General features: G+C 63.9%; 46 protein-coding genes, 1 tRNA gene and 1 pseudogene (2 of these 48 cut by a window edge). 31 read left to right on the top strand and 17 right to left on the bottom strand.

Going from position 1 to position 57,671, the window contains the following annotated elements:
• The 7 genes and pseudogenes from JV18_RS0114425 to trxA all read left to right on the top strand — a co-directional run.
• Positions 1-2,001, top strand: the 3' portion of a protein-coding gene (locus tag JV18_RS0114425) for a PAS domain-containing sensor histidine kinase (RefSeq protein ID WP_052072308.1). The gene continues 369 nt to the left of window position 1, outside the view; the window shows 2,001 of its 2,370 coding nt (coding positions 370-2,370); its start codon lies beyond the left edge, outside the window; it ends in the stop codon at positions 1,999-2,001.
• A gap of 13 nt (positions 2,002-2,014) precedes the next feature.
• Positions 2,015-2,464, top strand: coding sequence for a tRNA (adenosine(37)-N6)-threonylcarbamoyltransferase complex ATPase subunit type 1 TsaE (gene tsaE / locus JV18_RS0114420; protein WP_033075619.1), 450 nt, complete (start codon positions 2,015-2,017; stop codon positions 2,462-2,464).
• Positions 2,449-3,441 carry an aminoglycoside phosphotransferase family protein gene (locus JV18_RS0114415; RefSeq protein WP_033075618.1) on the top strand — a complete coding sequence of 331 codons (993 nt, stop codon included), beginning with the start codon at positions 2,449-2,451 and terminating at the stop codon, positions 3,439-3,441. The genes tsaE and JV18_RS0114415 overlap by 16 nt, the downstream gene beginning before the upstream one ends.
• A 4-nt stretch (positions 3,442-3,445) precedes the next feature.
• Positions 3,446-4,165, top strand: coding sequence for a nucleotidyltransferase family protein (locus JV18_RS0114410; RefSeq protein WP_033075617.1), 720 nt, complete (start codon positions 3,446-3,448; stop codon positions 4,163-4,165).
• A 58-nt stretch (positions 4,166-4,223) separates the two neighbouring features.
• The gene (addB, locus tag JV18_RS0114405; protein WP_033075616.1) at positions 4,224-7,214 is read left to right on the top strand and encodes a double-strand break repair protein AddB; all 2,991 of its coding nucleotides are present in this window, start codon (positions 4,224-4,226) and stop codon (positions 7,212-7,214) included.
• Positions 7,211-10,723 carry a double-strand break repair helicase AddA gene (gene addA / locus JV18_RS0114400; protein ID WP_235303609.1) on the top strand — a complete coding sequence of 1,171 codons (3,513 nt, stop codon included), beginning with the start codon at positions 7,211-7,213 and terminating at the stop codon, positions 10,721-10,723. Before addB ends, addA begins: the two co-directional genes overlap by 4 nt.
• 31 nt (positions 10,724-10,754) lie before the next feature.
• Positions 10,755-11,030 (top strand): annotated as a pseudogene (gene trxA / locus JV18_RS15090) (thioredoxin); the annotation flags it as partial.
• Between the two features lie 15 nt (positions 11,031-11,045).
• Here trxA and argJ read toward each other — a convergent pair.
• The 3 genes from argJ to JV18_RS0114380 form a co-directional block, all read right to left on the bottom strand.
• Entirely contained in the window at positions 11,046-12,272 is a 1,227-nt protein-coding gene (gene argJ / locus JV18_RS0114390; RefSeq protein ID WP_033075615.1) for a bifunctional glutamate N-acetyltransferase/amino-acid acetyltransferase ArgJ, read from the bottom strand.
• Between the two features lie 99 nt (positions 12,273-12,371).
• Positions 12,372-13,808 (bottom strand): aldehyde dehydrogenase family protein, encoded by a 1,437-nt coding sequence (locus tag JV18_RS0114385; RefSeq protein ID WP_033075614.1) that lies wholly within the window; start codon positions 13,806-13,808, stop codon positions 12,372-12,374.
• Between the two features lie 97 nt (positions 13,809-13,905).
• On the bottom strand, positions 13,906-14,805 hold the full coding sequence (locus JV18_RS0114380) for a hypothetical protein (RefSeq protein ID WP_235303587.1): 900 nt from the start codon (positions 14,803-14,805) through the stop codon (positions 13,906-13,908).
• Between the two features lie 64 nt (positions 14,806-14,869).
• On the opposite strand from JV18_RS0114380, the gene JV18_RS0114375 reads away from it, so the two are divergent.
• Complete coding sequence (locus JV18_RS0114375) at positions 14,870-16,738, top strand: arylsulfatase (RefSeq protein WP_052072301.1); 1,869 nt, start codon at positions 14,870-14,872, stop codon at positions 16,736-16,738.
• On the opposite strand, the gene JV18_RS0114370 is transcribed toward JV18_RS0114375, so the two are convergent.
• Genes JV18_RS0114370 through JV18_RS0114360 form a run of 3 tightly spaced genes read right to left on the bottom strand, consistent with a single transcriptional unit; the run spans position 16,655 to position 20,164 of the window.
• On the bottom strand, positions 16,655-17,611 hold the full coding sequence (locus tag JV18_RS0114370; protein ID WP_033075613.1) for a formylglycine-generating enzyme family protein: 957 nt from the start codon (positions 17,609-17,611) through the stop codon (positions 16,655-16,657). The genes JV18_RS0114375 and JV18_RS0114370 overlap by 84 nt on opposite strands.
• Positions 17,608-18,237 carry a TetR/AcrR family transcriptional regulator gene (locus tag JV18_RS0114365; protein ID WP_033075612.1) on the bottom strand — a complete coding sequence of 210 codons (630 nt, stop codon included), beginning with the start codon at positions 18,235-18,237 and terminating at the stop codon, positions 17,608-17,610. Before JV18_RS0114365 ends, JV18_RS0114370 begins: the two co-directional genes overlap by 4 nt.
• A gap of 46 nt (positions 18,238-18,283) precedes the next feature.
• Positions 18,284-20,164: a M1 family metallopeptidase gene (locus tag JV18_RS0114360; RefSeq protein ID WP_033075611.1), complete on the bottom strand. Its 1,881-nt coding sequence runs from the start codon at positions 20,162-20,164 to the stop codon at positions 18,284-18,286.
• Positions 20,165-20,383: 219 nt separating this feature from the next.
• Here JV18_RS0114360 and JV18_RS0114355 point away from each other — a divergent pair, with 219 nt between their 5' ends.
• Positions 20,384-21,280 carry a helix-turn-helix domain-containing protein gene (locus tag JV18_RS0114355; RefSeq protein WP_033075610.1) on the top strand — a complete coding sequence of 299 codons (897 nt, stop codon included), beginning with the start codon at positions 20,384-20,386 and terminating at the stop codon, positions 21,278-21,280.
• Between the two features lie 10 nt (positions 21,281-21,290).
• On the opposite strand, the gene JV18_RS0114350 is transcribed toward JV18_RS0114355, so the two are convergent.
• Genes JV18_RS0114350 through JV18_RS0114340 form a run of 3 tightly spaced genes read right to left on the bottom strand, consistent with a single transcriptional unit; the run spans position 21,291 to position 23,625 of the window.
• A complete protein-coding gene (locus JV18_RS0114350) occupies positions 21,291-22,064 on the bottom strand; it encodes a creatininase family protein (protein WP_033075609.1) in 774 nt (257 codons plus the stop codon).
• Positions 22,061-22,456 (bottom strand): RidA family protein, encoded by a 396-nt coding sequence (locus tag JV18_RS0114345; protein ID WP_033075608.1) that lies wholly within the window; start codon positions 22,454-22,456, stop codon positions 22,061-22,063. The genes JV18_RS0114350 and JV18_RS0114345 overlap by 4 nt, the downstream gene beginning before the upstream one ends.
• On the bottom strand, positions 22,453-23,625 hold the full coding sequence (locus JV18_RS0114340; RefSeq protein WP_052072299.1) for a mandelate racemase/muconate lactonizing enzyme family protein: 1,173 nt from the start codon (positions 23,623-23,625) through the stop codon (positions 22,453-22,455). Before JV18_RS0114340 ends, JV18_RS0114345 begins: the two co-directional genes overlap by 4 nt.
• A gap of 277 nt (positions 23,626-23,902) precedes the next feature.
• Here JV18_RS0114340 and JV18_RS0114335 point away from each other — a divergent pair, with 277 nt between their 5' ends.
• The 7 genes from JV18_RS0114335 to JV18_RS0114305 all read left to right on the top strand — a co-directional run bounded on the left by JV18_RS0114335 (position 23,903) and on the right by JV18_RS0114305 (position 35,386).
• Entirely contained in the window at positions 23,903-26,113 is a 2,211-nt protein-coding gene (locus JV18_RS0114335) for a beta-N-acetylhexosaminidase (RefSeq protein ID WP_235303580.1), read from the top strand.
• 28 nt (positions 26,114-26,141) lie between these two features.
• On the top strand, positions 26,142-27,503 hold the full coding sequence (locus tag JV18_RS0114330; protein ID WP_033075607.1) for a GntT/GntP/DsdX family permease: 1,362 nt from the start codon (positions 26,142-26,144) through the stop codon (positions 27,501-27,503).
• On the top strand, positions 27,500-28,420 hold the full coding sequence (locus tag JV18_RS0114325; RefSeq protein WP_235303565.1) for an SMP-30/gluconolactonase/LRE family protein: 921 nt from the start codon (positions 27,500-27,502) through the stop codon (positions 28,418-28,420). Before JV18_RS0114330 ends, JV18_RS0114325 begins: the two co-directional genes overlap by 4 nt.
• A 156-nt stretch (positions 28,421-28,576) precedes the next feature.
• Positions 28,577-31,720: a TonB-dependent receptor gene (locus tag JV18_RS0114320; RefSeq protein ID WP_235303558.1), complete on the top strand. Its 3,144-nt coding sequence runs from the start codon at positions 28,577-28,579 to the stop codon at positions 31,718-31,720.
• Between the two features lie 93 nt (positions 31,721-31,813).
• On the top strand, positions 31,814-33,337 hold the full coding sequence (locus JV18_RS0114315; protein WP_052072295.1) for a tryptophan halogenase family protein: 1,524 nt from the start codon (positions 31,814-31,816) through the stop codon (positions 33,335-33,337).
• Positions 33,338-33,400: 63 nt separating this feature from the next.
• On the top strand, positions 33,401-34,141 hold the full coding sequence (locus JV18_RS0114310) for a GntR family transcriptional regulator (protein WP_235303551.1): 741 nt from the start codon (positions 33,401-33,403) through the stop codon (positions 34,139-34,141).
• Between the two features lie 96 nt (positions 34,142-34,237).
• Positions 34,238-35,386 carry an acyltransferase family protein gene (locus JV18_RS0114305; RefSeq protein WP_200879124.1) on the top strand — a complete coding sequence of 383 codons (1,149 nt, stop codon included), beginning with the start codon at positions 34,238-34,240 and terminating at the stop codon, positions 35,384-35,386.
• Between the two features lie 113 nt (positions 35,387-35,499).
• Here JV18_RS0114305 and JV18_RS0114300 read toward each other — a convergent pair.
• A tRNA-Leu gene (locus JV18_RS0114300) sits at positions 35,500-35,586 on the bottom strand.
• 303 nt (positions 35,587-35,889) lie between these two features.
• Here JV18_RS0114300 and JV18_RS0114295 point away from each other — a divergent pair.
• The 15 genes from JV18_RS0114295 to JV18_RS0114225 all read left to right on the top strand — a co-directional run bounded on the left by JV18_RS0114295 (position 35,890) and on the right by JV18_RS0114225 (position 52,422).
• Entirely contained in the window at positions 35,890-37,458 is a 1,569-nt protein-coding gene (locus JV18_RS0114295) for a hypothetical protein (protein ID WP_033075605.1), read from the top strand.
• An 81-nt stretch (positions 37,459-37,539) separates the two neighbouring features.
• Positions 37,540-40,236: a TonB-dependent receptor domain-containing protein gene (locus tag JV18_RS0114290; RefSeq protein WP_033075604.1), complete on the top strand. Its 2,697-nt coding sequence runs from the start codon at positions 37,540-37,542 to the stop codon at positions 40,234-40,236.
• A 214-nt stretch (positions 40,237-40,450) separates the two neighbouring features.
• Positions 40,451-41,335: a type II secretion system protein N gene (locus tag JV18_RS0114285; protein WP_033075603.1), complete on the top strand. Its 885-nt coding sequence runs from the start codon at positions 40,451-40,453 to the stop codon at positions 41,333-41,335.
• Between the two features lie 8 nt (positions 41,336-41,343).
• Positions 41,344-43,548: a type II secretion system secretin GspD gene (gene gspD / locus JV18_RS0114280; protein WP_033075602.1), complete on the top strand. Its 2,205-nt coding sequence runs from the start codon at positions 41,344-41,346 to the stop codon at positions 43,546-43,548.
• A gap of 8 nt (positions 43,549-43,556) precedes the next feature.
• On the top strand, positions 43,557-45,041 hold the full coding sequence (locus JV18_RS0114275; RefSeq protein ID WP_033075685.1) for a GspE/PulE family protein: 1,485 nt from the start codon (positions 43,557-43,559) through the stop codon (positions 45,039-45,041).
• Positions 45,034-46,251, top strand: a complete 1,218-nt coding sequence (gene gspF / locus JV18_RS0114270) for a type II secretion system inner membrane protein GspF (RefSeq protein WP_033075684.1) — start codon at positions 45,034-45,036, stop codon at positions 46,249-46,251. The genes JV18_RS0114275 and gspF overlap by 8 nt, the downstream gene beginning before the upstream one ends.
• Before the next feature lie 3 nt (positions 46,252-46,254).
• The gene (gene gspG / locus JV18_RS0114265; RefSeq protein WP_081944871.1) at positions 46,255-46,746 is read left to right on the top strand and encodes a type II secretion system major pseudopilin GspG; all 492 of its coding nucleotides are present in this window, start codon (positions 46,255-46,257) and stop codon (positions 46,744-46,746) included.
• Complete coding sequence (locus JV18_RS0114260; protein ID WP_033075601.1) at positions 46,721-47,209, top strand: GspH/FimT family pseudopilin; 489 nt, start codon at positions 46,721-46,723, stop codon at positions 47,207-47,209. Before gspG ends, JV18_RS0114260 begins: the two co-directional genes overlap by 26 nt.
• The gene (gspI, locus tag JV18_RS0114255) at positions 47,199-47,591 is read left to right on the top strand and encodes a type II secretion system minor pseudopilin GspI (protein ID WP_033075600.1); all 393 of its coding nucleotides are present in this window, start codon (positions 47,199-47,201) and stop codon (positions 47,589-47,591) included. The genes JV18_RS0114260 and gspI overlap by 11 nt, the downstream gene beginning before the upstream one ends.
• 59 nt (positions 47,592-47,650) lie before the next feature.
• Entirely contained in the window at positions 47,651-48,271 is a 621-nt protein-coding gene (locus tag JV18_RS0114250) for a GspJ family type II secretion system protein (RefSeq protein WP_235303521.1), read from the top strand.
• Entirely contained in the window at positions 48,268-49,281 is a 1,014-nt protein-coding gene (gene gspK, locus JV18_RS0114245) for a type II secretion system minor pseudopilin GspK (protein WP_033075598.1), read from the top strand. The genes JV18_RS0114250 and gspK overlap by 4 nt, the downstream gene beginning before the upstream one ends.
• 1 nt (position 49,282) lies before the next feature.
• Positions 49,283-50,431 carry a type II secretion system protein GspL gene (gene gspL, locus JV18_RS0114240; RefSeq protein ID WP_033075597.1) on the top strand — a complete coding sequence of 383 codons (1,149 nt, stop codon included), beginning with the start codon at positions 49,283-49,285 and terminating at the stop codon, positions 50,429-50,431.
• Positions 50,428-50,913, top strand: coding sequence for a type II secretion system protein GspM (gspM, locus tag JV18_RS0114235; RefSeq protein WP_033075596.1), 486 nt, complete (start codon positions 50,428-50,430; stop codon positions 50,911-50,913). Before gspL ends, gspM begins: the two co-directional genes overlap by 4 nt.
• A complete protein-coding gene (gene gspN / locus JV18_RS0114230; RefSeq protein WP_033075595.1) occupies positions 50,910-51,629 on the top strand; it encodes a type II secretion system protein N in 720 nt (239 codons plus the stop codon). The genes gspM and gspN overlap by 4 nt, the downstream gene beginning before the upstream one ends.
• 1 nt (position 51,630) lies before the next feature.
• The gene (locus tag JV18_RS0114225) at positions 51,631-52,422 is read left to right on the top strand and encodes a prepilin peptidase (protein WP_235303513.1); all 792 of its coding nucleotides are present in this window, start codon (positions 51,631-51,633) and stop codon (positions 52,420-52,422) included.
• Here the strand turns inward: JV18_RS0114225 and pal are convergent, their stop codons facing one another.
• The 7 genes from pal to ruvB form a co-directional block, all read right to left on the bottom strand.
• A complete protein-coding gene (pal, locus tag JV18_RS0114220) occupies positions 52,423-52,935 on the bottom strand; it encodes a peptidoglycan-associated lipoprotein Pal (protein WP_144243984.1) in 513 nt (170 codons plus the stop codon).
• A gap of 111 nt (positions 52,936-53,046) precedes the next feature.
• Positions 53,047-54,408: a Tol-Pal system beta propeller repeat protein TolB gene (tolB, locus tag JV18_RS0114215; protein WP_033075594.1), complete on the bottom strand. Its 1,362-nt coding sequence runs from the start codon at positions 54,406-54,408 to the stop codon at positions 53,047-53,049.
• Between the two features lie 5 nt (positions 54,409-54,413).
• Positions 54,414-55,241 (bottom strand): hypothetical protein, encoded by an 828-nt coding sequence (locus JV18_RS0114210; RefSeq protein WP_033075593.1) that lies wholly within the window; start codon positions 55,239-55,241, stop codon positions 54,414-54,416.
• 10 nt (positions 55,242-55,251) lie between these two features.
• Entirely contained in the window at positions 55,252-55,722 is a 471-nt protein-coding gene (locus JV18_RS0114205; RefSeq protein WP_033075592.1) for an ExbD/TolR family protein, read from the bottom strand.
• Positions 55,722-56,420, bottom strand: a complete 699-nt coding sequence (gene tolQ / locus JV18_RS0114200) for a protein TolQ (protein WP_033075591.1) — start codon at positions 56,418-56,420, stop codon at positions 55,722-55,724. The genes JV18_RS0114205 and tolQ overlap by 1 nt, the downstream gene beginning before the upstream one ends.
• Positions 56,414-56,893 carry a YbgC/FadM family acyl-CoA thioesterase gene (locus JV18_RS0114195; protein ID WP_033075590.1) on the bottom strand — a complete coding sequence of 160 codons (480 nt, stop codon included), beginning with the start codon at positions 56,891-56,893 and terminating at the stop codon, positions 56,414-56,416. The genes tolQ and JV18_RS0114195 overlap by 7 nt, the downstream gene beginning before the upstream one ends.
• Before the next feature lie 226 nt (positions 56,894-57,119).
• On the bottom strand, positions 57,120-57,671 hold the 3' portion of the coding sequence (gene ruvB / locus JV18_RS0114190; RefSeq protein ID WP_033075589.1) for a Holliday junction branch migration DNA helicase RuvB. The gene runs 480 nt beyond the window's last position; the window shows 552 of its 1,032 coding nt (coding positions 481-1,032); its start codon lies beyond the right edge, outside the window; the stop codon is at positions 57,120-57,122.

Raw genomic sequence — 57,671 nt, 5'->3', positions numbered from 1 at the left:
TGCCCGCAAGGAAGCGACCGCGCGATCATTTTTCAGGGCAATGCCGCGCCGCATGCCGTCGGCGGGCCGGGCAGTGTGCTTCTGTGGGTCAGCGATGCGACCGATGGCCAGCGCGCGCTGGCCGACACACGGCGCGAACGCGATGATGCGATGGCGGCGTTTGAAGCCCTGTCCGGGCTGATCGAGGCGGCACCCTTTCCCATGTGGTTTCGCGACACAGCGTTGCAGCTTGCGCTGGTGAACAGCGCCTACGTCCGCGCGGTCGAAGCGACGAGCGCGGCTGCGGTGATCGACGACGGAATCGAACTGTGCGAACCGGTGGCGGGGGTGAGCGCATCCGAAGCCGCCGAACAGGCGCGAAGCGCGGGCGCGGCGCGCACCCGCACCATACCCGTGACCATCGAGGGCGAACGGCGCATCATGCGGGTCGTCGATGTGCCCCTGACGCCCGAGGGGGGGCAAAGCATCGGCGTCGCGGGCTATGCCATCGACATTCAGGAGCTGGAGAGCGAAAGGGGCGCGCATCGCCGCTTTGTCGAGGCGCAGCGCGACCTGCTCGACCGTCTGTCGGCAGCGGTAGCACAATTTGGCGCCGATCAGGGCCTGGTTTTCGCCAACCAGCCGTTTCGCCGCCTTTTCCACCTCGATAGCGAGGAAATTGCCGAAGCGCCGCCCTTTGCGCGGCTGCTCGACCGCTGGCGCGACGAAGGGCGCACGCCGGAGGTCCGCGACTTTCCCGAATGGCGGCAGGCGCATGTCGGATGGTTTGCGCGCGCCGAGGCGAGCGAGGAAGAGTGGCTCCTGCGCGATGGAACCCATTTGCGCGTCGTCGCCCAGCCAACCCCCGATGGCGGCCTGTTGCTGATCGCCGAGGATCGCACCGAACAGGTGCAGCTTGCCGGCGCACGCGACACTTTGCTGCGGGTCCGGACCGCGACCTTCGACAATTTGTTCGAAGCGATTGCGGTATTCGCCCCCGATGGGCGCCTGCATCTGTGGAACCAGCGTTTTCGCCGACTGTGGAATGTCAGCGAGCCGACATTGGCCGCGCATCCGCGCGTCGATGCGCTGATGAGCGGCCTCGCGGACCGGCTTGCCAAGCCGCAGCAGATCAGCATTGTGCAGGAAGTCGTGCGCGCCGCGACGCTGGAGCGCACCCAGCGGGCAGGCGAGATACGTTTTGCCGATGGCCGTTATTTCGACTTTGCCGCCATTCCGCTGCCCGATGGCAACGCGCTGCTGATCATGCTCGACGTGAGCGCGAGCCGAAAGGTCGAGGGTGCGCTGCGCGAGCGCAACGAGGCGCTGGAAGCGGCGGACAAGGTGAAGACGGCCTTTCTGTCGCGCATGAGTTATGAATTGCGTACGCCGTTGACGTCCATCGGCGGGTTCGCCGAGATGCTGCAGTCGGGCTATGCCGGGAAGCTGGCGGAGCAGCAGCAAAGCTATGTCGATGCGATTATGGAATCGGTCGGGGTGCTGGGGCGGCAGATCGACAATGTGCTAGACTTGGCGCAGGGCGAGGCCGGGACGCTGGCTATTGACCGTGCCCCCGTTGCGCTTGCGCCGCTGTTGGCCAAGGCGCTCGACGATGCCCGCCCGTTTGCGGCGGCGGAAAAGGTCGAACTGGTGGGCGAACTGGCGGCGGATCTTGGCACAGTGATGGGCGATCCCGCACGCCTTGGCCGCCTGTTCGCGGGGCTGATCGACAATGGCATCCGCTATACGGCCCCGGTGCGGCGGGGCAGCGCGCGCGTCCTGCTACACGCCGCCGCGATCGACGAAGGCGTCGAGATTATCGTGTCCGACAATGGCCCCGGCTTACCCGATACGGTGGCGGCCGTGACGCAAGGCCAGCAAGCAGGGACCACGGCGGGCGGAATTGGCCTTGCGCTGTCGCGGCAGCTTGTCACCGCCCATGGCGGCACGATGGAGGTGCTCACCGAAAAGGGACAGGGAACGCTGGTACGCATTCGCCTGCCGCGCGGCGAAGGGGCATGAAGGGCGGATCGCGATGAAGGCTCAGCGCGCCTATGATCTGAACGAGGCCGAGGCGATTGGGGCGGCGCTGGGTGCGGCGCTGCGTGCGGGCGACGTGGTCGCGCTGTCGGGTGATTTGGGTGCGGGCAAGACGACGCTGGCGCGCGCGATGCTCAAGGCGCGGGGGCTGGCGGGTGAGGCGCCCAGCCCGACCTTTGCCATTGTCCAGCCCTATGCGCCGCCCGAAGTCGACCTGCCCATCGCCCATGTTGATCTCTACCGGATCGAGGATGCGGACGAGCTCATTGAATTGGGGCTCGATGAATATCTCTACGATGGCGCGCTGCTGATCGAATGGCCCGAACGCCTGGGTGAAGCGGGTTGGCCCGGGGCTTTGTGGATAGGAATTGAGGGCACAGGCGAGCGCCGTATCTTGACAGCGCAAGTCCCTGCCGCTTGGGAGGCTCGATGGCCCTTACGATGATTCCGCCCAGTGATGCGCCCGATTTTCTTGCCGCGCATGGATGGGGCGATGCCCGGATAGTCCCGCTTGCGGGGGATGCGTCTTTTCGCCGCTATTTTCGCGTGATTGGCGAAGGGCGGCAGGCGGTGCTGATGGATGCGCCCCCGCCGCATGAGGATCCGCGCCCCTTCGTCGCTGTGGCCGAATGGTTGCTGGCGCGCGGGCTGACCGCCCCCACCATATTGGCGCGCGATCTCGATCGGGGGTTGCTGCTGATCGAGGATTTCGGCGATGTCCGCCTGCGCGAAACGCTGGATGCGACCCCGCAGGCCGAGTCCGACTATTATGCCGGGATTACGGACCTGCTGCTGCATCTGCATGGACAGCCCGCGATGGACGGCCTGCGCGTCCACAGCCTGGAGCAATGGCTGGGCGAAGTGTCCTTGTTCACCGATTGGTATTGCCCCGCCTTTGACCTGAAGGTTGATGAGGCGGGTTTTTTTGCGGCCTGGGAAGAGGTGCTGAAGCCCGTCGATGTCGACGGGCTGCCGCGCGTTACGGTGCTGCGCGATTATCATGCTGAAAATATCATGCTGCTGGCGGGTCGCGAAGGCATCGCCCGCTATGGCCTGCTCGATTTTCAGGACGCGCTCGTCGGCCACCCCGCCTATGACCTCGCCTCGGTGCTGGAGGATGCGCGCCGCGATGTGAGCCCCGCGGTGGAGGCCCAAATGCTGGAACGCTATATCGACAAATCGGGAATGGGCGAGGCGTTTCGTACCGCCTATTGGGCGCTCGCCGCGCAGCGCAATACACGCATATTGGGCGTCTTTGTCCGTTTGTGGAAACGCGATGGCAAGGCGGGTTATCGCCAGTATCAGCCGCGCATGTGGGGGCTGCTCGAACGCGATCTGATGCAGCCGGGGCTGGCGCCGGTGCGCGCCTGGTTCGACGCCAATATTCCGGCCGAAAAGCGCGCGGCGGCGTGGAGCGACTGACCCCATGACGGCGAAGATCGAAAGCGCGATGGTGATGGCCGCGGGGCTGGGCAAAAGAATGCGCCCCTTGACCGCGACGCGGCCCAAGCCCCTGGTGCGGGTCGCGGGTAAACCGCTGATCGACCATAGCCTCGACCGGATTGCAGCGGCGGGCATCCCGCATGTCGTCGTCAATGTCCATTATCTCGCCGATGCGCTGGAGGCTCATCTGGCGGCGCAGAAGCGTCCCTTTGATATCGCGATTTCGGACGAACGCGCCCAGCTACTCGAAACCGGAGGCGGAATGGTCAAGGCGCGCCCCTTGCTGACCGGCGACCCCATATTGATCGTCAATAGCGACAATATCTGGACCGATGGGCCGCAGGACAGCTTGCTCCACCTGGCGCGCCACTGGGATGGCGAGAAAATGGACGCGCTGCTGCTTGTTATTCGTCAGGCGAGCGCGACCGGGCATCGCGGCATGGGCGATTTTCACATGGATGCGGCGGGGCGCCTGTCGCGGCGCAAGCCGGGCCGCGTTGCCCCCTTTGTCTATACCGGCGTCCAACTGATTTCGCCGCGCCTGCTCGACGATGCGCCCGAGGGGCCTTTTTCGACCAACATCCTGTGGGACCGCGCGATTGCGGCGGGGCGGCTGTACGGACTGTCGCACCTTGGCCAATGGTTCGACGTCGGCACGCCCGCGAGCATCCCGCCGACCGAGGCTGCGCTATCGAGCGTTTGACGGGACGCGCAATCCAGCACTTGCTTAACTGGTGGCAGATTGCTTCGCTGCATTCGCCATGACGCAGCCCGAATCCATAAAGCCCACCCTGTTTTCCATTCCCATTCACCGCGCCTTTGCCGATGCGCTGGTCGCGGGGGTGATGGCGCGCTGGGGAGGCACGCCGCTGGACCTCGCGCACGGCCTGATATTGCTGCCCAGCAATCGCGCGCGCAGCGCCGTGCAGGCGGCTTTTGTGCGCGCGGGCGGCAAGGGGCTGCTCATGCCCCGGCTTGCGGTGATCGGCGATGCCGATCTGGATGAGAATATCGGTCTCGCGCTCGATGCGATTGACGCCGATCCCCTGCCACCGGCCATCGAGCCGCTGCGCCGCCGCTTGCTGCTCGCGCGCCTGATAGAGGCGCATACGCCCGAAGGTGAGGCACCGATCAAGGGAGCAGCGGCTTTTCAGCTTGCGGACGGCCTCGCGCGTGTCATCGACCAGCTCCATTATGAGGAGGTAACGGTGCGCGCGCTCACCGACCTCGATCTCGGCGCCTTTGCCGATCATTGGCAGGCCTCGCTCGCGCGGCTGCGCTTGCTGGTCGATCATTGGCCCGAAGCGCTGGCCAGCACGGGAAGTATCGACCGCGCGGCACGGCGCAACCAGATGCTCGGCCGGGTGGCGGCGGCGTGGCGGGCGGCGCCGCCCGCGCGCTTCACCATCGCCGCCGGGGTGACGACCGCAGCGCCTGCCATTGCGCGCCTGCTGCGCGTTGTCGCGGATCGGCCCGACGGGGCGGTCGTTCTGCCCGGGCTCGACCAGAGCATGAGCGAGGGCGAGTGGGAGGCGCTTGGCCCCACCGCTCCGCCGGAGGAAGGCGAGGCCGGATGGCGCACGCGGCCGCTCGAAACCCATCCGCAATATCATCTGAAATTGCTGCTCGACCGCATGGGGGTACGCCGCGAGGAAGTGGCCCCATGGGACGCGGCTTCGCCCTTTGACGGGCCGGAAGACCGCAGCCCCTTTGTCTCGCTGCTCTTCGCGCCCGCCGATTATAGCGCCCAGTGGCAGACGGCGGGAGACTTGTCGGCGGCGACGGCGGGGATAAGTGGCGCGGTTTTTCCCGATGACGGGCAGGAAGCGCAGGGCATCGCCCTTTTGATGCGCGAGGCGATTGAGATGCCGGGGCGCACCGCCGCCCTTGTCACGCCCGATCGCGGATTGGCCGAACGGGTTGCAGCGGCGCTTACCCGCTGGGGCATTGGCGTCGATGACAGCGCGGGCCAACCCCTCTCGCGCACGCCGCCCGGCGCCTTGCTGTTGCTGCTTGCCAAGCTGGCGGCGGATTTTGACCCGGTGGCGCTCGTCGCCCTGCTCGCCCATCCGCTGGTGCGCAAGGGCGAGGGGCGGACGGCGTGGCTCGATCAACTGCGGCGGCTGGACCTGATGCTGCGCGAGCCGGGGCTGGAGCCGGGCTGGGCCGGAGTGAGCGCGCGTATCGCGGAGCGGGCAGCGGACAAGGAGGCGCGCCGCCACGGGCTGGCGGTGCAATTACAGTCGTGGTGGAGCGAGGTGAGCGCGGCGCTCGAAAGCGCGCTGGCGGCCTTCGCAAGCGGGCCGGTTCCGCCTGCCGATCTGCTCGCCGCGGTGCAGGCGGCGCTGGATTGGCTTGCGGGCGATGCTGTCTGGGCCGGACCGGCGGGCCGGATGCTCGCCGACCTTTTCGATCAATGGAGCCTTGCCAAGACTGATGGCCCGGCGCTGGTCGATCCCGCCGATTTCCCCGCGATGCTGGACCAGCTTTTGGGGCAGGCGAGCGTGCGTCCCCCCTTTGGCGGGCATCCGCGCCTGTTCATCTGGGGTTTGCTGGAGGCGCGGTTGCAGCGCGCCGATCTGATGATTTTGGGCGGACTCGACGAAGGGCGCTGGCCCGCCGCGACGCAGCCCGACCCCTGGCTGGCGCCCGGTATTCGCCGCCTGCTCGGCCTGCCTGCGCCCGAACGGCAGCAGGGGATGGCGGCGCATGATTTTGCCGGTGCGCTGGGGGCTGGCGAAATTGTCGTGACCCGCGCCGAACGCAGCGGCGGCGACCCCGCGGTCGCCTCGCGCTTCTGGCTGCGCCTCGCCGCGCTGGCGGGCGAATTGCCCGAGCCTGCGCCGGGAGGCGTGCCGCTGACCCGGCTTGCCGCCGCGCTCGATCTTCCCCCCGGCGATGCCGCGCCCGTGGGACGCCCGGCGCCGCGTCCGCCCGCCGAGGTGCGCCCGCGCCGTATCAGCGTGACCGCCGTGGACCGGCTGGCACGCGATCCCTTTGCCTTTTACGCGAACCAGATATTGGGCCTTTCGCCCCTCGACCGGCTGAGCGCTGCGCCCGACCCGCGCTGGCGGGGGACGCGCGTGCATCTGTTGTTCGAACAATGGGTGCGTGCGGGCGCCACGCGCGAGGGGTTCGAGGCCGCGCTCGATGCGCTGCGCCGCGATCCTGCGCTCGATGCCATTGCCCGCGCCTTCTGGCTGCCGCGCATGGAGCCGGCGCTGCGCTGGGCCGCCCAGCAGCTTTGGGCGGCAGAGGGGCGGACGCCCGTTGATCCCGAAGTGAAGGGGGAAGCGGTGATCGACGGCGTGACCTTGCACGGCAAGGCCGACCGGGTCGACCGGCTCGACAATGGCAGTCTTGCCATTGTCGATTATAAAACGGGCGGTGCGCCCAGCGCCAAGGCGGCGTTTGACAAGATCGACAATCAATTGGGGCTGCTCGGCCTGATCGCCGAGCGCGGCGGAATGAAGGATGTTGCGGCGGCCCCGGTCAGCGCGCTGGAATATTGGAGCCTGCGTCCCGACCGGCGCGCCGGAGGGGCTGGCAAGATTTCGAACACATATGGTTCGCGAAGCGGACTAAAAAGTGCCGAAGAGGCGATCAACCATGCTGCCGATGCGCTGTCGGAACTGGCGGCCCATTATCTGTTCGGCGATGCGCCCTTCGCGCCGGGAGAGCTGAAAGGCTATGGCGATTATGACCAGTTGATGCGCCGCGACGAATGGTTCGGGCGCGGGGAGAGCGAATGATGGGCACGGCCAACACCCTCGCCGCGCTCGATCCGCATCAGGGCGCTGCCGCCGATCCCGTGCGCCACGTGTGGCTGGGCGCTTCGGCAGGAACGGGCAAGACGCAAGTGCTGTCGGCGCGGGTGCTGCGCCTGATGCTGAGCGGCGTGTCGCCCGAGGCGATTTTGTGCATCACCTTTACCAAGGCGGGGGCCGCCGAAATGGCGCACCGCATCCACGAACGGCTCGCCGCCTGGGTGCGGATGGAAGATAGCCATTTGCGGCTCGACCTTCATGCGCTGGGCCTCGACTGGCAAATGCCGGGGCTGATGGCGCGGGCGCGCGCGCTGTTTGCCACGGTGATCGACAGCCCCGGCGGCGCCATCCGGGTTCAGACCATCCATGCCTTTTGCCAGACCTTGCTCGCGAGTTTTCCGCTGGAGGCAAAGCTGCTTCCCGGCTTTCGCGCGATTGAGGAGGATGAGGCGGCGGCGCTGCAGCGCGCCGTCCTCGCCCAATTGGTTGACGCCGACAGGGACGCGGCGCAATGGCGAGCGGCGGCGGCGATGCTGTCGCGGCGGCTGGGGCCCGATGCGGCGATTTCCTTCCTGTCGAGCTGTGCATCGGTTTTCGGCGGCCCGGCAGCGGGCTTGCCGCCGCGTCGCCATGATTTGCGCGCGGCCCTTAATCTTCCCACCGCAGACGATGTCGACCTTTGGGTCGAGGAGCAATTGGCGGCGGGCGCCATCGCCGAGGCTGATATTGCCGCGGTGGCGACGAGCGGCGCCAATTGGGGGACAAAAACGGGGCTGGCCTGCGCTGACATGATGGCGGCGTGGCTGGGGGGCGATGCCCGCGCCCGCGCCCCGATGCTGGACGATCTGCTCGGCTGCTTCCTGACCGGCAAGGGCGAAATGCGTGCTGATTTCGCGGGCGAGAAGGGCAAGATGCAAGATTGCCTAGACCATGCGGTGCGGATCGTCGCAGCAGCGCAGACGCTGAAAGGCACGGCGACGGCGATGCGCGTCGCCGACGATCTGGCGCAGGCGTGGACATTGGGAAGCCGCTTTGCAGAAGCCTATGCGCTGGCGAAGCGCGAACAGGGGCTGGCCGATTTCGACGATCTGATCACGCTTGCGGGCGCGCTGCTGCGTGTCAGCAGCTTTGGCGAATGGGTGCGTTTCAAGCTCGATCAGCGCACCGACCATATATTGGTCGATGAGGCGCAGGACACCAATATGCGCCAATGGGGCATCATCCTGTCGCTGGCCGAAGAATTTTTCGCCGCCAGCCCGGAGGATAGCGAACGGGTGCGCACCCTGTTCACCGTGGGTGACCGCAAACAGGCGATTTTCGGCTTTCAGGGGACCGAGCCGCGCGCCTTTGCCGCGGCGCGCGCGCTGTTCGAGGGCTTGGGGGAACGGGCAGGGCAGGCGTTTCGCGCGGTCAATCTGCTCTCCAACTATCGCTCGACCCCGGCGGTGCTCGACCTTGCCGATGCCTGGCTGGCGGCGGGCGGCGCGGAACGGATGGGGTTGGAAGGGCGCGAGCCGCCCCATCATCCCTTCCGCAAGGGGCAGGCGGGACAGGTCGAGCTGTGGCGTCCGCTGCCGGTCGGAAAAGCGCTCGATGCCCTTGCCGAAGAAGCCGGCGACGGCAGCGGCGAGGGGGGTGAAGAGGGCGGCGAAGGAGGAAGTGCGCCGGCATCCGACCCCGCGAGCATGCGGCTCGCCCGCGCCATCGCCGATGAGGTGCAGGACTGGATCGCGCATGGCCGCGACGGGCGGCCCGTGGCGCCCGGCGACGTGATGATCCTGGTGCGGCGGCGCCGCGATCTGGCGGCGCGGATCGTCGCGCGGTTACAGGCGCTGCATGTGCCCGTCGCGGGGGTCGATCGTTTCGCGCTGACGCAGCCGCTGGGGGTGCAGGATCTGATCGCGGCGATGCGCTTTGCCGTGCAGCCGCTCGACGATCTCAATCTCGCCGCCCTGCTGGTGTCGCCCCTGATCGGCTGGACGCAGGACGAGCTTTTTGCGCGCGTCCACAAGCGGGGACGCGCCGCGATATGGGAGCATCTGCGCGCCAGCGAAGCCGATATTCCTGCGGAGAGCATGGCGGCGCTGCGGCAGATGCTCGCCATGGCGGATTTCACCACGCCGTTTCGCTTTCTGGAAACGATCCTGTCAGGGCCAATCGACGGGCGGCGCAAGCTTTACGCCCGGCTGGGCCGCGAAGCGCGCGATCCGATTGACGAATTGCTCAATCAGGCGCTGGCCTTTGAACAGCGCGAGACGGTCTCGCTGCTCGGCTTTTTGACCCAGGTAGAGGCGAGCGCCGCCGACATCAAGCGCCAGACCGAAGCGCGCAGCGATGTGGTGCGGGTGATGACGGTGCATGGCTCGAAAGGCCTGCAGGCGCCGATCGTCATATTGGCGGACGCAACCGACGATCCGGGGATCGGCCACCGGCCCTTCAGCGTCGATGTCGCGGGATGGGAGAAATTGCCCGTCTTTGCCTTGCCTGCCGAAGAGCGGCAGGGCGCGCTCGCCAAGGCCTATCAGGCGGCGGCGGAGGCAGCGGAAGAGGAGCATTGGCGACTTTTCTATGTCGCGCTGACGCGCGCCGAGGAAATATTGGTGGTCGCAGGCGTGACCAAAAAGGCCGATTTGAGCGTGCCCGAGCAAAGCTGGCATAGCGCGGCGGAACATTTGCTCGCGGATATGGGCGCCGAATGGGAAGAGGCTGGTCCGCACTGGGGACAGCGCCGGGTGCACCGGGTCAATCCCGGCAAATGGGCCGCGGCAAGGAAAAAGGGGCACAAGACGCCGCCGTTGCCCGCTTTGCCCGATTGGGCGCATCGTGCCGCGCCCGAAGAAGCGCGCCCGCCGCGTCCGCTCGCGCCATCGGCGCTGGGCGAGGATGATGTGGCGACGCCGCCGCAGGGCAGTGCGCGCGGCGAAGCCGTGCGGCGCGGGCTGCTGCTTCATTCGCTGTTCGAACGTCTGCCGCCCGTGGCCGCTGAAGGGCGCCGCGAGGCCGCGCTGCGCTGGCTGGCGGCACAGGCGGGCGATATTGATGCGGCAGCTCGCGCGGCGATGGCGGACGAGGTGCTGGCGGTGCTGGACGACCCCGCCCATGCGGCGCTTTTCGGGCCGGACAGTCTGGCCGAAGTCCCGCTGTCGGCGGTGGTGGAGGGCGGCGCGGTCGTGTCGGGCATCGCCGACCGGCTGCACGTTACCGCCGATGCCGTGACCGTTATCGATTACAAGACGGGGCGCCATGTGCCCCGCGATGCCGGGGACGTCGCCCCCGCCTATTTGCGGCAGATGGCGGCCTATCGCGATGCGCTGGCGGTGATTTTTCCGGGGCATAGGGTGCGTGCGGGCCTGCTCTATACGGCGGGGCCGCGGCTGATCATGCTGAGCAACGAGGGGCTGGCGCCGCACCGTCCCGCCCTCCAAGCGCGGCTTGCGGTGAGCCAAGGGGAAATTGGGCGCCAGGGCCTTGAGCCGGGCGGGGCAACCCCCTAGCTAGGGTTCAAGATAGTTTCAGGAGTATATTATGGCTACCAAGGCAATCAGCGACGCCAGCTTTCAGGCCGACGTCCTCGACAGCGACACCCCGGTACTGGTCGATTTCTGGGCCGAATGGTGCGGTCCGTGCAAGATGATCGGCCCCGCGCTCGAAGAAATTTCGGATGAGCTTGACGGCAAGGTGGTGATTGCCAAGCTCAACATCGACGATCATCCCGATGCGCCCGGCAAATATGGCGTGCGCGGCATTCCCACGATGATTTTGTTCAAAAATGGTGAGGCTGTTGAGACCAAGGTCGGGGCGGGGGCGACGGGTTGTTCAGCTTCGATAATCGGCGTTGATGCTGATATAGCCGTGGGTGAGGTCGCAGGTCCAAACGGTTGCGCGGCCTTCGCCCAAGCCCAGATCGACGCCGATGCGGATATTCTGGCCTTTCAGATGATCGGCGACCGGCGCTTCGTCATAGCCCTCGATCGGCAAGCCATCCTTCGCGACCATATGGTCGCCGAAACGGATGGCGAGCCGGTCGCGGTCGGCAGGCTCTCCGGCCTTGCCCACTGCCATCACCACCCGGCCCCAATTGGCGTCTTCGCCCGCGACGGCGGTTTTGACCAGCGGTGAATTGGCGATGGCGAGCGCGACGCGCTTTGCGCTTTCGTCGCTGACCGCCCCGTCAACCTGCACTTCGATGAATTTTGTCGCGCCTTCGCCGTCGCGCACGACGAGCTGGGCAAGCTCCAGCGCGACCTGCCGGATGGCGGCATAAAGGGCATCGGCCCCCGCATCGTCCCAATCGGTAAGGCGCGGGTGATCGGCAGCCCCGGTGGCAAAGAGCAGCACCGTGTCGCTGGTCGATGTGTCGCTGTCCACCGTGATGGCGTTGAAGCTTTCGCCGGTGGCGCGCGTCAGCATGTCCTGCAGCAGCGCTGGCGCAACATCGGCGTCGGTGAAGATATAGCCGAGCATGGTTGCCATGTCGGGCGCGATCATCCCCGACCCCTTGATCACCCCGGCGATCTGGACGGTCGTCCCGCCGACGATGGCGCTGGCGTGCGCGCCCTTGGCAAAAGTGTCGGTGGTGCCGATGGCGTTCGCGAAATCCTCCCATGAACAGGGCTCAGCCGTCAGGGCTGCCGCGACGCCCGCGCGCGCCTTGTCCTTGGGAAGCGGAACGCCGATTACGCCGGTTGAGCTGACGAACACCTCATCCGCCGCGCAGCCCAGATGCTCCGCGACTTGCGCCATGATCTGTTCGACCGCCTCGCGCCCGCGATATCCGGTGAAGGCGTTGCTGTTGCCGGCATTGACGATCAGCGCGCGGCCTGCGCCTCCCTTGACCTGCTCCCGGCCCAGTTCAACTTCGGATGAGCAACAGATATTGCGCGTGAATACGCCCGCGACGCTGGTGCCGGGGGCAAGCTCGACATAGCTGAGGTCGCAGCGGTCCCATTCTTTATAATGCGCGCGCGCGACGCGGCAGGTCACACCGGCAATTGCAGGCAGGGCGGGAAAGGCGGCGGGGGCCAGAGGCGAGCGCGTCATCATGGCGCCCCGCATAATCGCTCTGCGTGCAAAGCAAAACCCCTCCCGAAAGCGGGAGGGGCCGTGCGTCATTCGGTGCCCATATTTGGGCGGCGGGACCGATCAGGCCGGAAGGCCGCTGATCGCCTTGACCTCCATAAAGTCCTTGAGGCCGAACAATCCGCCCTCGCGGCCATTGCCCGATTGCTTGTAACCGCCAAAGGGGGCGCCGGGGGCGGGCCCCCAATTGTTGACGCCAACCATGCCCGCGCGCAGCTTGGGCGCGACATCGGCGGCCTTGGCCGGATCGCCCGAAATGACCGCCGACAGGCCATATTCGGTGTCATTGGCAATTTCGATCGCTTCGTCGAGGTCGCCATATTCTATCAAGGTCGCGACGGGGCCGAACACCTCCTCCTTCGCAATCCGCATGTCGCGGGTAACGCCGGAAAAGACGGTGGGCTTGATATAATAGCCGCGATTGACATTGGCGGGCAGGCCGGTGCCGCCGGTTTCCAGCGTTGCGCCTTCGTCGATGGCCGACTGGATCAGCCCCTGAATCTTGTCGAACTGCGCCTTGTTGACGACGGGGCCAAGATGCGCGCCTTCCTGCATCGGGTCGCCGACCTCCACGCCGTCGAATATCGCCTTGATGATGCCCACAGCTTCCCCCTTGCGGTCGCGGGGGACGAGGATGCGGGTCGGCGCGATGCAGCTTTGCCCCGTATTGGCGAGCACGCCCTGCACCGTGGGCGGCAGCACCTGTTCGAAATCGGCATCGGGCAGGACGAGATTGGGCGATTTGCCGCCCAGTTCCTGATGGACGCGCTTGACCGTATCGGCCGCCGCCTTGGCGACGAGAATGCCCGCGCGGGTCGATCCGGTGAAGCTGACCATGTCGATGCCGGGATGCGCGCTGATCGCATTGCCGACCGTCGGGCCATCGCCCTGCACCAGATTGAACACGCCCGCCGGGACGCCTGCAGCTTCAAGGATCTCGGCAAAGATTACCGCATTGCCGGGGCATTCCTCCGACGGTTTAAGGACCATCGTGTTCCCGGCGGCGAGTGCAGGAGCGACTTTCAGCGCAATCTGGTTAAGCGGCCAGTTCCACGGAGTGATCATGCCGACCACGCCAATGGGTTCGTAAACGACCTTGTTCTTCCCCATCTGCTCGGTGAAGGTAAAATCCTTGAGCGCCGCCATGGTGCCAAGGAAGCCGCCAATGCCCGCGCCGACCTGCGCCGTCCCGGCAAAGCTGACCGGCGCGCCCATTTCGCTCGCCATCGATTTGGCAAGATCGGGCCCGCGCTTCTTATATTCCTCGACAATGCGGTTCATCAGCGCGAGCCGTTCCTCGCGGCTGGTCTGCGAATAGCTTTTATAGGCTTCCTGCGCTGCCGCGACGGCGGCATCGACATCGGCCGCAGTGCCAAGGACGACGGTCGAGGCTGCTTCCTCGGTCGCGGGGTTGATGACGTCGTGGAGCTTGCCGCCCTGGCTGTCGACCCATTTGCCGCCGATATAATGTTGTTTGAGGTGGGTTTCGGTGTCGCTCATAATCTGTCTCCCGTCGGCGGTGAATTTTCCGTATCACATTGCTACCTAATGGCGGCGGCGAATGAATCAAGCGTGACGCTGTCTTTGCTGCGTCCGGTTACGCGGCGGTTGCGCTCATAAGCGTCCGGCCATCCTCTCCCAGCGCCGCCAATTCCCATCCCTCTGTTGCGGCGCGCCCGACGAGATAGAGCGCGTCTCCGGCAAAGGCAGGCGCCTTGGCGCGCATCGCAAAATGGCGAAGCGCATTCAGCCCAAGCTCGCGCTGCGCGAGATCGAGGAGCAGCGTCGCGATGAGCGGGCCATGGACAACCAGCCCGCGATAGCCCTCCACTCCGGTGGCATAGGGATGGTCATAGTGGATGCGGTGGCTGTTGAAAGTCAGCGCCGAATAGCGAAACAGCATCGCTTCGGACGGGACGAGGCGGCGCTGCCAGTCCCAGCCCGACAGGTCGGGTGTTACTTCGTCCGCAACAGTGTCAGGCGGAGCAGCGGTGCGCTCCGGCGCCGCTGCGGCTTCGCGAAAAACAATCGTCTGTTGTTCGCTCACCGCCAATTTATCATCGGCGAAAGTCTCATGCGCAATCTCGGCAAAGAGAAGCGGGCCGCTGCTTCCCGCCTTTTCGCTGAGCTTCGCAAGCGTCGAGCGGCGGCGAATCGCGGCGCCAATGGCCAAGGGCGCGTGAAAGCGCACGTCGCTTGCCGCCCACATGCGCCGGGGCAGGGGGACGGGAGGGAGCAGGCCATCCTTGCTGTCGCGGCGCTGCGGATGGCCATCCTCTCCCAAGGTCGCGGTCGGCGCATCGGGCAGGCAGAGACACCAATGGATAGCCTGCGGCGCCAGATCGCCGGAGACTTTATTGTCGAGCGTTGCGGCGAAACGGGCGAGCAGGGCGGGGGTCAATTGATCCTCTGCCTCGCTCGATCGTCCGATCCAATGGGGCCATGGCGTGCTGGTCATGGCGCTGACAAAGCAGGTCGCACCCGCTTTGCCAAGCATCGCCTTGCTCCTTTGGAATATTATGGCATAGCTAGTGTCAAAATATTGAAGTGGAGCGAGAGCCATGGACCAGGGCGATGAAAAGCGGTTTCGAAAGCAAGGGAAGGCGCGCTCCTTTTGGCTCGCGTCGGCATCGGCGCTGCTGCTTTTTCAGCCCTTCGCCGCGCTTGCCGCACCGCAGAAGCCACCATCCGCGCCGCCCAATATCGTGCTGCTGGTCGCCGATGACTGGGGCTTTACCGATGTCGGGGCCTTTGGCGCCGAATTTGCGACGCCGCATATCGATGCGCTCGCCCGCGCCGGGATGCGCTTTTCCAATTTCCATGTCGCAGGGTCCTGCTCGCCGACGCGCGCCATGTTGCAGACGGGGGTGATGAATCACCGCGCCGGGCTGGGCAATATGCCCGAAACCATCCCCGACGCGCATCGCGGCAAGCCCGGATATGACACGGTGATGAATCACCGGGTGGTGACCATCGCCCAGATTGTGAAGGCGGCGGGCTATCGCACCTATCTTACCGGAAAATGGCATTTGGGCAGCGATGCGACGCGCCTTCCCGAGGCGCGCGGCTATGACCGCGCCTTCAGCCTTGCCGATTCGGGCGCCGATAATTTCGAAGAGCGCCCTATCGACCTGATGTATGACAAGGCGCATTGGACCGAGGATGGGCGGCCCGCGACTTTGCCGCCCGACTATTATTCCTCCCGCTTCGTGGTCGAAAAGGCGATCGAGTATATCGACGCCGGGCGGGCGAGCGGAAAACCCTTTCTGGCGTCGATCAATTTCCTCGCCAATCATATTCCGGTGCAGGCGCCCGACAGCGACATTGCGCGCTACGCCGCCATGTATCGTGAAGGCTGGACGGCCTTGCGCGCCGCGCGGGCCGAGCGGGCGGCGCAGCTCGGTATCATCCCGGCGGGCGTGCCGATGGTCCGGATGAACACAACGCGCGACTGGAAAGTGCTGGAGGCAAAGGAGCGCGCCGCCGCCATCCGGGTGATGCAGGCCTATGCCGGCATGGCGACCGCGATGGACCGCGAGGTCGGACGGCTGGTCGCGCATCTGAAACGCAGCGGGGATTATGACAATACGATCTTCGTTTTCCTGTCGGACAATGGCCCCGAACCGACCAATCCCTATGCCACCTTGCGCGGCCGTTTATTTCTGAACCTGCGCTATGACACGTCCATCGCCAACATCGGGCGGCGCAACAGTTTCAGCAATATCGGCGCAAGCTGGGCCAGCGCGGCGGCGTCGCCCCTGTCGGGATATAAGTTCAGCGCCACCGAAGGCGGATTGCGCGTGCCGCTGATCATCGCCTGGCCCGGCAGCCCGCATATCCGCGCCGGGGGGGTCAGCGACGGCTTTGCCTATGTCACCGACATATTGCCCACCCTCGCCGAACTGGCGGCGGTGCCCCTGCATGACGGACGCTGGCAGGGCAAGGCGGTCGAGCCGGTGACGGGACGCAGCCTCGTTCCCCTGCTGGGTGGACAGGCGCAGGATGTTTATGGCGATACACCGCTGGGGTATGAATTGTCGGGCAATGCGGCGCTGTTTCGCGGCGGCTACAAGCTGGTGCGGAATTTGCCGCCGACGGGCGATGGCCAGTGGCGGCTTTATGATCTGCGCGCCGATCCCGGCGAGACGCGCGATCTCGCCAAGGCGATGCCGGAGCGTTTTGCTGCGATGATGGCCGATTACCGCGCCTATGCCGCAGAAAATGGCGTGCTGGAGATGCCGCCCGGCTATACCGCCGACAAGCAGATCCAGCTTTATGCCTATGAACAGCGGGGGCGGAAAATGATGATCCGGCTCGCGCTGTTCGGCGGCGGAACATTGGCCATATTATCCGCCGGAATCTGGTTTCTGGTCCGGCGGCGGCGGGCGCGCCGTGTCGATCAGGCGAAAGCCGATGTGATCGGTGCCTAGGCTGCGCTCCTGAAACTGGCGCGCGGCGGGGCGGTAGCGGGCGCAATAATTGGCCGCGCATAGAAAGCTGCCGCCCTTGATGACATTGCTGTCCTTTCCGGCTTCGCTTTCGGTCCATTCCCACACATTGCCGATCAGATCGTGCACGCCCTTGCGGTCGGCGGGAAAGCAGGCAACGGGCGCGCGGCCGACAAAGCCGTCGGTGCCCAGGTCGCGGACAGGGAAAACGCCCTGATAATAGTTGGCGCGCGGCTTTCCATCGGCGCCGACGGGTTGATCGGGGTCGGCGCCGCCGGCGCGTGCGGCCCATTCCCACTGCGCCTCGCTGGGCAATTGCTTGCCCGCCCAGCGCGCATAGGCGCGCGCATCCTCCAGCGCGATCTGGACGACAGGGTCGCGCTCGCGGCCCTTGATATGCGTGTCGGGTCCGGCCGGATGGCGCCACTGCGCGCCGACGACCCAGCGCCACCAATTGGGATTGCCATCGGTCGGCGCGGCAAAGACGGCGCCGCCGGGAACAAGCATGTCGGGCGGCGCACCGGGCAGCGGCGGCGGCTTGCGCTCGGCGACGGTGCGATAACCGGTCGCGCGCACAAAGGCGGCAAATTCGCCGTTCGTTACTTCATGCGTCGCCATCCAGAAGCCCGCCACCTCGACCGCGCGCGGCGGTCCTTCTTCGGGAAGTTGCGGATCGGCGCCCAGGTCAAAGCGTCCGCCTTCTATCCAGACATAATCGCGTTCGGGCATGGCGGGGCAGGCGGCGCGCGCCGCTTCTTCCTTCACAGCGGGCGCGTCGGACATTTCCGGCTTTTCGCCGCTACAGCCCGCAAGGACCGCGCAGAGCAGCAGGAGGACGGCGCGCTGTCCCGTCATTCGATATGCGGCGGCAGCGTGCCCATCAGCGTTTCGACCATATGCGCGACCACTTGGCTTGCCATATCCGCCTCCAGCCCCTGATCATGGCGCAGCGCCCGCCAATTCTGAAAGGACAGGGTGGCGCACAGCGCCTCGGCAGTCATGCGCTCCGCCAAAATGGCGGGGGGCAGCAAATGCAGCACCCGGTCGCGTTCGGCCGCGATCACCTGTTCATATTGGCCCATCAGAAAGGGCGACTGATAGCGCTTGATATTGGCCGCGAGGCGAAAGGGCAGCATGGTTTCGAAAATGCGCGCGCGCCGTTCGGTCAGGTCGCGCATATTGGCGCGCCAGTCGGCCCCGGCAAAAGGGGCGGCGGCAATCGGCAGGACGCGGTCGGCAACGGTGTCGCTGATCTCCGCATAGAGCGCGTCCATATCGTCGAAATGGCGAAACACGGTGCGAAGCCCCAGGCCAGCCTCTTCGGCAACGCGCGCCGCGCTGGGCATCAGGTCGCCTGCGGTCATCAATTCCATCATCGCCTTGACGATGCGCCGATGGCTCGACCGGCTGCGCTCGCGGCGGCCGTCGATGCGTTGCGGCGCCCGGCTTGCGAGCGCGACTTTTCCCTCCCCATTGTTCATGACCTATGGCTGGACCAACGGCGCCGCGCGGTCAATGCCCCCGTCGCTAATTGCCCTGCAAGATCTTCTTGATCCCGCTTGCGACCGACGGGTGATAGGTGGCCTCGGCTTGGGCAAACAGGTCGGCTGCGACGCTTTCGCCCCATTCGCCCTGCTGCTTGAGCCCGCGATAAAGCGGATAGATCAGCAGACCCCGCCCCACGGACGACGCAAAATCCCGCAGCGCGGGCAGCGCGGGCTCATAGCGATTGGCAATGGCCAGTTCGAGCCAGGCCGAACGCACATAGGCATTGTTCGATTTTGAGAGGCCCAGCGTTTCATCCAGCTCTTTCAGCCGCGCGGGGCTTTGCTCGCGGCTGATCCCGTTCAGGAAACGCAGCCATTGCTGGGTGCTCCACCCCTTGGTGTCGACCGCGCTCGCCGGGCCGCCCGAATTGAACGCGGCCAGCTTCTCGTCGATGGCGGCGAGCGTGGTGCTTTCAACGCGCACCGCATTGTCGGGCAATCCCGCGGCATAGGACCAGCGGTCGAGTTGCAGGCTGAGTTCGAGCGGCGCGTCGCCCTTCAGCAGATTTTCGCGCAAATCGGCCAGGAATCCCGCCGTCGTCTGCGGCTGGAACGCATGACGGTCGAAATAGGATTTGAGATAGGCGTCCCAGCGGTCGCGCCCGACCAGATTTTCGATGGTACGAAGGAAATAGGATCCCTTGGTATAATCGAGAACGCCTTCGCCGGGGTTGCCGTGCAATCGGGTGGACGCGGCGGTTAGCCCGCCCGCCTGTTCGATCGCGCGGATCATATTGTCCCAGTCGAGGTCACTGTACATGGCCGCGCGTTCCTTGCCGTAGAGCGCCTCCATGATCCGGTTTTCAAAATAGGTGGTGAAACCCTCGTTCAGCCAGCCGTCCGACCAGGTGGCGTTGGTGACGAGATTGCCCGACCAGCTATGCGCCAGTTCATGCGCGACGACATCGGTGTTCGACCGGTCGCCGGTGATCAGCGTCGGCGTCAAAAAGGTCAGCATCGGATTTTCCATCCCGCCATAAGGAAAGGCGGGCGGCAGGACGAGCATGTCATAACGGCCCCAGCGATAGGGACCATAAAGCGCGGTCGCAGCGTCGATCATCTTTTCGACATCGGCAAATTCATAAGCCGCCTTGTCGAGCATCGCCGCCTCACTCCACACGCCCGAGCGCGGCCCGAGCGAGCGGAATTTCAGGTCGCCGACGGCAAAGGCGATCAGATAGGGCGGAACCGGCTTGTCCATGCGAAAGCGGAAGCGGCGGCGTCCGTCGGACAATTTTTCGCCCTTGTCGCCGCTCAGCTTTTCGCCGCTCATTACCGCGACCATATCGCCGGGAACGGTCAGCGCGGCCTCCCATGTCTGGCGAATGCCGGGGCTGTCCTGCGTCGGGATCCAGCTCCGGTTGAGGATCGCCTGACCCTGGCTGAAAAGATAGGGCTTGGTCTTGCCCGCGGTCATTTCAGGCGGCAGCCATTGCAGCGCATCGGCGCCTGGCGCGCTTGTATAGGTGATGCGGATATGGCGCGCGCCATTCAGCGTGACCGTCATCGCCGACCCCAGCTCGGCATCGCGCGGGCCGATGGTGAAGGGAAGGGCGCGGCCCCGATCATCGGTGACCGATGCGACCTCGATCCCGTCGACATCGAGAATGACCTGCTTTGCATCCGGCGCGGTCAGCAGGTCGAGCGCCGCCGTGCCGCTCAGCCGCTGCGCGGCAAAATCGACGTCAAGGTCGAGCGCGACATGGGTGACGCGCGCCTTTTCCGGTTCGGCATGGGTCCAGGCATCCTTGGCATCGGCGCTGGTCAATATCGGCGCGGGCGCCGCCGTTTCAGCGGCGGCAGGAGCGAAAGGGGCGGTAAGGGCGCTGCTCATCATCAGCGCGGCAAGGAAGATACGCATGGACCAAGGCCTAAGCCTCGCGCGCGCAAACTGCAACATGGCAGAGGGAGGCGAGGGGAGAACGAGGAGATAAGGCTTTTCTTGCAAGAATTGCGCTGGATGACATGAGTTGTTATTGAATTTCAATAAGGTTGAAATAGGTAATGATATATTTGAAGTAATTAATTTCATTACCGTGAAGCCAAATCATCATGTCTTTTCGGGCGATGTAGGTGAGTGATGACGCGCGATCATGTCGGTCAATTGTTGAAGTCGCTGCGGGAATCTTCGCGCATATCGCAGCTCGAGCTGGCGTTGCGGCTGAACGTGTCGCAGCGCCATGTCAGCTTTGTTGAAAGCGGGCGCGCCCGGCCAAGCCGCGGCCTGATCGAAAACTGGGCGTCCGAGACGGAGGCGCCGCCCTCGCTGTGCAATGCGGCGCTGCACCGGGCAGGTTATACGCCGCTCGTCGGCGGTGTAACTGTCGACAATGGCGGCCTTGCCGAGACGATGGCGGCGCTCCAGACGATGCTCGACATGCATGAACCTTTTGCGGGGCTGGTTTTCGATGCCGACTGGATTGCGCACCTGGGCAACAGGGCGAGCCACTGGCTGATCATGCAATTGCTGCCCGACTATAGGATCCACCATTATGATGGGCTGCAAGGTTTCGACATGATCGCAGCGGTAACCCATAAGGGGGGATTGCTTTCGCGGATGCGCGATCCCTGGGGCGCCGGGGGCGCACTGCTCGATCAGCTACGTGACGAGCAATGGGTGCGCCCTGCGCTCAAGCCGCGGGTCGATGCCTATGAAGCCTCGCTCCATCAGCGTTTCGGGCGGCGCCCCGAAGGAGGTGCGCGCCGCCAGTCGGGACCCTATCTCAACCTGATTTTCGACACCTGCTGGGGCGAGATGCGCTTCCTGACCGTGCAGAGCGTTTTCGCCCTGCCTCAGGATGTAACGCTGACCTCGCTGCGAACCGAATTATGGTTTCCTGCGGACGAGGCCACTCGCCACCTTATGCAGACGCAGCCCACTGCCGCAGGCGACGCCCCCCAGCGAGGAAGCGAACGAGAGGAAGGGAGCGACGCCCGCGAACGGGCGGCGCCGATGGGACGCATTATGTTGCGGTAACGATTACGCCTTAGGGGGCGACAGATCCTCCAGCCCGAATGTCGCGCAGCATCGAAACCGCAACGCGCGTGACCGCGTCCGAAATGGCGCGTCCTTTCTCCGGCGAAGCGAGCGAGGGGCAGCCCGACACGCCGGTTCCGGCGCTAAGCTGATGCATATTGCGATGATGCGCGGCGCGCCCGCCGTGGAGCAGGTCGGCGGCGGCCCAATGGAAATCATGAACGGGAAGCTGGTCGACCGCCTTGTCGATCCGTACAAGCTCGGGCGCGATCATCTGGACCAGCGAGGTTTCAAATTCGCAGGCATGGCCGACGCCGCCAAAGCTGCTTTCCTGAATCTTCGCCAGCTCCTCGGCGGCGATGCGCCACCAGGTGAGGAGGAAGATGTCGATCTCGGGAAAATCATTGCCAAAGGATTCAAGCGCCACCTGTCCGATCGCCAGATTGCCGCCATGGCTGTTGAACAGGATGATCTTGCGAAACCCATGGGCGACCACCGCAGCGAGCAGATCGGTCAGATAGGCAAGGAAGGTTTCGTGCCTGACGGTCAGCGTGCCGGCAAAAGCCATATGATGGCGCGAGCAACAAACCGCAATCTGCGGCAGGATCAGCACCTCCTCGCCCATTTCGGCATCGATCCGGTCGGTGAAATGGCGTCCGATCAGCGCATCGGTGGCGAGCGGCAGATGCGGCCCATGCTGTTCAATCGCCCCGATGTTGAGGATGACCGGCGTGTCGCGGTCGAGCGCGCCCAGCATCGGGCTGGTCAGCGCCTCCCACTTCATGCGAGCACCGCCCACATTTCAATTTCGACCTGAAAACCGTCGAGCAGCGCGCAGCCGATGGCGGTGCGCGTGGGGAAGGGCTGGGGCATGATCTCGCGATAGACGTTGTTGAAGCGCGGCCAGTCGGCCAGGTCGGTCATATAGACATTGACCTTGAACACGTCCGAAAAACTGGCGCCCGCGGCGGCAAGCTGCTTGCGACAATTTTCCAGCGTGACGCGCGCCTGCTCCTCAATCGTATCGCCGATCACCTGCCCCTGCAGATCGAGCGGGGCCTGGCCCGAAATGACGATGATATCGGCATCGCGGCTGATCCGCAGCACGGGCGAATAGGGTCCGGCCGTGACATGTTGTTCGGAGGCGACGGGCTGGATGGGGCGGGATGCGGTCATGCGAAAACCTCGTGGCGGATGGAATAGCGTTCAAGCGCTGCGGGATCGAGCTCGACCCCCAACCCCGGCCCTTCAGGAACAAAGGCATAGGGCGGCTCGAAGCGCAGCGGGGTCTTGAGCAGGTCATGCTCGCGGATCAGGCGGCCGAAAATGTCGCTCGACCAGACACAGCTTTTCGCCGCGATCGACTGGTGCACATACATGGCCTCCAAAATGCCAAGGTCGATTTCGGAGCCGTGGAAGCAGTAAAGATTGGCCGCCTCGGCAATGGCATTGAGCTGCGCGAATTTGGCAAGCCCCGCGTTGAAGTTGAAACCATCGGCGGCGCGCTGCTGGATCAGTGCAATGATATCATGCACCCGCTGCCCCTGATAAATATAGGGCAAGGCAATATGCTGGGTGATGGGAATGGACGAAAAGCGGCAGAGATCGGCATAGTCGGGGATCATCCATTTGGGGATGGGATCTTCGAGCAACTGCACATTGCCCACCTGTTCCAGCCCGCGCACGCGGATCTTGGCCGACGCCATATTTTCCCAGCGCTGATTGGGGTCGAACACCACCTTCATTCCCGGCGCATGGGCGGCAATCTGTTCGCACAGGCCGACGACATCATCTTCCAGATCGGCCTTCAGCTTGATCGCCCGATAGCCCTGGTCCTGATAGGCGCGCACCCACGGGCCGATTTCGTCGAGCGTGCGATGGCTCGACCAGGCATGGCATAAGACCGCGTCGCGCACCCGCCCGCCGAGCAGCTTGTAAAGCGGCACGCCCAGCGTCTTGGCCCACCCGTCCCACAGCGCGAGTTCGAACCCGTCAAATTCGCGCACCAGCGGCAGCGGTAATTGCTGCAGCGACAGGGCGGAAATATCGGTGCCGAGCAATTCGCCCGAAATGGCCTCGATCCGCGCCCATTCATGGTCGCGGTAAAATTCGCCGAGCGCGACCACGCCATTGGCCAGTGTCATTTTCACGACCAGCTTGGGCAAGGCGTCGAACTGGACGCTCCACGCCGCCTTGCCGCCGACAGGAAGCATGTGCAGCGGCTTGGCCAGCGATTCGGAATTGACGATGCCGGGCTTCGCCGGAACCACAACTTCGTGAAATTCAAATTTGGTGATGATCGGTGCGTCGCCGATGCCCGCGCTTCCGCGCGATATGGTCGCCATGGCCTCTCTGCCTCTCCCTTTCTCGCCCGGCTGAGCCGGAGCCTTGGTGTATCATAACCAATTTAGACCAATGCGCCAGTGCAAAGAGACCAATAATTGCGCATTTTATAAACATGTTGACGCAAAACCACCTTTTATGCGAGCTTGGTGAAAATATCGAAATTAGAACCATTGGAAAATTGGTCTTATCGGGAGATGGGGAGTAATGAAAAAGACGGGCAATTGCAGGTTCAGGCCTGCAAGGCGGGGACGAATCGCCGCGGGCCTTCTCGCCGGCATGCTGGCGATGGCGTCGGCTATTCCGGTGGGGGCGGAGCAGCGGGCCAGCGCTCTGCCTCTCCTGCCTAAGCCTGTCTCCGCGACACCGTCAGAGGGCGGGTTCCGCCTTTCTGACGGTGTCGCCATCGTGGCGGCGTCCGACGATGTGGGCCTGCAAAAAGCGGTGAATTGGCTGCGGGACAAGCTGGGCCAGCGGGCGGCGGGCAAAGACCCGGCGGTGACGGTGCGGTTCGAACGGGTCGCTGGGCTGCCTGCCGAAGGCTATCGCCTGGTCACAACGCCGCGCGGTGCCACGATCAGGGCGAGCGACGATGCCGGCCTGTTTCATGGCGCTGTAACGCTGTGGCAATTGGCGTCGGCGAGCGCGGCGGTCGTTCCCGCCGTGTCGATCGAGGATGCGCCGCGCTTTGCTTGGCGCGGCTTCATGCTCGACAGCGCGCGGCATATGCAGTCGGTGGATTTCATCAAGCGGCTGATCGACGCGATGGCCGCGCACAAGCTCAATATCTTCCACTGGCATCTGGTCGATGATCAGGGCTGGCGCCTGCCGATCGACAAATATCCAAAGCTGACCGAAGTGGGGGGATGGCGCCTTCCCGCCACCGCGCCCGGTGCGCCGCCTCTGCCGCCCTATGGCGGCCACTACAGCAAGGAAGAGATTCGCGACATTGTCGCCTATGCGGCTGCACGCAACATCACCGTCGTTCCCGAACTGGAATTGCCGGGTCACGCGCTGGCGGCGCTTCGCGCCTATCCCGAGCTCGGCACCGGGGTTCCCATTCCCGATGATGTTCATGCTGATTGGGGGGTCTATCCCTGGGTCTTCAATATCGAGGCAAGCAGCTTTTCCTTTATCGACGATGTAATCGCCGAAACGGTCGCACTCTTTCCGTCACCCTATATCCATGTGGGCGGTGACGAGGTGATTACCGAGCAATGGGCCAATTCGCCGCGCGTGCAGGAGCGAATGCGCGAATTGGGACTGGCCAAAATGGAGGAAGTCCAACCCTGGTTCATGCGGCGCGTCGAGGCGATGCTGGCCAAGCGCGGGCGCAAGCTTGTGGGGTGGGACGAAATTGCCGAAGGCAAGCTCGCCCCCAATGCGACGGTCATGTCGTGGCGCGGGGTGGAGGGCGCGATCATCGCCGCCCATGCCGGGCATGATGCGATTTTGGCGCCCTCGCCCGACCTTTACCTTGATCATCGGCAGGGCGTCGAGGCGGGCGAAGGGCCGGGGCGCGGGCGGCTGATCACCTTGGAAGATATCTATAATTTCGATCCGCTTCCCGATTCGCTGACCCCGGAGCAGCAGCGGCATATCATCGGGCTGGAAGCGACCCTGTTCAGCGAACATGCCCGCGACGATGCGCGGGCATCCTATATGATTTTCCCGCGCCTCTCGGCGCTCGCCGAGGTGGCGTGGCGCGGCGCGGGTGACGATTTCGCTGGCTTTGTCGACCGGCTGGTGCCGCAAGTGGATCGCATGAAAGCCATGGGCTTTGACCCTGCCAAAAGTGCTTTCACCCCGGTTGCGCGTATCGCGTCGCAAGCGGAGAGGCAGGTAACGCTCGACCTGTCGGTGCAGGTGCCTGCGGAGATACGCTATACGACCGATGGCAGCGCACCGGGGCCGAAGGCGCAGCTTTATTCGCAGCCGCTGACGCTCAAGCTGCCGGCGCGGTTGCGCGCGGCGGCCTTTCGCGGCGGCACCGCTCTGCCGGGCGCGCTCGATAGAAGCTATGACCGGGTCAATGTGCTGCGCCGCGATGATCGCGAGCTCAAGCAATGCAGCCAGGGCCTGCCGCTGGCGCTGATCGACGATGCACCCGCCGAGGGGCCGCGCGCCGACTTCCTCGTCAACATCCTCAGCCCCTGCTGGCTGTTCGAGGCCGCGCCGATGGACAAGGTCGCGGCGATCGACGTCGAAGTGGGGCAGGTTCCCTTCAATTTCCAGCTGAGCAACGGGCGCAATGTCACGCCGCGTAGCGCGCCTGCTACGCCCGAAGGCGAACTGGAAATCCGTGCTGGCGGCTGCGAGGGCGAACGCATCGGCTGGGTGCCGCTCGCGCAGGTGACCAGCCCGGCGGTGACGCGCCTGACCGTTCCGGTCGCCCCGCGGAAGGGCAAGGCCGACCTTTGCTTCACCTTCACCGGCGATGGTCCCGACCCTCTGTGGGCGATCAAATCGGTCCAGTTGAAGGCCGAGTGAGCTTGGGGTCAAGGGGGGAGGCGAGGCGATGAGCGGAGAGGCTATTCTTGTTCTGATGGGGCTGGCTGCCGTCATCGGGCTGGTATTTCTGATTGCGCGGTGGAAGCTCAATCCCTTTCTGGCGCTGCTGATCACCTCGCTGCTGCTCGGCGCGGCGGCCGGTTTGCCGCTCGACCGGCTCCTCGCCATTTATGAAGAGGGGGTCGGCGGGTCGCTGGGCCATATCGCGCTGGTCGTCGGGCTGGGCACGATGCTCGGCAAGCTGATGGCCGAATCGGGCGGCGCGGAGCGGATCGCGCAGACGCTGATCGGCTGGTTCGGGCCGCAGCGCGTGCACTGGGCGATGATGGTCGCGGCGCTGGTCGTGGGCTTGCCCGTCTTTTTCGAAGTGGGCTTTGTCCTGCTGATCCCGCTCGTCTTCACCGTCGCCATGCGGACGGGCACGTCGATCATCAAGGTCGGCCTGCCCATGGTCGCGGGCCTTTCGGTGGTGCATGGCCTGGTCCCGCCGCATCCCGCTGCCTTGCTCGCGGTGGGGGCATATCAGGCGGATATTGGACGTACCGTTCTCTATGCGCTGATCGTCGGCATCCCGACCGCGGCAATTGCCGGGCCGCTTTTTGCGAGCCTGATTGATCGCTATGTGACGATCGAAGGTCCAAATGCGATGGCCGAGGCGCTGACCGATGGCGGCAATGGCCCGGGCGCGGCGACTGATACGCGGGAGCTTCCCGGTTTCGGCATCACATTGTTCACCATCCTGCTACCGGTCTTGCTGATGCTCCTTGGCAGCTGGGCCGATCTTTTCGCACCCGCAGACAGCGCGACAAATGATTTTATTCGCATGATGGGCCATCCGGTCACGGCGCTGCTCGCGGGGTTGTTGCTGGCCTTTCTCACCTTTGGCAGCGCGCGAGGCTATGATCGGGAAACCATCGGGCGCTTTCTGGAACAATGTCTCGCACCCACCGCGCTGATTACCTTGATCGTCGGCGCGGGCGCGGGTTTCGGGCGCATCCTGATGGAAGCCGGAATTTCTGATGCGGTGGTTGGCATGGCACAGCGCGTTGACGTGCCGCTGCTGCTTCTCGCCTGGCTGGTGGCGGCGATGATGCGGATCGCGACCGGATCGGCGACGGTCGCCATGGCCACCGCTGCAGGGATCGTCGCCCCGGTCGCAGCGGGAAGCGATATTTCGCCCGAACTTCTGGTGCTCGCGACCGGGGCGGGCTCGCTCATCCTGTCGCATGTCAATGACGGAGGCTTTTGGCTGGTGAAGACCTATTTCGGCATGACGGTGCCGCAAACTTTCAAGACCTGGACGGTGTGCGAGACGATCATCTCCATCGTGGCGCTGCTGTTCACCCTCCTGCTGGCGCTATGGCTGTGAAACAGAAACTCCTTTCTTTCGCAGCGGGGGCAACTGCGATCATGTTGTTCCCCGCTTGCGCTTCGCTGCCCGCGGGCGCGCCCTTGTTCCAGGCGCGCGATTATGTCGGCGACGGCGTGTTCACGGCGGGGATCGAGGGGCCGGCCACCGGGCCCGACGGCGCGCTCTATGTCGTCAATTTTGGGCGTGAGGGAACGATCGGCCGCGTTGTTCCCGCCGGGGACGGAACGGGGCGCGCCAGCCTTTTTACCGATCTTCCGCCCGGCAGCATCGGCAATGGCATTCGCTTTGACGGCGACGGGGCGATGATCGTCGCCGATTACAAGGGGCACCAATTGCTGCGGATCGACAGCGAGGGGCAGGCAACTGTCTTTGCCTCCCTGCCACATGCCCATCAGCCCAATGATATCGCCCGCGCGCCCAGCGGCATATTCTACGCAAGCGACCCCGATTGGGCGAGCGAAAGCGGCCAATTGTGGCGCATTGATCGCGATGGCCAGGTTAAACTGATCGAAAATAACATGGGCACAACCAACGGCATAGAGCTCAGCCCTGACGGGCGCCGCCTCTATGTCGGCGAAAGCGTTCAGCGGCGTATCTGGCTCTATGATCTCGATGCCGAAGGGCGCGCGAGCAACAAGCGCCTCTTTGCCAGCTTTGCCGATCATGGACTGGACGGTATGCGCTGCGACCGCGCGGGGAATTTATATGTCGCCCGCTATGGTGCGGGCCATGTCGCCGTACTGGCGCCGGATGGCCGCGAAATTCGCCGAATCCCGACATGGGGCAAGGACCCGACCAATATTGCCTTTGGCGGACCGGATGGGCGCAGTGTTTATGTAACTTTACAGGACCGCGGTGCGATCGAGCACTTTCGGACCGCTGTTCCGGGCCGTGAATATGGCGGTTCCAGATGATTCAGAGCGCACCAAGCAATTCAAAAATAGGAGGAAAGAAACATGAATGCCAACGCCGGTCGCATGGCGATCGAGCGCCGATGCAATAATACCACAGGTATTATTATAATTTGATTATTGGTCATATTTATGTATTAAATCGAATCCGAAGTCGGCATGATGGCGCGCGCGCCGCCGACGGGGGCAATCAAGCGCTTTGAAGCGCAGGCATACAGGGAGAAGGATATGTCAATTCACAGGGACCGTGCACGCATGACGCTTTTGACCGCCGCGTCGGTCATAGCGCTTTCCATTCCGGGCGCGGCTTTCGCGCAAGAAGGGGCGGAGGTGACGGCTGCCACTACTGCACCCATGGACGAAATCATTGTAACGGGAATCCGGGCATCACAAACGCGCGCCATTGATGTAAAGCGTCAGGCCGACAGCGTCGTCGATGCCATCAGCGCCGAAGATATCGGCAAGCTGCCCGACCGCACCATTTCGGATTCGCTTCAGCGTATCCCCGGCATCCAGATTCGCCGTGAAGCGGGTGAAGGTGGGCGGATCAATATTCGCGGCCTTCCTCAGGTGACAACCCTGCTGAATGGGGAAGAGTTTTTGGGGGCGAACTCGGTCACAACCGTTCAGCCCAATTTTACAGACATTCCTTCGCAGTTGTTCGCCGGGGCGACAGTCTATAAATCGCCGACCGCTTCGCTGCAGCAAAGTGGCCTTTCGGGAACAGTGGATCTGCTGACCCGGCGTCCGTTTGATCTGCCGTCGGGCCTTACCGTTTCGGCAGCGGCTGAGGCGCAATATGGCGACAAGACCAAGGAGTGGAATCCCGCTTTCAACGGGCTTGTAGCCTATAATTCTGGCCGCTTCGGCATTTTGGCGTCTGTCGCCTATAGCACGGTAGATCTTTCGAACAGCTATCGCGGTATTCAAAGCTATGGTGTCTCGTTGCGTCGGGAAGCTTTGAGCCCCAAGGAGCAGGCTGAGGGCTCGCAAGGCGACTTTGCGGTGGGCAATGGCGGCGTTAGCCGAGGCACGGCGATTCGCGATGGCGGCGGCAATATTATCGGTTTTGACGTAAATGGCGATGGCGATGCGAATGATGCATTTATTGCGCCGCAATCGAACGCAGTGTGGGATCGCATTACCTCGCGTGATCGTTTGGGCGGCAATGTCTCGCTGCAATTCGAATTAAGCGATTCGCTTAAGCTGACCGCCGATGCATTTTATACTCGTCAGACGCAATATGACCGCACGGCAGGTTTTTTGTTCCAGAATGTTGGCTGGATGCAGACGCCGTTTTTGCCGACCAAGTTCCGCGATACTGGCGCGAAAAGCCCAGTCATCGGCGGGCGTCAACATGACGTTCATACGGTCCAAACTTATGAATATGATATGCCGAATGCTGACAGCTATTCGGAAACGTTCCGGACTAAATCGGAATCGCAAAATTACAATCTTCAGCTCGATTATGACAATGGCGAAGGGTTGAGAGCCACGCTGCGCGGTATTTATGGTAAAGCCAGCCGGAAAATGGACCAGTCCTATCTGCAGTTCAACCTGACTGACGGCAGCCAATGGGCGTATAATGGAGTCGGAAACTACCCTGACAGCTTGGGAGGTGATCGCGCCTTCAATCCGGACGGCTATCGCATTTACAGCCAAAAAGCGACAGTTGATTACTCCAGCGGCAAACTTGCTTTTAAATTCCCTACCGCTTTTCTTGATCAGGTGAAGGATCTGAGCACCTATGCGTTGAAGGCTGTTTCTTCCGAAGGGAATGATCACCGCGATGGTGATATTTGGGCCCTTCGCGGTGACGTTGAGTGGGAATCGGATAGCGGTATCGGGATCAGCGCAGGCGCCCGCTATAGTGAACGTGCGGTCGAACAGTTTACGTTCGAGCGTGTATCGCCCCTTTATGCGGGGAATACCGATCATCCCTCGAATCCCGCTGGCGGATGTTTGGTCAAATGGAAATCATTTGACGTCAATATGGGTAGCGCGGCCTGTTCGGTCCGTGACGCAAACGGGGATCCGTATACCGCCGGTTTGGTACGCGACGGCACCGATGCGATTTTTGGCGGGAAAATGAAGCCATATAAGCTCAACGCTGCGGGCTTACCGGACATTTGGGCTATCGATCCACGCGAACTGGATGATGCCGAAGCGATCCAGAATAAATTCTATCCGGGCAACATCAACAACATAAATCCGGCGGATTCTTTTGAAATGAACCTGCGCCAGATTTCGGGCTATGTGCAGGCAAATGGGGAGGGTGAGGTTTTTGGTCTCCCGTTCCGTGCCAATGGCGGCGTGCGTGTCGTGAATACCAAATTCCGTGTTCTTCAGAACATTCTGGGCGACGGACAGCCCTATGGCGTTTCCGGCGTGGATGCGGGCGATGTATACTTTAACCGGGAGTTCACGGATTTCTTGCCAGCGCTCAATGTCGCCTTCGATTTGAATGACAAGCTGAAGCTTCGAGCTTCCTATGCGAAGACGATGACGCTGCTGGATTTCATCCAGTGGGGTGGCGGACTCCGGATCGGCTATGCGATCGACAACTCGGTCAGCCCACCGATCTTTCGCGCCGAATCGGCCAATCAGGGCGGTAACCCGGACCTAAAGCCTTGGCGGTCGAGCAACGTGGAGGCCAGTCTCGAGCTCTATACTGGGCCTTCGAGCATGCTAGCGGTGGGTGCGTTCTATCTTGAGGTGGAAAACTTCATTCTTAACTCGACCATCCTGCGAAATGACATCCCTGACAATGACGGGGTCGTTCGAAATCCGGCGCTACCCGTAACTACAATTGTCCAAGGATCAGGAGGCTCGCTCAAGGGTTTTGAGGCTTCGGCTCGTCAGGCGCTGACCGATTATGGCGTGGATGGTTTCCTCGGCGGCTTTGGCGTCGATGCGAACTATACGCTTTCGCTGGGCGATACGGGAGCTGTGGATCTTGCTGGCAAGAAGCAGCCATTCCAAGACAACTCCAAGCATCAGGTAAACGCTGCCCTCTGGTATGAAAATGGGCCATTTTCGGCGCGTATCGCTTATAATTATCGTTCGAAGCGTCTTAATAGCCAGAATTGGGCCGGAATCCGCGGTCTGTCGGTCTATCAGCGTCCGACCAATTATTTTGATGCCTCTGTTTCGTTTGCTGTGACCGACAATATTACCCTTTATGGTCAGGCCTCCAACATCACTGGCGAGTCCGAACGCTATTATTTGACTTGGAAAGATCAGGTCGGTTGGGATCAGATTTACGAGCGTCAGTTTGTAGCGGGTGTTCGCGCTCGGTTCTGATCATTTTCATCGAACCTCTCCTACTCGCCGCTCGCCTTGTGCGAGCGGCGAGCTTTCTTGCATGAGAAGGCAGGGGTAAGGGGTGGTCAAGTGATGAAGAACGACCAGGATCAGCAAATCCGGCGGGTGGTGATCGTCGGGGGCGGAACGGCCGGATGGATGGCCGCCGCCTATATGGCGCAGCATCTGCGCCACCTTTCCCTTGAAATAACGGTCGTCGACAGTTCCGAAATCGGAACGGTCGGGGTTGGCGAGGCAACCGTGCCCGCGATCCGCGATTTTCTGGCGGCGGTGGGCCTCAGGGATGCCGACGTGCTCGCCGCGACCGAAGGCACGGTCAAGCTGGGCATCGCTTTTCAGGACTGGGCCGAGAAGGGGCATTATTTCTTTCACCCCTTTGGCCTTTATGGGGTGCCCGCGCGCGGTGTGCCCTTTCATCAATATTGGCTGAAGCTGCAGTCTGCAGGCGATGACGTGCCGCTATCCGATTATTGTCTCTGCACCCAGCTGGCCCAGCAGGGGCGTTTCCTCGTTCCCAATCCGCGACCGGCCAATGACCTTGGCTTGTTTGACTTCGCGTTGCATTTTGACGCGTCCAAATTTGCGGCAATGCTGCGCGATCTGTCTCTCGCCAAGGGGGTGACGCATATCGACGGCCGGATCGAGGGCGTCGAGCGGTCCAAGGGTAATGGTCATGTGGAGGCGATCCGACTAGCCAATGGGCAGCGTGTCGTGGGCGATTTATGGATCGATTGTTCAGGGTTTCGGGGGCTGTTGATTGGCGATGCTATGGGCGTCGGCTATGTCGACTGGCGCCGCTGGCTGCCCTGTGATCGCGCGATTGCGATCGGTAGCGAGAATGGGGGAGTGGCGCCGCCGCTGACGACGGCCACGGCAAGGGAGGCCGGGTGGCAATGGCATATCCCACTGCGTCACCGGGATGGGAATGGTTATGTCTATTGTTCCGAATATATAGAGGATGATGCGGCCGAGCAGCGGCTACGGGCCCAATTGAAGGGAGTGCCGATCGGCGAGGCTCGGCGATTGCGCTTTACGCCGGGCCACCGCGAGCGTTTCTGGCAGGGCAATGTTGTCGCCATTGGTCTCGCGGCAGGGTTTCTGGAGCCGCTGGAATCCACAAGCATCACGCTCATTCAATCGGGAATTGAACGGTTGGTGCGTTTGTTTCCCGATCGCCGCTGCGATCCTGCGCTTGCCGCCGTTTATGATCGTCAATCGCGACTGGAATTTGAACGGATACGCGATTTCCTGCTGATTCATTATTGCCTCAACCGGCGGATGGGCGAACCATTTTGGGATTATATGCGAGGTTTGACCTTGCCCGACACGTTGCAAATGAAGCTCGACGCCTGGCGCGCTCAGGGTGAATTGGTGCGATATGAGTGGGAAAGTTTTCAGGAGCCAAGCTGGTTGAGCTTGCTTGCCGGTTTTGATGAGCGGCCGCGGCGTTACAGTCCGCTTGCGGATCGTGTCAGCGAAGGGGAGCTACGTGAAACATTCGCGCGCATGCGCTCAGCCATCGCCGACACGGTAAAAATGGGTGCGAGCAGCGCGGAAGCCGAACGACAATTACGCGCTGCAGGGCGGACGCGATGAAGGGCGCCATTGCATCCCTGGTCACCCAATATCTCTACTGCTCCGCGGAGGAAGGAAGAAAAATTGCTGCTGCATGGTGTTGAGCATTCGCTTCAAAAAAAAGGCTCCACTCCCCTCTATGTACAGTTGCAACAGCTTTTGCGCGACGCCATCGCCGAGGGGCGGGTCGCGGCCGAGGATGCGATCCCTACCGAGCGCGACCTGGCGCACAAGCTCGACGTGTCGCGCATCACTGTACGCAAGGCCATCGACGGCCTGGTCGATGAAGGTCTGCTGACCCGGCGTCGCGGTACGGGAACCTTCGTTCGCGGTGCGCGAGTGGAGAAGAGTTTTTCAAAACTCTCTTCTTTTTCCGAAGATATGATGTCTCGCGGACGTCACCCCTCCACGCAATGGGTCAGCCGCGCGCATGGCGCGGTTAACCCCGAAGAGGCGCTATCGCTCGGATTGTCACCCGGCTCGCCTGTATACCGCTTCCATCGCATTCGTTATGCCGATGGGGCGCCGATGGCGCTGGAATATTCCACGATTGCTTCCTTCTGCCTTGCGTCCATCGATGCCGTCGAACATTCGCTTTATGCTGCGCTGGATGCGGCAGGACACCGGCCCGTTCGTGCCCTCCAGCGTTCGCGCGCGGTGGCGCTTGATGCTGAGCAGGCCGAAGCGCTCGCGACCAGCGTTGGGGCGCCGGGGCTTTATATTGAACGCCGGGGGTTTCTAGCCGATGGCAGGCCGGTGGAATTTACCCGTACCTTTTATCCCGGCGACGCATATGATCTGGTCGCTGAACTGAATATGGGATGATGCAAATCATCAAAAAAGATACCAATTGAGATTATTGGTATCTTTTTGGTAGATAGTTCTCCTTCTCTCCTGTTTATTGCGGGGAGGGAGGCGAGCATGAACAGAAAAACGCAGGGCATGATGCAGGAACCGGCGAGAGCGCGGCTTGCGTCGCTGGATTTGCTGCGGGGCCTCGCGGTGATGGGGATGATCCTTGTCAATGCGGCTGCGGCGCTCTTCTATTCGGTTCAAGCGGATGTCTGGCCTCCGCTGCTTCACGCCCGCTGGGATGGACTGACCATAGCCGATCTGGTCTTTCCCGCATTTCTATTGATGGTGGGGGTTTCCATTCCCTTTGCGCTTGCGCGCCCAGCCGCCGAAGATGGCTTGACCGCTCCGGTGGCGTGGCAGATTGGCACGCGTAGTTTACGTCTGATCCTGATTGGCTTTCTTCTCTCCAACCTTGCCTGGTTTGCGGATTTTACGTCCGGCGACTGGCGGCTCTTTGGCGTGTTGCAGCGCATTGGATTGGTGTATGGGGCTTGTGCTTTGCTGTTCCTGCTTTTGCGACCGCGTGCGCTGCTAATTCTGACGCTCACCATTCTTATATTATATTGGCCGTTGGCGCTGGCACCGTCGCTCGACGGAGGGGGCACCGATATTTGGGCGCGGGGACAGAATTTTATCGCGTCGGTCGATCGTGTCTTTTTGGGGGCTGGCAATCATATCTATGTGAAGGGCCCGCAAGGCTATGATCCCGAGGGGGTGCTGGGCACCTTGCCCGCTATCGCGCATGGGTTGATCGGGGTTTTGATCGGCATTGCCCTTAAGGCGCGGCCGGCGGGCGGCAGTGCGGGGATGCTGGCGCTGGCCGGGGCTGCGATGCTGGGCGTGGGCCTCGGATGGAGCCTGTGGTTTCCGGTGATCAAGGACATATGGTCGTCGAGCTTTGTCCTCGTCACCTGCGGAATTACGACCCTGGCGCTCGCGGCGCTTCATCATTTTGTGGACGGCCGTGCAGGCGCAGAGCACCACTGGCTGGCACGGATCGCTATGGCCTTTGGCCTTAACGCCATTGCCGCCTATGTGCTGCACATGGTCACGGCAGGGGTTGTCGGTTGGGACCTGGTTCTACTGCCCTATCATTGGGCGGCTGCTTGGCTGCCCGGTGAAATCGCCAGCCTGCTGCCCATACTGATATATATGGCGCTGATCTGGGCGGCGATGGAATGGCTGCGCCGGAAAAACTGGATCATCAAGGTCTGAGCCGCGCGCCGCAGCGTTTGAAGGGCTCTTCTCATCTCGGCTGAATAGTAGACATGATGCAGCTCGCCTGCCTGCGCAGCAGGCGGGCCAGCCATCCGTCATTTTCAGGATAATGGTGCGGTCGAGAAGACTCGAACTTCCACGGCCTTTCGGCCACAACGACCTCAACGTTGCGCGTCTACCAGTTCCGCCACGACCGCACATCATGATGGGGCCGAACGGGTCCGGCACCGGGTAGGTGCGGGCGCCTAGCAAAGCTTTTCACCCGATGCAAGCAAGCTTGTGCCGAATATTTTTTCGGACGCGCTTTCGGGTCCGCCCAGCCTGCCGCCTTTGTCACAAAAACGACTCTTAAGAGTCACGCAAATGTCATTGCTCTGGCGTCAGACGGTCATCGAATCAGCCTAGTGGCGGCGTCACCGGGGGCGTGGGGTTCTGTCTTTCGCTGGCCGGTGATTTTTCACCAGCGCCCAGCGGGGCGCACACCGGGAACGGAGATTTTCATGGCGGCTTTTGCGCGCGTTCGATTGGTCATGCTGAGTGGCGTGGCCTGTTCCATTCTTGCAGCCTGCGGTGCCGATGGCGTGGCTTCGCCGGGCGAAGGCACGATCGTCATTCCGGCGCCGACGCCGACCCCGACGCCCACCCCGACTCCCACGCCGACCCCGACCGGCGTGACGCCTGCGGCGAACTGCCCGACGATTGCTGGTCCCGCGACCGCCCAGTTGCAGAATCTCGGTACGATCACCGGTCCGGAAGGCACGTGGCGCAACTGTGCTTTCCCCTCGCGCTTCACGGCCTCGACCGCCATTCCCAAGGTGGACGGCGTTATCTATTCGCTTCCCGGTCGTGTCGATGTCGGCACCGACCAGGGCGCGGCGAGCACCAACACCGATGTCACGCTGACCATCGACCCGGGCGTCATCATTTTCGGTTCGACCGGCGTTTCGTACCTTGTCGTCAATCGCGGCAACAAGATCGACGCTGTCGGCACCCCGACCCAGCCGATCATCTTCACGGGCCGCGGCAACGTCGTCGGTTCGGCCGATGACAATACGTCGCAGCTGTGGGGCGGTGTCGTCCTGCTGGGCCGCGCGCCCATCACCGACTGCCTTGCCCCCGGTGCGGCCGAAGGCACGGTTGCCTGCGAACGCGATACCGAAGGCACGTCGAACGCTCTTTATGGCGGCGCGCAGGCCGGCGACAATTCGGGGCGCATGGCCTATGTCCAGATCCGCTATTCGGGCTTTGTCCTGAGCGCCGACAAGGAATTGCAGGGCCTGACTCCCTCGGGCGTGGGCTCGGGCACCGAAATTCATCATATCCAGATCCACAACAGCTCGGACGATGGCATGGAAGTTTTCGGCGGACGTCCGAACTTCAAGCATATGATCGTCACCGGCGCTGAAGATGACAGCTTTGACACCGACGTCGGCTACAAGGGCAACATCCAATATGCCATCGCCGTGCAGCGTGCGGGCGGAGCGATCGGCGATTCGATGATGGAAATCGACTCGGACGGCAATGAAAATGCCGTTCCGCGTCAGAATGTGACCATTTCGAACTTTACCTTCATCCAGCGCAACGCGGCTGCCGGCAACGGCGCGGCCATCCGTATCCGCGGCGGTGCCGATTATACCTTCGCCAATGGCCTGATCGTGTCGCCGGGAACGCGCTGCCTGCGCGTCGACAGCGCCACGACGGCGCAGACCACCGGTCCCGATGAAGCCGGTCCGCCGAAGTTCCACTCGGTGTCGATGCAGTGCAACGCGACCCCGTTCCGCGGTTCCAATGGCGTCAGCGATGCCGAGGTTCAGGCGATCTTCGAAGGCGGCACGAACAATCGTTCAACCTACACGCCCAGCCTGACCAATTTGTTCGTCAACGGCGCGACCGAGACGGGCTTCGCCGCCTTCAATGCGAAGACGCTGAACGCCTTCTTCGACACCACCAACTATGTCGGCGCCGTCCGCGACGCCAATGACACCTGGTACGCCGGTTGGACCTGTAATTCGGCCACCGCCAGCTTTGGCAGCACCAGCGGTTCCTGCACCGCGCTGCCGGTCAGCTGATCGAAGGCGATCCTATCGGGGGGCGGGCGGACCTGTGGGGCTGCCCGCTCCCTCATTTGCATATTTTCAGGGGTTTTCACCATGACCAAGCGGCCGATCCTTGCCAGCCTGCTCCTCCTCAGTTCTGCGCTCGTGGCGCCTGCGACGCTCGCGCAAAGCGCCGATCCCGCGCCGGCCGGCCCGGATCCGGTCGCCGATGCTGCCTCGCCCGACGAGGCGGCGCCCGATGAGGAGGCCGATGTCTCCATTCCCGGCGGTGCCAACCAGGAAATCGTGGTCACGGGCCGTTATACCCCCAATATCGTACGCGCGACCCCCGAAGTGGTGTCAGTGCTGTCCTCCGCCGATATCGCCCGGACCGGGGAAGGGGATATTTCCGGATCGTTGCAGCGCGTCACCGGCCTGTCGGTGGTCGGCGGCGGCTTTGTCTATGTTCGCGGGCTTGGCGACCGCTATTCGCTGGCTTTGCTCAATGGCTCTCCCCTGCCGAGCCCCGAACCGCTGAAGCGGGTGGTGCCGCTCGATATTTTTCCGACCAATGTCATCGACTCGACGTTGGTTCAGAAAAGCTATTCGGCGAATTTCCCCGGCGAATTTGGCGGCGGGGTGATCAACCTCACGACCAAGGCGACGCCGCGCGAAACCTTCCTCACCCTGTCGGGCGGCATCGGCTGGGACAGCGAGACGACCAACCAGCTTGGCTATACCTATTATGGCAGCGATACCGACTGGACCGGTTTCGACGATGGCACGCGCGATATTCCGCCGCTGCTTCAGGCCGCGCTCGACAGCGGCAAGCCGATCCTCGAAGGTGCTGACTTCAGCCAGGATGATCTGGAAGCGATCCAGATGCAGCTCGTGAATGCCGAAACCACCTTGCTGCAGCAGAATAACCATATTCCGATCAACTGGTCGGCAGGGCTGACCGGCGGCACGACGATTCAGCTTCCGGGCGGCGAACTCGGGATCATCGCGACGGCGGGGATCAGCAACAAGTGGCGCACGCGCGATACACTGCAGCAAACATCGCTGAACCAGGACCTCTCGGGCGATCCGCAGACCAGCTATAATCGCGTCGTCACCGATAATCGTATCGTCGTGAACGGCCTGTTGGGCTTTGGCCTGGAAATGGGCGAGCACAAGCTGCGCTGGACCAATCTTTATATCCGCGACACGCTGAAACAGGCGCGCCTCGCGCTTGGCACCGACCGCAACCAGTCCGACCGCGACATTATGAAACAGGACACTGCCTGGTATGAGCGGCAGTTGATCAACACGCAGTTTGTCGGCGAATTCCAGTTTGACGCGCTCAAGCTCGACCTGCGCGGCGCCTATGCCAATTCGCAGCGTGAAGCGCCCTATGAGCGCAGCTTCACCTATGTCCGCACCAATTTGCCGCCCGAGCAGGACCCGGTCGGCGATCGTTTCGTCAATGACCTTGGCGGCAATCGTGGTGATGCGTCGATCGCCTTTTCAGACCTGAACGAAAATCTCTGGTCGGGGGGCGCCGATCTTTCCTATGAGGTCGCGCCGCGGGTTTCGGCCACAGTGGGCTATGCCTATAGCGATACGCACCGCGTATCCGAGCGCCGCTCCTTCCTGTTCCGCGCGACCGACCTGCCGCTGGCGGTGCAGCAGCTTCGCCCCGACTATCTCCTCTCCGACGCAACGATCCAGCTTTATGATATCACGCTGATCGAAACCTCGGCGCAGGATGGTTCGGCCGCCTTTGATGCCAAGCTTCGCACCCATGCCGGCTATGGGCAGATTCAGGCCGAGCTGATGCCCTCGGTCAATATCAACGCCGGCGTCCGCTATGAAACCGCCAAGCAGACGGTGGCGCCGGTTGACCTGTTCGGCACGGGCATTGGGGACAGCCTCGCGACCAATTTGAACAATGATTATTGGCTGCCTGCGGTGACGCTGACCTGGGAAGCGGCGCCCGACATGCAGGTGCGCCTCAACGGCTCCAAGACGATTGCGCGGCCCCAGTTCCGTGAGTTGATCGAGCAAATCTATCAGGACCCCGAATCGAACCGGCTGTTCCGCGGCAACCGTTCGCTGACCGACAGCGAACTGTGGAATGCCGAGGCGCGCTATGAATGGTATTTCGCCCGCGACCAGCGGCTGACGGCGGCGGCTTTTTACAAGTCGATCGACAAGCCGATCGAAGCCTATACGTCGGTGTCGGATTCGTCGATCAACACCAGCTTTGCCAATGCGCCCAAGGCGACGCTTTATGGCGGCGAGATAGAGCTGCAGAAATATTTTCCGATGAACAGCCTGTCGGATGCGCCCTTCTGGCAGAGCCGCCGCATGGTCCTGATCGGCAATTACACCTATACCCAGTCGGAAATTCAGGTGCGCGAAGGCGACAAGACCGTGATCAACGGGGTCGAGCATGACGCGTCCAACTTCTTTTTCGACGGGGCGCCGCTGACGGGTCAGTCGGACCATCTGGTCAACGTCCAGATCGGGCTGGAAGATCAGGACCGGCTGTCGCAGCAGACGCTGCTTTTGACCTATGCCAGCCCGCGCGTGACCAGCCGCGGTCCCTCGGGTCAGCCCGACCTCAAGGAAAAGCCCGGCATCCAGCTCGATTTCGTGGCGCGTCAGGGGCTTATGCTTGGCGGCAAGGAAGTCGAACTGAAGTTCGAAGCGCGCAACCTGACGGGGCGCACTTACAAGGAAGTGCAGGAAGCGGGCGACAATCGCATCTATTTCAACCGCTACAAGCTGGGCCGGACCTTCTCGCTCAGCGCCTCGCTTAAATTTTAAGCGCAGCTATCGGGAACGACGGCTCCGGCTTGATTTCAAGGCAGAGCCGTCGTTTCCATCGCTCAACTGGCCTGCGCGCCCGCGATCCGTTGCACAGTCGCCCCCCGGACTCGCTCGCCTGACAAAAAACTGTAATCTTTACGTCAACTGATTGTCATCGACCGGCTCTACTCGATTCGCGAGAGCTGTTTCAGTTGGGGGACAGGGGCGTTTCATGGGTATGTCGATGCCGAAAATGGCCGTAACGCTGCCGCGCGTGCTTCCTGCGTGGTTGCGCGGTGCGCGCCCACGTCCATTGGGCGATATCTGGCCGATGCTGATCGTGGCTGTGCTGGCGCTGCTCCTGGCTTGGCAGGCCGTCCGGCTGCTGTGGACGCTGATCGTGCCGCTTTCGCCGCTGGGCGCATGGGAACCGGCGACCGCCCAGATCGCATCGCCCTCCGAACGGCGGGCGCTTTTTACAGCGCTCGACCCCTTTTTTCGCTCCGGTCCTTCGGGACCGGCGAGCGCCAATGTCACCGCCCTTGGCCTTACCCTGTTCGGGGTGAACATGAATGAAGCGACCGGGGGCGGGTCGGCCATCATCGCGGGCGAGGATGAGGTGCAGAACAGCTATGCGGTCGGCGATGAAGTGGCACCGGGGGTGCGGCTTGTCGGGGTCGCGTTCGACCATGTGCTACTCGACCGGGGCGGGGTGCGCGAGACGCTGTTTCTCGATCAAAGTGGCGAGGCGCCGGTTGCAACCCCGGCAACATCCCTGCCAGCGCCAACGCCGGAACCGGGCACGGGGAACGATAGCGCGGCAGCGGCTGGCGGCGAATTGACGCCTGCTGCGCTGCGTTCCGGGGTGGGTTTTGCACCGCGTAGCGAGGAGGGCCGCGTGACCGGGCTGGTGGTGCAGCCGCAAGGGGACGGCGCAACCTTCCGCGCGGCAGGTTTGCGTCCCGGCGACGTTATTCGCGGTGTCAATGGCCGTCCGGTTGCCTCTGCCGGAGATGCGGCGGCGCTGGCCAATCAATTTGTTCCGGGAGCCCGCCTCTCGCTCGAGGTTGAGCGCGGCGCGAGCGTCGTTCCGGTCGCTATCATTCTTTCGAAATAATGAGATTTATGCGCTTCAAACTTTCCCTGATGCTAGCCGCGGCGCTGGTTTCGGCCACCCCCGGACCGGCTTTGGCCCAATATACGCTGAATGTCCGCGATGCCGATATTCGCGCCTTCATCCAGGATGCGGCGCGGATTACCGGGCGGACTTTTGTCATCGACGGGCGCGTCAACGGCAAGGTGTCGGTAGTCACCGACCGTCCGCTGTCGCGCAGCGAATATTTCGAGATTTTCCTCGCCACCCTCCGATCGAACGGGCTCGTCGCGGTCCCAGGTCCCAGTGGCAGCTATCGCGTCCAGCCGATCGACGGGGCGGCATCGCAGCCGGGCCGGATCGGCAGCGCGCGGGCAGCGCAAAATCAGTTTGTGACCGAGATTATCCGCCTGAAGCATATCGACGCGGTGGCCGCGGTCGAAACGCTGCGTCCGCTGGTCAGCCCGCAGGGATCGCTGACCGCGAACCGCAATGCCAACAGCCTGGTCGTCGCGGACTTTGCCGATAATATCCGCCGTATTCGCGCGCTCGCGTCGAGCATCGACCGCGACACATCGACGAGCCGAATCGTTAGCCTGAAAAATGCCGGCGCGCGGGAAATTGCCGCAGCGCTTCAGGCGCTGGTGCCTGCGGCGGGCGAGGGGGCACAGGCGCCCGTCGCAATCGTTCCCATCGACAGCAGCAACGCCATTGCCCTTCGCGGCGACCAAGCGCTGGTCGCGCGCTTTGTCCAGATGGCGGCGGATCTGGACCAGAAGGCCGCGGGGGGAACCGAACTTCGCGTCTATTGGCTGCAACATGCCAATGCCGAAACTTTGCTGCCGACGCTGCAACAGCTTGTCGGCGGCGGCAGCGACCCGGCGCAAAAGGCGGGGCTCCCCCCCGCATCCTCGACCGAAAAGGGCACAGCCACCGGAGCATTGCCCGCCGCGACCAGCACCACGCCGACGAGCGTCAGCGGATCGGGCGGCAGTATCGCGACGCGGGGACCCGCGATTGTCACCCGCTATGAAGGCGCCAATGCGATCATCGTTGCGGCGAACAGCGATGTACAGCGCATGCTCGGCGAATTGATCCGCCAGCTCGATGCGCGCCGCGAACAGGTGCTCGTCGAGGCGATTGTCGTCGAAATCGGCGATGATGCGGCGAAAAAACTGGGGGTGCAATTTCTGCTGGGCGGCAAGAATATTCCCTTCATGGCCACCAGCTATAGCAACGCCCAGCCCAATATATTGACCTTGGGCGGCGCCTATGCCGCAAGCCGCCTCACGCAGGAGGAAACGACCGAGGATGGTGACAAGATCATCACCCGGACGACCAGCGCGCTGGGTGACAGCTTGCAGCAGGCGGCGGCGGCCTCGCTTCTGTCAGCCAGCGGCGGCTTCGCCGGTTTTGCAGGCGACCTTGGCAAGAATACGATCTTTGGCGCGATCATCAATGCGGTGAAGTCCGACACCACATCCAATCTGCTCGCCACCCCGCATATCGTCACGCTCGACAATCAGGCGGCGAAATTTCTGGTCGGGCAGGATGTGCCGATCACCACCGGCGAGGCTTTGTCGGACAATTTCGATCAGGCGTTTCGCACTGTGCAGCGCGAAGAAGTCGGCATCAAGCTGGAGGTGACGCCGCAGGTCAATGGCGCGGGCGAGGTCAAGCTGTTCCTGCGGCAGGAAGTGTCGAGCGTTGCGGGGCCGGTCTCTTCGCGTAACAGCGACCTGATCCTCAATAAACGCGCCTTTGAAACCGTGCTAACGGTCGATGACGGCGAGATACTGGCGATTGGCGGGCTGCTCAACGATGATGAGCGCCGGACGATCGAGCGTATCCCGCTGCTCAGCGATATTCCCGTACTGGGCGAATTGTTCAAATCGCGCACGCGCACGCGGGCCAAGACCAATTTGATGGTCTTCATCCGCCCGACGATCCTGCGCAACCGCGCCGACAATGCCGCGCTGACCGCGCGTCGCTATGGCTATGTCCGCAATTTCCAGCTGGAGCGCAATCCGCTGGAGGAACCCGCCATCGATACGCTGGTGCGCGATTATCTGGGAACGACGCCGCCGGTGCCGAGCACGCCGACGGCCGCCGATGTGACGGTGGAGCCCGGCGACCTGCCGCGCTTGCGCCGACCGGATGGCACCATTGCGCCTGCCAATGTGCCGCCGCCTATCTCCAGCGCGCCGCCGCCGATGACGGAGGGAGAGGGGCTGTGAGCGACACGATGCCGACCGGCGCACCCACCGCGGCCCCGGTCGATATACCCTATGGCTTTGCCCGCCAGCATGGCGTGGTCATCGCCCCCGATGGCGAAGGAGGCTGGCTGGCGACGCTGCGCGAAGGCAGCGACCCCGCGGTGCTGATCGAGGTCAAACGCTATCTGGCGCAGCCGCTGCGCGTTGCAACGGCCAATACCGCCGATTTCGACCGGTTGCTTTCGGATCATTATGCCGTTGATTCTTCGGCGGCGGGCCTCGCCGGATCGCTCGACGGCGGCGACATCGACCTCAGCCTGCCCAGCGCCGAAGATTTGCTCGACAGCGCCGATGATGCCCCCGCCATCCGCCTGATCAACGCAATCATCGCCGAAGCGGTGCGGCAGAGCGTCAGCGATATTCACATCGAGCCTTATGAAAGCGGGCTGGTTGTGCGGATGCGCGCCGATGGCGTGCTGCGCGAACATTTGCGGATGCCGCCCCATGTCGCCCCGGTGGTGGTCAGCCGCATCAAGGTGATGGCGCGGCTCGATATTGCAGAGCGCCGCGTGCCGCAGGATGGACGCATCGCGTTGACCCTGGCGGGCAAGGCGGTGGACGTGCGCGTTTCCACCCTTCCCAGCCGGGCGGGCGAGCGCGTGGTGATGCGTATTCTCGACAAGGATGCGGCGGGCATTGATTTCGACGTGCTCGGCCTGTCGGGCGCTGCCGATGCGATTTTGCGCGAGGCGCTGGCCGAACCCAATGGCATCATCCTCGTCACCGGCCCGACCGGATCGGGCAAGACGACGACGCTTTATGGTGCGCTCAAGCAGCTCAACGACGGTCAGCGCAATATTTTGACGGTCGAAGACCCGGTCGAATATGCCGTCGATGGCGTGGGCCAGACGCAGGTGAACAGCAAGGTCGGTCTCGACTTCGCCGCCGGGCTGCGCGCCATTTTGCGCCAGGACCCCGATGTGGTGATGGTCGGTGAAATTCGCGATCGCGAAACCGCCGATATTGCGGTGCAGGCCTCGCTCACCGGCCACCTCGTCCTTTCGACGGTGCACACTAATGATGCGGTCGGCGCGATCACCCGCCTCAAAGATCTGAAGGTTGAACCCTTCCTGCTCGCCTCCACCTTGCGCGCGGTGATCGCGCAGCGTCTGGTGCGAAAGCTGTGCGAGCATTGCCGCGAGCCCGTGCAGGCCGATAACAGCATCGCTGCAGTGCTGGGACTCGACATCGGTACGGTCGTCTGGCGGCCCAAGGGGTGCGAGGCGTGCGGCGGCACCGGCTTCAAGGGCCGCATTGGCGTTTTCGAGGCGATCAGGGTCGATGAGACCGTGCGCCGCTATATCTACGCCGGCGGTGACGAGGCGATGATCGCCCGCCATGCCTTTTTGAAAGCGCCCACCCTGTCATCGGCCGCGCGTACAATGGTTGCCAAGGGGCTGACGACCCCTGAAGAGGCCATCCGCATCGCGCGCCGTGAGGATGTCGATGCCTGACTATCGCTATGTTGCGATCGACCCCCAGGGGCGCGAACGCAAGGGGCGTGTGTCCGCGTCTGGTGATGAGGCTGCGCGCGCCAATCTGTTGCGGCGCAAATTTCATATCCTTGTGCTTGAACCGGCGGGGGCAAAGGAGAAATCGGGGCCTTCGCTGCTCAGCTTTCGCAAGGAGCGGTTGAACAGCAAGCAACTGGCGCTTTTCACTCGCCAGCTTGCGACGCTGGCTGAGGTTGCGCCCCTGGAAGAAGCACTGCGGACGCTCACCCGGCAAAGCGAAGCCGATGCCGCGCGCGCGGTGATCGGCGATGTTCATGCCGGCCTGCTCGAAGGGCGGCGCCTTGCCGATGCCATGGGCCGCCAGTCGGCGAGTTTCCCCCCGCTCTATCGCGCCATGGTCTCGGCGGGCGAAACCACGGGCAGCCTGACCGTCATTCTCGCGCGCCTCGCCGACCTGCTCGAACGACAGGCCGAGGTGCGCGGCAAGCTGATCGCCGCGCTTGCTTATCCGATCGTCCTTGCGATTGTTGCCATCGGGGTGGTCGCCGCGCTGATGATCTTTGTCGTGCCGCGGGTCGTCGAGCAATTTTCGGACGTGGGCCAACAGCTTCCCTGGCTGACGCGCGCGGTGATCGCCCTGTCGGATTTTGCCGCAAGCTGGTGGTGGCTGGTCGCGGCGCTGATTGCGCTCGCTGTGCTGTTGTGGACGCAGGCGATGCGGCGTCCCGCCTTCAAGGCGCGCGTCGATGCCCGGCTGCTGCGCCTGCCGCTCCTTGGCCGCTTGCTCCGCGATCTTTATGCCGCGCGTTTTGCGCGTACGCTCGCCACCATGGTGTCGAGCCGGTTGCCGCTGGTCGAAGGGCTGCGGCTGACGGTGCCGACGATCCGGAATGCCGCGCTGGCCGGGGCGACGTCGCATATCGTCGATCAGGTGCGCGCGGGTGGCAGCCTGTCGGCGGCGCTGCGCGATGCCGGGGTGTTTCCGCCGCTGCTCGTCTATATGACCGCGAGCGGCGAAAGTGCGGGCCGACTGGAAGTGATGCTGGAACGCGCCGCTGATTATCTGGAGCGCGAGTTCGACCGCTTTACGGCGGCGTCCATGGCTTTACTCGAGCCTGTCATAATTGTCGTTATGGGGTCGTGCGTCGCCCTCATCATCCTCGCCATTCTTCTGCCCATCCTTCAGTTGCAGAATCTAGCAGGACTTTGAATAATGTCGCTCATGCAGCTTTTCTTCCGCCTGATGCTCGATCCCGCCCGGCCCCCTGTTCGGCGGCGCCGCAAAAAGGATGAACGCGGCTTTACCCTGACCGAATTGATGGTGGTGATCTTCATCATCGGCCTTCTCGCGACCGTGGTGATGATCAATGTCCTGCCAAGCCAGGACCGCGCAATGGTTACCAAAGCGAAGACCGATATTGCGACGCTGGAAACCGCGCTGGAACAATATCGGCTCGACAATCTGACCTATCCCGCGACGACCGATGGGCTGAACGCGCTCGTCACGCCGCCGCCCGCCCTGCCGCAGCCCGAACGCTATCGCCGCGGCGGTTATATCAAGAAGCTGCCCGCCGATCCGTGGGGGCGCCCCTATCATTATCAAGCCCCGGGTGCGAACGGCAAGGCGTTCGACCTGTGGTCGATGGGGGCGGACGGCGCACCCGGAGGGACCGACGAAAATGCGGATATCCGCGCCGACAATTAAAATCGGCCGGTTGCCCTCACGCCGCGCCAACGGCTTTACGCTTGTCGAATTGATGGTCGTACTAATGATACTGGCGCTTGCGGCGACAGCGGTGGTGCTGACCATTCCGGGCGAGGAGCGCACGCTGCGCAGCGAGGCCGACCGGCTGGCGGCGCGGCTGGCGGCGGCGCGCGACATGGCGGTGATCGAAGGGCGCAGCGTCGCGGTCAATTTTGCGCCTTCGGGCTATGGCTTTGAACGGCGGGTGGAGGGCGCGTGGCAGCCCTTGCCCGGCCGCGCTTTCGAACAGCATGGCTGGCCCGGCGGGGTGCAATTTGCCGCGGGCGAGGGCGGCGCAGCGGCGCGGATTATCTTCGACCGTGTCGGCACCAGTCCGACGCCCCAGACATTGTGGCTGCGCGGGAGCGGTGCGCGGGCAATGGTGCGGGTATCGGCAACGGGCGAGGTCAGCCGTGGCGAATGAAGCGAAGCCGGCGGGCGCGGGGAGGCGCGGGGAGGGCGGCTTTACCCTGCTTGAAATGCTGGTGGCGCTCAGCATCATCAGCATCGCTGCGCTGACGCTGGTGCGGCTCGATGCCTATGCCGTGCGCACCGCTGGCGATCTTGACGAAAGCAGCATGGCGGGGATTGTGGCGCAGAATCGCGCGGTTGAACTATGGACCGATCCGACCCCGCCGACGATCGGTGCGAGCAGCCATGCGGCCCGCAACGGGGGCCGCGACTGGCGTATCGAACAACAGGTCGCGCGCACCGCCGATGCCGATTTGCTGCGCGTCGATTTGCTCGTCCGGCCGGTGAGCGGGCGCGGGCAGGCGGCGCTGACGATCATCCGGCCCGCGCGATGAGGACGGGGCCATGCCGTTCCTTTTCCGCTTCGGCGGGACGCCGGCCAGCATCGGGGGGCGTGTGCGGGGGCGAGAGCGGCTTCACTCTGGTCGAAATGCTGGTGGCGCTGTCAATCTTTGCCGCCATCGCCGCCATGGGCGTCGGCCTGCTGCGTAGCAGCGTCGATACGCAGGGCGCGGTGCAGGAATGGCTGAAGGCGATGGGCGGGATCAACCGGCTCCGCGCGGTCATGGCCAATGATCTGGCGCAGGCGGTGGCGCGCCCGACGCGGGGAGCGGCGGGCGAGCTGTTGCCCGCCTTTGCCGGGTCTGCCAGCGGTTTTTCGCTCGTGCACGCCGGGGCAGGCGCGATGACGGGTGGGGCGCGCCCCGATATCGAGCGTGTCGGCTATCGCCTTGTAGGGGACGAATGGCGACGCGCGGTGCAGCCGATGCTCGACGGCGCGGCGCTGGGCGAGGGCGATGCGATTGCGCGCGAGGTGAGCGGGGCGCAGGTCCGCTATCGCGACGATCTTGGCAATTGGGGCGAAAGCTGGACGTCGGAGCCGGGCGGGCGTTTGCCGCGCGCGGTTGAAGTACGGCTTACCCGCGAAGGACGCGCGCCGCTGGTGATGAGGTTCCTTGTCGCGCCGACCCCGCCGCCTGCGCCGGGCGCCGATGGAGAGGAGGAGGCACCATGAACGGCCCGCTCCCCCTGCCGCAGGAACGCGGCGCGGCGCTCCTCAGCGTTCTGTTACTCGTCGCGGTGATGGCGGTGATTTCGGCGGCGGCGCTCGACCGGCTGATGCTGGCGACGCGGATTGCGGCCAGCGCGGCGACAGTCGATCAGGGCCGCGCCTATGCCTTTGCCGCCGAGGAAATTGCGATGCGCCGGGTGGGCGATCTGGTGAAGCGCGATCCGGCCAAGCTGACGCTTGCGGGCGATTGGCTGGGCCGCGAATTCACCCTGCCGCTTCCGGTCGGGACGGCGCGGGCGCGGCTGGTCGATGCCAATAATTGCTTCAACCTCAACAGCCTGGTGGCCGAAACCGCGCCCGATATATTTCAGCAGCGCGCCAGCGCCATCGGACAATTTACCGAATTGATGGTCCTGCTCGGAATTGACCGGGGCGAGGCGATGGCGATTGCCGGGGCCGCCGCCGACTGGATCGACAGCGATGGAAAGGAAGGGCCGCTGGGCGCCGAAGATGGCGTCTATCGCGCCATGGACCCCGCCTATCTGCCCGCCAATCGCCCGATGGCCGACATCAGCGAGCTGCGCGCGGTAAGGGGCGTGAGCGGGAAAATCTATGCCCAGTTGAAACCTTGGATATGCGCGCTGCCGGTGACAGAGCCCACGCGCCTGAACGTTAACACGCTGGCACCCGAACAGGCCGCGCTGATTGCCATGCTGCTTCCCGGCAAGCTCAGCCTTGCCGATGCACGGGCAGCGCTGGCGGCGCGTCCCGCAGGCGGCTATGGCAGCAGCGTCCGATTCTGGGAGGCGCGGGTGTTTGAAGGGCGCAAACCATCGGGCGAAGCCGCCGAGCAGGCAGGGGTGAATAGCCGCTGGCTTGAACTGACGACGAAAGTGAGCATGGGGGATGGTTTTTTGACGGCGCAATCGCTCATCGACGCCTATGGCGGCGCGCCCGTGGCAGGGCAGGCGCATCCGGCGATTGTGCGACGCGACTGGGGCGAGGACGAATAGGGTGAGCCGCACGTTGATCCTGTGGCTGCCGTCGCTTCATGCGCTGGAGAGCGAGGAGAAGGCGCGTCCCGCGTGGATGCGCGTCGAGGATGGGATCGTCATTGATTCGGGGCAGGATGATGGCTGGGTCGATGCCTGGGAACGCCCGGCAGAGGACCGCCCGACCGATGACCGGCTGATCGCGCTCGCACCCGCGGTCGATGTCCCCATTCGCTATTATCATTATCCCGATGCTGCACCGGCACAGGCCGCGGCAGCGGCGCGTATCGACGCGCTGAAGGGCAGCCTTGGCGATCCGGCGGCGCTGCATGTTGCGGCCGGGCTTCCGGCGGCGGATGGGCAGGCGGTTCCCGTTGCGGTCACGACCCATGCGGCGATGACCCGCTGGACCGAATGGCTGGCGGGCGAGGGGCTGACGGCAGCGGCGATCATCCCCGCGGCCGCGACGCTTCCTCCGCCCGAGCCTGGCCAGCTATGGACCGCCGAAAGCGGCGGTGAGGCAATTATTCGCAGCATCGACCGCGCCTATGCGTCGGACCCGGAGCTTGATGCGTTGATGGCGCAGGGAGCGGTGATAGCGCCGCTCGATGCCGAACAAGTGCGCGAGACGCTGCTGTTGTCGCTGGCGACGCCGCCAGTCGATCTTTTATCCGGCGCGTGGAAGCCCAAACGCCGCTGGGGCGTCGACCCGGCGCTGCTCCGGCTCGGCAAGCGGCTGCTGCTGGCGCTGCTGATCGTCAGCCTGCTCATCCCCATCGTCTACGCCCTGCGCCTGTCGTCCGACACAAGCCGCGCCGATGCCGCAACGCTGGCGGCGGCTGAGAAAGCGGGCATATCGGCGCCCGATGCCGCCACCGCCGAAGCCGAAATCGACCGGCGGTTGGCGGCGGCGGGCGGCGGGCCGCTTGCCTTTTCGGTTCCGGCTTCGGCGCTTTATGATGCAATGACTGATACGCCGGGTGTGGCGCTGAAAAACCTGTCGCACCGCACCGACGGGACGCTGACGACCACGCTCGCCGCGCCGCGCGTCGAGGATATTAACGCGGTGCTGATCGCCCTGCAGGCGCGCGGCTATCGCATCACCGCGCAGCCGATGGCGGGAAGCGACGGGCAGCAAATGGCCAATGTAACGATCCGGGCGGTGCCATGATGGAAGCCATGAAAAATTGGTGGGCCGGCCTCTCAAACCGCGAACGCTGGCTGATGGGGGTTGCGGGCGTTCTGGCGCTGGGCGTGCTCCTATGGGCGGTGGCGCGCCCGACCTACGCCGCCTTTGTCGACTTGCAGGCCGGGCACCGCGCCGCCGTCGAGCGCGAGGGGCGGGTGGCGGCCAAGCTGCGCCTGCTCGCGCAACCCACCGCGCCATTGTCCGCATCGCCGGGCGGCGCTGCGCTGGCGATTGATCAGTATCTGGCGCAATCGGCGGGAGAAATCGGCCTGACGCTGGACCGCAATGAAGGGCGTGGCGAGAGGGGCGTCGCGATTGCCATTGCGCGCGCCAAGGCGCCGGTTCTGATCGACTGGCTGGCGGGATTGGAAAGCCAGGGCTTTATCATCGATCAGCTTAACATCACCCCGGGCGCCGACGGCACCGTCGGCCTTACCGCCGAGTTGCGGAAGGCAGGACAATGAGGCGCGTACGACCGCCGTTGATCGCTTTGGCGGCGCTGGTCCTGCTTGCGCTGGTCGCGGCCACTTTTCCGATGCGGCTGGCGCTTGAGTGGGCGGGTGCCGACCGGGCGGGGGTAACGGCGCGCGCCGTGCGCGGGTCGGTCTGGTCGGGCGAATTGGTTGAGGCGCGGCTGGGCGCGCTGCCCTTGGGCACGGTGCGCGCCAGCCTTTCGCCCCTGCCCCTGTTCCTTGGCCGTACCGAGCTATATTTTGCGCGCGCTGACGAGCGGCTCGGCGCGCTTGCCGGGCGGCTTCATGCGAGCAACCCGCGCGGCGTGTCCGATGTCGAGGGGAGCGCGACGCTGATGGGCGGATTGGGAGCGATCCCCGCCGACCGGATCGGTTTTGAAGGCGCGACCATCCGCTTTGATCCTCAAGGGCGATGCGCCGAAGCCGCCGGACGGATCAGCCTGTCGGTGGCGGCGCCAATTGCCGGGCTCGACCTGTCGCAAGGCTTGTCGGGTCCGCTCGCCTGTGTGGCGGGCCGCGCGCAGGCGACACTGGCGAGCGGTTCGGGAATGGAAAAGCTGACGCTCGCCTTCGATGGCAAGGGTGCCTATCGCGCGCGGCTGACCATTGACGCCAATCGCGATTCGGCGATGGCGGCGGCGCTGGCGGCGCTGGGGTTCAAGGCAGGACCGGGCGGCTTTGCGCTGACAAGCACCGGTCGTTTCTAACATGCACATGCTGGCAAGCGTGCTTGGCGCGCTGGACGCCCTGCCCTGGACTTGGGGCGTGATTTTCGGGGCGCTGCTGGGGCTGATATGGGGCAGCTTTGCCGCCACGCTTGTGCTGCGCTGGCCTGCCGGGCGGTCGCTGGGCGGGCGTTCGGCGTGCGACGGGTGCGGGCGAAGTCTAGGCGTGCGTGATCTTGTGCCGCTGCTGTCGGCACGGTGGCGGCGCGGGCGCTGCCCCGATTGCGGGGCGGCGATCGACCCCTTTCACGACAGGGTTGAACTGGGCGCGGCGATGATCGGAGCCGCCGCGCTCGCGATCATGCCAGGACTTGCCGGGTGGAGCTGGGCCTTGTTCGGCTGGCTGCTCCTGCCGCTCGCGCTGCTCGATGCGCGGCATTACTGGCTGCCGGACCGGCTGACCTTGCCGCTTGCGGTGATCGGCCTCGTCGCGGGCGGCGCGCTGCTCGACCTGGGCATATGGGACCGCTGGATGGGCGCGGTGGCGGGCGGCCTGTCCCTGCTGCTGGTCGCGTGGGGCTACCGCCGCCTGCGCGGAAGCGAGGGGATGGGCGGCGGCGATCCCAAGCTGTTTGCGGCGATTGGCGCCTGGACCGGATGGCAGGCATTGCCCTTCATCCTGCTCATCGCCAGCCTGTGCGGGCTGGGCTGGGCGCTGGCGAGCCAGCAAAAAGGGGACACGCCGCTGGTTATGCGGCGCATCCCCTTTGGAAGCTTTTTATGCGTCGCGGCTTGGGCGGGCTTGCCGCTCTGGCCGCTGGTCGCCGGGCTTTGATCAGCGGCCGATGATGACCGTCACCGCGCGGCGGTTCTGGGCATAGGCTTCCTCGGTCGAACCGAGCGCCGCCGGGCGTTCCTTGCCATAGCTGATGACCTGAATGCGCGACGGGTCGACACCCAGCGAGGCGAGATAATTTTTCGCGGCATTGGCGCGGCGTTCGCCCAGCGCGATATTGTAATCGCGGGTGCCGCGCTCGTCAGCATGGCCTTCCAGCGTGACGCGGACGGCGGGATTGCGCTGCAGCCACTGTGCCTGACTGCGCAGTGTCGCCTGATCTTCGGCATCGACATTATATTGGTCAAAGCCGAAGAAGATGCGGTCCGCGGCGACGCTGGCCACGAAATCTTCCTGCGATCCCGGAATGACGCCCGCGCCGGTTCCCGCGCCGCTGCCATCATCGGTGCCGGCGGGCGGCGGGGGCAGTACTTCGGGCGCCTTTTTGGAGCAGGCCCCCACGGCGAACATGGCGATGGCCGCGAGCGTGGCGGTGCTTTTCTTTATCCTCATCTCTTCCGTCCTTTGGTTAATATCAGGGTCATTCGTGATGCGGCGGGATGAACCCATGTTGAACAAAATAATCCAGCCCGCCCGATTTCGTTCCGCCTGCTCGCCTGTGTTTTACGGCAGGATCGGTCCCCAGCTTGGGTCCGAGCCGTCCTGGGGGGTGGGCAGACGCCGCAGGTTAACGCCGGTCAGGTCAACTTGCCACAGGCTTGATTTGCCCTCGCGGCCCGGCGTGGTGCGGAAAAACTGGATCACGCGGCCATTGGGCGACCAGGTCGGCGCTTCGTCCTGCCAGCTGTTGGTGAGCATGCGGATATTGCCGCCCGATGGAGTCATCACACCGATGCGGAACTCGCCGCCGCCAAGGCGGGTAAAGGCGATCAAGTCGCCGCGCGGCGACCATTCGGGCGTGGCATAGCGTCCACCGCCAAAGCTGATGCGGCGCTGGTCGGATCCGTCGACATTCATCACATAAAGCTGCTGACTGCCCGAACGATCGCTTTCAAAGACGATCTTTTTGCCGTCGGGCGAAAAGCTGCCGCCAACGTCAATCCCCGGCGCGGTGGTCAGGCGGACGGGCGTGCCGCCCTCGGCCGAGACGCGATAAATGTCGGTATTGCCGCCGACAGCCATAGAGAAAAGAATCTGCCGGCCATCGGGCGACCAGCGCGGGGCGAAGGTCGCATTGCCGCTTTCGGTCACCAGCTTTTGCGTGCCGTTGTCGATGTCATAGATGAAGACGCGAACGCGGTTGTTCAAATAGCTGACGTAAACGATCTTCTTGTAATCGGGCGAGAAGCGCGGGCTGATCGCCAGCGCCTGGCCATTGGTGATGAAGCGGTGGTTGCCGCCATCTGAATCCATGATGGCGAGACGCTTGATGCGATTTCCCTTGGGGCCGCTTTCAGCGATATAAGCGACGCGGCTGTCGAAGAAGGGTGCTTCGCCCGAAAGGCGCGCATAAATGGCGTCGGCGCATTTATGCGCGGCGCGGCGCCAGTCGCCGGGCTGAATCTCATAGCCCTGGCGAACGAGTTCGCTGCCGAGCGCCGTGTCATAAAGGTAGCAGCCGACGATCAGGCCGCCGGTGCCGCTTGCCCGCACAAAACCATGGACGAGATTTTCCGCATTGCGTGCGCGCCAGTCAGCGAAGCGCGGCGCGGTCACCTCGCTCATGCTGATCGCGCGCAGGCTGCCGGGGCCGATGGGGGCATAGAGCCCGCTGCGTTCGAGGTCGGCGGCGATCACATCGGCAATCTGGCGACCCAGGCTGTCGGTGCGAAGGCCTGCGACGGTTTCCACCTGCGGCGTGGCAAAGGCGGGAACGGCGATAACCGTGCGATCCTGCGAGAGCGTGCCTTCGATCGTTTCGCGTGGTTCGGTGGTGGCGGCGGTGGCCGGGGCACTTTGCTGGCCGAGAACGGGGGCCGCGGCAGCCAGAGCAACGGCGAGCGAAAGAGTGATGGGACGGAGCATATCGCTTACCTCTTCAGAAAATCGAGCGTGTAATTTTGCCAGAAGTCGTAGTTATCCGCTGGCAGGTCGAAAGGCGCGGCGAGTTCGACCGCGCGTTTGGCGCACTCCTGATGCCGCTGAACCTGGAAACGGTTGCTGTCATTTTCGCCGCTGGTGGTGACGCTGGTGAAGCCCGCGAGGCCGCCCGAACGGTTGAGGCGGAATTTCACCACTGTCTTGAGCTGATCAACATCGACCCCGCTGACGCGGCAGCTGTTCCAGCGGGGCGCGACCGCTGCCTTGATGCTGACGTCGATCGAGCGGCGGACTTCGGCAGCAGTCGCGGCCGCGGGCGCGCCCTTGGACGCGCTGTCCTTTGTCTCGCTGCGCGACAGGCCTTCGGCGATGCCGTCGAGCCGCCCCGTGGGCCGGGCAGCGCGCGGCGTGGTCGTCGGCTTTGGCGTCGCCTTGGGCTGGCTTTTCTGCGCGGGTGGTGCCTGCTTTTTCGGTGGAGTTGGGGCTGGACGGGGCGTCAGCCTGGGCGCCGGGGCCGGGTCGGGCCGGACAATGGGGTCGGGGACGGGCGGCGTCGGCGTCGGCAGGGGCTCAGGCACCGCAATGTCGCGCGACAATTCTTCGCCAAGGCGCGGCGGCGGCGGGGTCTGGCTGATCACCGGGGCGGTCGAGGTCGCCGCCGTTTCGGCGATCAGATCGACCTCCATCGGCGGATTGTCAAAACGCCGTTCGCCTGCGGTCCACTGCACCGATAGCAGGCCGATGATGACGACATGCAGCGCGACGGCGACGGCAATGCCGCTTTTTTGCGCGCCCCATGTTTTCTGTCCCGCTCCCATGGCCTTTGACCTATGACTCGCTGTCTGAACCAGTGGTGACCATCGAAATGCGGGTCAGCCCGGCCCGGTTGAGCTCGCCCATCACCCAGGCGACGCGCCCAAACAGCAAGGCCTTGTCGGCGCGCAGCATGATCTGGCGCGGGCGCTCGCTGTTGCGGTCAGCCTGGGCAATGGCATCGAGGCGCGCGGGCAGCGCGGCCTCGTTCACCGCTTCCTCGCCGATATAGATGGTCTCGTCGGCGGTAATGGTGAGCTGAATCGGTTCCTGCTCTTCCTGTTTCATCGGCTTTGCCCGGCTTTCGGGCAGATTGACCGGAACCGCGGAGGAGAGAAGCGGGGCGGTGATCATGAAGATGATCAGCAGAACCAGCATCACGTCGACGAGCGGAGTGACGTTGATTTCGGACATGGGCGCGCGGCGGTGCCCCCGCCCGCGCCGGACGCCGCCGCCTGCGCCGCCCGAAGGGCCGCTCATCGCCATTAGCCTTCCGCCTCCAGTTCGCGGCTGAAGGTGGCGTGCAGCCCGTCTGCAAAGCGGCCGAGGCGCGATTCGAGCCGGTTCAGCCGCTGCGAAAAGCTGTTGTACGCGATCACCGCCGGAATGGCGGCGAACAGGCCGATTGCGGTGGCGAACAGCGCCTCAGCAATGCCCGGCGCGACGACAGCGAGGCTGCTGTTATTCTCCGCCGCAATGGCCGTAAAGCTCCGCATAATGCCCCAGACGGTGCCGAACAGGCCGACGAAGGGCGCGACAGCGCCAATGGTGGCAAGCGCGCCGATTTTCTGGGCCAGCCGGTCCACTTCGCCCGCCAGCGCGCTGTTCATCGCAATGCCCAGCCGTTCGCGCGTGCCTTCGCGGTCAACGCGCTTCCCTGCAGTCGAGCGGCGCCATTCGGAAATGCCCGCCGCCAGCACCTTGGCGCTCGGCAGGTCCTCGCGGCCATTTTCATCGTAAAATTTGTCGATATTGCCCGCGCGCCAGAAATCGCGTTCGAACCGTTCGGAGGCACGCATCAAGCTGCCGACTCCCCGGCCATGGCCGATGATCACGGCCCAGACATAGATGGAGGCGAGCAACAGCCCGATCATCACGGCCTTTACCACCCAGTCGGCCTGCAGGAACAGGGCGATGGGGGACAGAGTCGCCGCGTCGGCGGCCAGCGAGATATTGTCTAGCAAGGGATCATCTCTCCATTCATGATCGCGGTAAAACGTTTGGCCCATCCGGTGGGCTGGCGGCGGGGCCGACCATCGGGGGCCAGAAAGGCCACTATGACCTGGCCTTCGGTAAATGTCTCAAAGCTTAACGGGTCATCGCCGCGAAGGATGCGCTGGGCGATGGCGACGCTTGCCCCGCGCACCGCCTCGACCGTGCTGACGACCAATATGTCATCGTCGAGCTTTGCCGGGCGGCGATATTTGATCTGAAGGTCTGTGACGGCCCAGGCGCCTTCGCCACTTTCAATCGCGGCGCGCTGGTCGATATCGGCAAGGCGCAGCATGTCGGACCGGGCGCGCTCCATATAGCGCAGATAATTGGCGTGATAGACGATGCCGCTGAGGTCGGTATCCTCATAATAGATGCGCGCGCGATAATGATGCGCGGCCCCGACGAAGGCGCCGGGCTCAAAAGGGGGAGGAATGAGCGTCATTGGCGTGAGGGATAGCGGCGTAATGATTCATCGAAAAGAAGATTAACACGGTTCGTCGCAGCAAGGGGCCGATTGACGGCAAAAAGCCTTTATATTCCCGCCCTGTCCTTGCGAGCGGAGCGAAGCAATCCCCAGCCCCGATAGCGGGAGATTGCTTCACCCGGCTCTTGCCGGGCTCGCAATGACGAAAAGGGTGGAAGTTGGCGAAAGTGCCGCGCAGCGTCCTTCAGGCTTCGGGGTCGAACAGGCCGTCCTGAACCCCCGATGGGGGCATTAATCCTAAATGTTTCCAGGCGCTTGCGTTCAATGTACGACCGCGGGCGGTGCGCGCGATCAGGCCCAGTTGCAGCAAATAGGGCTCGATCACATCTTCGATCGTGTCGCGCGGTTCCGACAGGCCCGCGGCCAGCGTTTCGACCCCGACCGGGCCGCCGCGATAAATGTCCGCAATCATAAGAAGATAGCGCCGATCCATGGCATCAAGGCCAAGCGCGTCAACCTCGAGCCGGTTGAGCGCCGCATCGGCGGCGGCGCGGTCGACGATGGCGTGGCCCGCAACATGGGCGAAATCGCGCACGCGGCGCAGCAGCCGCCCGGCGATGCGCGGGGTGCCGCGCGCCCGCCGCGCAATCTCGAGCGCGCCATCGGGGGCGATGGGGAGCGACAGGAGGCGCGCCGCGCGGGTAATCACCTGCTCCAGTTCGGCATGGGTGTAGAAGTTCAGGCGCACCGGAATGCCGAACCGGTCGCGCAAGGGGGTGGTGAGCAGCCCCTGCCG

Origin of the sequence: Sphingopyxis sp. MWB1 (assembly GCF_000763945.1) — a bacterium.
Classification (GTDB): domain Bacteria; phylum Pseudomonadota; class Alphaproteobacteria; order Sphingomonadales; family Sphingomonadaceae; genus Sphingopyxis.
Note: the sequence above shows the minus strand (reverse complement) of the source record. Positions and strands in the feature narration are given on the sequence as shown.

Bases quoted from the DNA above. Each gene is read 5' to 3' on its own strand.
- tsaE (WP_033075619.1), top strand. From the start codon at position 2,015: ATGAAGGCTCAGCGCGCCTATGATCTGAACGAGGCCGAGGCGATTGGG.
- JV18_RS0114415 (WP_033075618.1), top strand. From the start codon at position 2,449: ATGGCCCTTACGATGATTCCGCCCAGTGATGCGCCCGATTTTCTTGCC.
- JV18_RS0114410 (WP_033075617.1), top strand. From the start codon at position 3,446: ATGACGGCGAAGATCGAAAGCGCGATGGTGATGGCCGCGGGGCTGGGC.
- addB (WP_033075616.1), top strand. From the start codon at position 4,224: ATGACGCAGCCCGAATCCATAAAGCCCACCCTGTTTTCCATTCCCATT.
- addA (WP_235303609.1), top strand. From the start codon at position 7,211: ATGATGGGCACGGCCAACACCCTCGCCGCGCTCGATCCGCATCAGGGC.
- argJ (WP_033075615.1), bottom strand. From the start codon at position 12,272: ATGATGACGCGCTCGCCTCTGGCCCCCGCCGCCTTTCCCGCCCTGCCT.
- JV18_RS0114385 (WP_033075614.1), bottom strand. From the start codon at position 13,808: ATGAGCGACACCGAAACCCACCTCAAACAACATTATATCGGCGGCAAA.
- JV18_RS0114380 (WP_235303587.1), bottom strand. From the start codon at position 14,805: ATGCTTGGCAAAGCGGGTGCGACCTGCTTTGTCAGCGCCATGACCAGC.
- JV18_RS0114375 (WP_052072301.1), top strand. From the start codon at position 14,870: ATGGACCAGGGCGATGAAAAGCGGTTTCGAAAGCAAGGGAAGGCGCGC.
- JV18_RS0114370 (WP_033075613.1), bottom strand. From the start codon at position 17,611: ATGACGGGACAGCGCGCCGTCCTCCTGCTGCTCTGCGCGGTCCTTGCG.
- JV18_RS0114365 (WP_033075612.1), bottom strand. From the start codon at position 18,237: ATGAACAATGGGGAGGGAAAAGTCGCGCTCGCAAGCCGGGCGCCGCAA.
- JV18_RS0114360 (WP_033075611.1), bottom strand. From the start codon at position 20,164: ATGCGTATCTTCCTTGCCGCGCTGATGATGAGCAGCGCCCTTACCGCC.
- JV18_RS0114355 (WP_033075610.1), top strand. From the start codon at position 20,384: ATGACGCGCGATCATGTCGGTCAATTGTTGAAGTCGCTGCGGGAATCT.
- JV18_RS0114350 (WP_033075609.1), bottom strand. From the start codon at position 22,064: ATGAAGTGGGAGGCGCTGACCAGCCCGATGCTGGGCGCGCTCGACCGC.
- JV18_RS0114345 (WP_033075608.1), bottom strand. From the start codon at position 22,456: ATGACCGCATCCCGCCCCATCCAGCCCGTCGCCTCCGAACAACATGTC.
- JV18_RS0114340 (WP_052072299.1), bottom strand. From the start codon at position 23,625: ATGGCGACCATATCGCGCGGAAGCGCGGGCATCGGCGACGCACCGATC.
- JV18_RS0114335 (WP_235303580.1), top strand. From the start codon at position 23,903: ATGCTGGCGATGGCGTCGGCTATTCCGGTGGGGGCGGAGCAGCGGGCC.
- JV18_RS0114330 (WP_033075607.1), top strand. From the start codon at position 26,142: ATGAGCGGAGAGGCTATTCTTGTTCTGATGGGGCTGGCTGCCGTCATC.
- JV18_RS0114320 (WP_235303558.1), top strand. From the start codon at position 28,577: ATGATGGCGCGCGCGCCGCCGACGGGGGCAATCAAGCGCTTTGAAGCG.
- JV18_RS0114315 (WP_052072295.1), top strand. From the start codon at position 31,814: ATGAAGAACGACCAGGATCAGCAAATCCGGCGGGTGGTGATCGTCGGG.
- JV18_RS0114305 (WP_200879124.1), top strand. From the start codon at position 34,238: ATGAACAGAAAAACGCAGGGCATGATGCAGGAACCGGCGAGAGCGCGG.
- JV18_RS0114295 (WP_033075605.1), top strand. From the start codon at position 35,890: ATGGCGGCTTTTGCGCGCGTTCGATTGGTCATGCTGAGTGGCGTGGCC.
- JV18_RS0114290 (WP_033075604.1), top strand. From the start codon at position 37,540: ATGACCAAGCGGCCGATCCTTGCCAGCCTGCTCCTCCTCAGTTCTGCG.
- JV18_RS0114285 (WP_033075603.1), top strand. From the start codon at position 40,451: ATGGGTATGTCGATGCCGAAAATGGCCGTAACGCTGCCGCGCGTGCTT.
- gspD (WP_033075602.1), top strand. From the start codon at position 41,344: ATGCGCTTCAAACTTTCCCTGATGCTAGCCGCGGCGCTGGTTTCGGCC.
- JV18_RS0114275 (WP_033075685.1), top strand. From the start codon at position 43,557: ATGCCGACCGGCGCACCCACCGCGGCCCCGGTCGATATACCCTATGGC.
- gspF (WP_033075684.1), top strand. From the start codon at position 45,034: ATGCCTGACTATCGCTATGTTGCGATCGACCCCCAGGGGCGCGAACGC.
- gspG (WP_081944871.1), top strand. From the start codon at position 46,255: ATGTCGCTCATGCAGCTTTTCTTCCGCCTGATGCTCGATCCCGCCCGG.
- JV18_RS0114260 (WP_033075601.1), top strand. From the start codon at position 46,721: ATGCGGATATCCGCGCCGACAATTAAAATCGGCCGGTTGCCCTCACGC.
- gspK (WP_033075598.1), top strand. From the start codon at position 48,268: ATGAACGGCCCGCTCCCCCTGCCGCAGGAACGCGGCGCGGCGCTCCTC.
- gspM (WP_033075596.1), top strand. From the start codon at position 50,428: ATGATGGAAGCCATGAAAAATTGGTGGGCCGGCCTCTCAAACCGCGAA.
- gspN (WP_033075595.1), top strand. From the start codon at position 50,910: ATGAGGCGCGTACGACCGCCGTTGATCGCTTTGGCGGCGCTGGTCCTG.
- JV18_RS0114225 (WP_235303513.1), top strand. From the start codon at position 51,631: ATGCACATGCTGGCAAGCGTGCTTGGCGCGCTGGACGCCCTGCCCTGG.
- pal (WP_144243984.1), bottom strand. From the start codon at position 52,935: ATGAGGATAAAGAAAAGCACCGCCACGCTCGCGGCCATCGCCATGTTC.
- tolB (WP_033075594.1), bottom strand. From the start codon at position 54,408: ATGCTCCGTCCCATCACTCTTTCGCTCGCCGTTGCTCTGGCTGCCGCG.
- JV18_RS0114210 (WP_033075593.1), bottom strand. From the start codon at position 55,241: ATGGGAGCGGGACAGAAAACATGGGGCGCGCAAAAAAGCGGCATTGCC.
- JV18_RS0114205 (WP_033075592.1), bottom strand. From the start codon at position 55,722: ATGGCGATGAGCGGCCCTTCGGGCGGCGCAGGCGGCGGCGTCCGGCGC.
- JV18_RS0114195 (WP_033075590.1), bottom strand. From the start codon at position 56,893: ATGACGCTCATTCCTCCCCCTTTTGAGCCCGGCGCCTTCGTCGGGGCC.